34 protein-coding genes and 3 tRNA genes are annotated in these 45351 nt (G+C 40.6%); 29 read left to right on the top strand and 8 right to left on the bottom strand.

The window, feature by feature from the left end; translation table 11 throughout:
- Window positions 1-20: 20 nt before the first annotated feature.
- Window positions 21-105, bottom strand: a tRNA-Tyr gene (locus C9J46_RS13640).
- Between the two features lie 68 nt (window positions 106-173).
- Window positions 174-258 (bottom strand) — tRNA-Tyr (locus C9J46_RS13635).
- Window positions 259-438: 180 nt separating this feature from the next.
- Here C9J46_RS13635 and C9J46_RS13630 point away from each other — a divergent pair.
- The 5 genes from C9J46_RS13630 to C9J46_RS13610 all read left to right on the top strand — a co-directional run bounded on the left by C9J46_RS13630 (window position 439) and on the right by C9J46_RS13610 (window position 7178).
- Window positions 439-1524: an efflux RND transporter periplasmic adaptor subunit gene (locus C9J46_RS13630; protein ID WP_107245715.1), complete on the top strand. Its 1086-nt coding sequence runs from the start codon at window positions 439-441 to the stop codon at window positions 1522-1524.
- Complete coding sequence (locus C9J46_RS13625) at window positions 1524-4649, top strand: multidrug efflux RND transporter permease subunit (RefSeq protein ID WP_107291053.1); 3126 nt, start codon at window positions 1524-1526, stop codon at window positions 4647-4649. Before C9J46_RS13630 ends, C9J46_RS13625 begins: the two co-directional genes overlap by 1 nt.
- A gap of 224 nt (window positions 4650-4873) precedes the next feature.
- Entirely contained in the window at window positions 4874-5947 is a 1074-nt protein-coding gene (rluF, locus tag C9J46_RS13620) for a 23S rRNA pseudouridine(2604) synthase RluF (RefSeq protein WP_107206024.1), read from the top strand.
- Between the two features lie 121 nt (window positions 5948-6068).
- Complete coding sequence (locus C9J46_RS13615; protein ID WP_107206025.1) at window positions 6069-6380, top strand: PTS fructose transporter subunit IIB; 312 nt, start codon at window positions 6069-6071, stop codon at window positions 6378-6380.
- Window positions 6381-6392: 12 nt separating this feature from the next.
- The gene (locus tag C9J46_RS13610; protein ID WP_107291052.1) at window positions 6393-7178 is read left to right on the top strand and encodes a PTS sugar transporter subunit IIA; all 786 of its coding nucleotides are present in this window, start codon (window positions 6393-6395) and stop codon (window positions 7176-7178) included.
- Here the strand turns inward: C9J46_RS13610 and C9J46_RS13605 are convergent.
- A complete protein-coding gene (locus tag C9J46_RS13605) occupies window positions 7175-8017 on the bottom strand; it encodes a helix-turn-helix transcriptional regulator (RefSeq protein ID WP_107291051.1) in 843 nt (280 codons plus the stop codon). The genes C9J46_RS13610 and C9J46_RS13605 overlap by 4 nt on opposite strands.
- Before the next feature lie 282 nt (window positions 8018-8299).
- On the opposite strand from C9J46_RS13605, the gene manA reads away from it, so the two are divergent.
- From manA to aroC, 3 genes are all read left to right on the top strand, one after another.
- Entirely contained in the window at window positions 8300-9499 is a 1200-nt protein-coding gene (gene manA / locus C9J46_RS13600; protein ID WP_107287206.1) for a mannose-6-phosphate isomerase, class I, read from the top strand.
- Window positions 9500-9904: 405 nt separating this feature from the next.
- The gene (locus C9J46_RS13595; RefSeq protein WP_107287205.1) at window positions 9905-11809 is read left to right on the top strand and encodes a fructose-specific PTS transporter subunit EIIC; all 1905 of its coding nucleotides are present in this window, start codon (window positions 9905-9907) and stop codon (window positions 11807-11809) included.
- Between the two features lie 184 nt (window positions 11810-11993).
- Window positions 11994-13079, top strand: coding sequence for a chorismate synthase (aroC, locus tag C9J46_RS13590; RefSeq protein WP_107245724.1), 1086 nt, complete (start codon window positions 11994-11996; stop codon window positions 13077-13079).
- Window positions 13080-13160: 81 nt separating this feature from the next.
- On the opposite strand, the gene C9J46_RS13585 is transcribed toward aroC, so the two are convergent.
- Window positions 13161-13781: a trimeric intracellular cation channel family protein gene (locus tag C9J46_RS13585; RefSeq protein ID WP_107206460.1), complete on the bottom strand. Its 621-nt coding sequence runs from the start codon at window positions 13779-13781 to the stop codon at window positions 13161-13163.
- A 315-nt stretch (window positions 13782-14096) separates the two neighbouring features.
- On the opposite strand from C9J46_RS13585, the gene C9J46_RS13580 reads away from it, so the two are divergent.
- The 6 genes from C9J46_RS13580 (at window position 14097) to C9J46_RS13555 (ending at window position 19717) form a co-directional block, all read left to right on the top strand.
- The gene (locus tag C9J46_RS13580; RefSeq protein WP_107245726.1) at window positions 14097-14654 is read left to right on the top strand and encodes an elongation factor P hydroxylase; all 558 of its coding nucleotides are present in this window, start codon (window positions 14097-14099) and stop codon (window positions 14652-14654) included.
- Between the two features lie 8 nt (window positions 14655-14662).
- Complete coding sequence (locus tag C9J46_RS13575; RefSeq protein ID WP_107287203.1) at window positions 14663-14923, top strand: YfcL family protein; 261 nt, start codon at window positions 14663-14665, stop codon at window positions 14921-14923.
- 22 nt (window positions 14924-14945) lie between these two features.
- A complete protein-coding gene (locus tag C9J46_RS13570) occupies window positions 14946-16007 on the top strand; it encodes an LPS O-antigen chain length determinant protein WzzB (RefSeq protein ID WP_107291050.1) in 1062 nt (353 codons plus the stop codon).
- A gap of 109 nt (window positions 16008-16116) precedes the next feature.
- Window positions 16117-16557 carry a phosphotyrosine protein phosphatase gene (locus C9J46_RS13565; RefSeq protein WP_107245730.1) on the top strand — a complete coding sequence of 147 codons (441 nt, stop codon included), beginning with the start codon at window positions 16117-16119 and terminating at the stop codon, window positions 16555-16557.
- Between the two features lie 177 nt (window positions 16558-16734).
- Window positions 16735-18108, top strand: a complete 1374-nt coding sequence (locus C9J46_RS13560) for an MBL fold metallo-hydrolase (protein WP_107291049.1) — start codon at window positions 16735-16737, stop codon at window positions 18106-18108.
- Between the two features lie 310 nt (window positions 18109-18418).
- Window positions 18419-19717 carry a glycoside hydrolase family 18 protein gene (locus C9J46_RS13555; protein WP_107291048.1) on the top strand — a complete coding sequence of 433 codons (1299 nt, stop codon included), beginning with the start codon at window positions 18419-18421 and terminating at the stop codon, window positions 19715-19717.
- Between the two features lie 72 nt (window positions 19718-19789).
- Here the strand turns inward: C9J46_RS13555 and mnmC are convergent, their stop codons facing one another.
- Complete coding sequence (mnmC, locus tag C9J46_RS13550) at window positions 19790-21847, bottom strand: bifunctional tRNA (5-methylaminomethyl-2-thiouridine)(34)-methyltransferase MnmD/FAD-dependent 5-carboxymethylaminomethyl-2-thiouridine(34) oxidoreductase MnmC (RefSeq protein ID WP_107291047.1); 2058 nt, start codon at window positions 21845-21847, stop codon at window positions 19790-19792.
- A gap of 332 nt (window positions 21848-22179) precedes the next feature.
- Between mnmC and fabB the strand changes: the two genes are divergently transcribed.
- From fabB to purF, 11 genes are all read left to right on the top strand, one after another.
- Complete coding sequence (gene fabB / locus C9J46_RS13545; RefSeq protein ID WP_107291046.1) at window positions 22180-23394, top strand: beta-ketoacyl-ACP synthase I; 1215 nt, start codon at window positions 22180-22182, stop codon at window positions 23392-23394.
- A gap of 205 nt (window positions 23395-23599) precedes the next feature.
- Window positions 23600-24766 (top strand): nucleotide sugar dehydrogenase, encoded by a 1167-nt coding sequence (locus C9J46_RS13540; RefSeq protein ID WP_107291045.1) that lies wholly within the window; start codon window positions 23600-23602, stop codon window positions 24764-24766.
- A 19-nt stretch (window positions 24767-24785) separates the two neighbouring features.
- A complete protein-coding gene (locus C9J46_RS13535) occupies window positions 24786-25961 on the top strand; it encodes a 4-phosphoerythronate dehydrogenase (RefSeq protein WP_107260078.1) in 1176 nt (391 codons plus the stop codon).
- Window positions 25958-26971, top strand: a complete 1014-nt coding sequence (locus C9J46_RS13530) for an aspartate-semialdehyde dehydrogenase (RefSeq protein ID WP_045127745.1) — start codon at window positions 25958-25960, stop codon at window positions 26969-26971. The genes C9J46_RS13535 and C9J46_RS13530 overlap by 4 nt, the downstream gene beginning before the upstream one ends.
- A 249-nt stretch (window positions 26972-27220) precedes the next feature.
- The gene (locus C9J46_RS13525) at window positions 27221-31453 is read left to right on the top strand and encodes a FimV/HubP family polar landmark protein (RefSeq protein ID WP_107291044.1); all 4233 of its coding nucleotides are present in this window, start codon (window positions 27221-27223) and stop codon (window positions 31451-31453) included.
- A 197-nt stretch (window positions 31454-31650) separates the two neighbouring features.
- On the top strand, window positions 31651-32436 hold the full coding sequence (truA, locus tag C9J46_RS13520) for a tRNA pseudouridine(38-40) synthase TruA (protein WP_107206058.1): 786 nt from the start codon (window positions 31651-31653) through the stop codon (window positions 32434-32436).
- 141 nt (window positions 32437-32577) lie between these two features.
- The gene (gene accD / locus C9J46_RS13515) at window positions 32578-33507 is read left to right on the top strand and encodes an acetyl-CoA carboxylase, carboxyltransferase subunit beta (protein WP_107206059.1); all 930 of its coding nucleotides are present in this window, start codon (window positions 32578-32580) and stop codon (window positions 33505-33507) included.
- A gap of 190 nt (window positions 33508-33697) precedes the next feature.
- Complete coding sequence (folC, locus tag C9J46_RS13510; RefSeq protein ID WP_107291043.1) at window positions 33698-34957, top strand: bifunctional tetrahydrofolate synthase/dihydrofolate synthase; 1260 nt, start codon at window positions 33698-33700, stop codon at window positions 34955-34957.
- Between the two features lie 51 nt (window positions 34958-35008).
- Window positions 35009-35665 carry a cell division protein DedD gene (dedD, locus tag C9J46_RS13505; RefSeq protein ID WP_107260085.1) on the top strand — a complete coding sequence of 219 codons (657 nt, stop codon included), beginning with the start codon at window positions 35009-35011 and terminating at the stop codon, window positions 35663-35665.
- Between the two features lie 62 nt (window positions 35666-35727).
- Window positions 35728-36219 carry a colicin V production protein gene (gene cvpA / locus C9J46_RS13500; RefSeq protein ID WP_006646399.1) on the top strand — a complete coding sequence of 164 codons (492 nt, stop codon included), beginning with the start codon at window positions 35728-35730 and terminating at the stop codon, window positions 36217-36219.
- Window positions 36220-36293: 74 nt separating this feature from the next.
- Entirely contained in the window at window positions 36294-37811 is a 1518-nt protein-coding gene (gene purF / locus C9J46_RS13495) for an amidophosphoribosyltransferase (protein WP_107206062.1), read from the top strand.
- Window positions 37812-38225: 414 nt separating this feature from the next.
- Here purF and C9J46_RS13485 read toward each other — a convergent pair whose 3' ends face one another.
- The gene (locus C9J46_RS13485; RefSeq protein WP_107206063.1) at window positions 38226-39110 is read right to left on the bottom strand and encodes a LysR family transcriptional regulator; all 885 of its coding nucleotides are present in this window, start codon (window positions 39108-39110) and stop codon (window positions 38226-38228) included.
- Between the two features lie 316 nt (window positions 39111-39426).
- Between C9J46_RS13485 and C9J46_RS13480 the strand changes: the two genes are divergently transcribed.
- On the top strand, window positions 39427-40479 hold the full coding sequence (locus C9J46_RS13480; protein WP_107291056.1) for a response regulator: 1053 nt from the start codon (window positions 39427-39429) through the stop codon (window positions 40477-40479).
- A gap of 53 nt (window positions 40480-40532) precedes the next feature.
- On the opposite strand, the gene C9J46_RS13475 is transcribed toward C9J46_RS13480, so the two are convergent.
- Window positions 40533-41921 carry a peptide MFS transporter gene (locus tag C9J46_RS13475; protein WP_107260091.1) on the bottom strand — a complete coding sequence of 463 codons (1389 nt, stop codon included), beginning with the start codon at window positions 41919-41921 and terminating at the stop codon, window positions 40533-40535.
- A gap of 453 nt (window positions 41922-42374) precedes the next feature.
- On the opposite strand from C9J46_RS13475, the gene rfaH reads away from it, so the two are divergent.
- On the top strand, window positions 42375-42872 hold the full coding sequence (rfaH, locus tag C9J46_RS13470) for a transcription/translation regulatory transformer protein RfaH (protein ID WP_107291042.1): 498 nt from the start codon (window positions 42375-42377) through the stop codon (window positions 42870-42872).
- A gap of 88 nt (window positions 42873-42960) precedes the next feature.
- Window positions 42961-43866 carry a UTP--glucose-1-phosphate uridylyltransferase GalU gene (gene galU / locus C9J46_RS13465; protein WP_107206066.1) on the top strand — a complete coding sequence of 302 codons (906 nt, stop codon included), beginning with the start codon at window positions 42961-42963 and terminating at the stop codon, window positions 43864-43866.
- A 155-nt stretch (window positions 43867-44021) separates the two neighbouring features.
- Here galU and folD read toward each other — a convergent pair whose 3' ends face one another.
- Window positions 44022-44879: a bifunctional methylenetetrahydrofolate dehydrogenase/methenyltetrahydrofolate cyclohydrolase FolD gene (folD, locus tag C9J46_RS13460; RefSeq protein WP_107245750.1), complete on the bottom strand. Its 858-nt coding sequence runs from the start codon at window positions 44877-44879 to the stop codon at window positions 44022-44024.
- A 296-nt stretch (window positions 44880-45175) separates the two neighbouring features.
- On the opposite strand from folD, the gene C9J46_RS13455 reads away from it, so the two are divergent.
- Window positions 45176-45252 (top strand) — tRNA-Arg (locus C9J46_RS13455).
- The last annotated feature ends 99 nt before the right edge of the window (window positions 45253-45351 follow it).

The following is a 45351-nucleotide window of genomic DNA, read 5'->3' as shown; positions in this document are numbered from 1 at the left end:
CGACAACTTTTCAAATTAGATGGTGGTGGGGGAAGGATTCGAACCTTCGAAGGCAGTGCCGGCAGATTTACAATCTGCTCCCTTTGGCCACTCGGGAACCCCACCACGGGGTATTGCTTATTATTTGGCTTTCGCCAGAAAAGACGTCAGTGGCGACAGCTTTTCAAATTAGATGGTGGTGGGGGAAGGATTCGAACCTTCGAAGGCAGTGCCGGCAGATTTACAATCTGCTCCCTTTGGCCACTCGGGAACCCCACCACAAGTGCGGGGCGGATAATAGCAAACATTCGGATCCTGTAAAGACTTTTCTTTTAAATACTGAGTGTTTGCCTGAATTTTCATCAGATTACCAATTGTTGCTTATATTTACATTTCTTGACGTTGCTAAACCGTAGATTCAGATATGATTGCGGCAGGATTATTTATGGTGTGTTGATAATGAAAAAAATGGCCGTAGCAGTATTAGTAACTGCAGTGTTATCTGGTGGTTACTTCTACTTTCAGGGAACCTCTCATGCTGCGCAAGAAAAGAAGGATGCGCGATCAAGCCGTGTTGTGAGTGTCACGACGGGAACGGTCTCTTCTATGCCTATCGCTCAATCACTTTCTTTAACTGGAAAGTTGCAAGCTGAGCACTCTGTAAATATTGCAGCAGAAACATCTGCACAGATTAAAAACATCGAGGTTAAACCAAATCAACGTGTTCAAAAAGGCACGCTATTAATTCAACTTAATGATGACAAAGCAAAAGCGGCTTTTGATGAAGCTCTAGCCTATTTCAATGACGAGCAACGTAAATTAAACGAATTTAAACGCTTAGTGAAACGTGGTGCTATTACTCAAACGGAAATTGATGCGCAGACGACCAGTGTCAATATCGCTCAAGCTCGTTTAAAAGCGGCGCGTGCTGAGCTTAATGATCATATGATCCGTGCGCCTTTTAATGGCACAGTTGGACTCTTTGATTTCAGCCAAGGTCATCGTGTTGCTGAAGGCGTGGAACTGTTGACGTTTGACGATCTTTCGACAATGCGATTAGACATTCCTGTTCCTGAACAATATCTCTCACACCTTGTACCGGGAATGAAAGTTGTCGCAACAAGCCAAGCATGGCCTGATCGTGTGTTTAATGGTGAAGTACAAGCGATTGATTCACGTGTTCAAACCGATTCTTTAAATATCAAAGTTCGAGTGGTATTTGATAACAAAGATAATGCACTGAAGCCTGGGATGCTGTTAGCTGCAGATATAGGTTTTGTCCCACAACCTAAAGCGGTAATTCCAGTTCAAGCGATTGAATACTCAGGAACTAAACGCTTTATCTACCTTGTTGACGATAAACAAAAAGTCCATCGAACTGAAGTGGAGCTTGGTGCCCGTATTGATAATACCGTGGTCGTTAATAAGGGGGTAGAGATTGGCGATCGTATTGTTGTTCAAGGATTAGTGAATATGCGAGATGGAATAAAAGTTTCGGATATAACAGCAACAAAGAATGATTCACAGCATGGAGCAAGTAGCTAATGTGGTTATCAGACATTTCGGTTAAACGCCCTGTTGTTGCCATTGTTTTAAGCTTATTGCTGTGTGTGTTTGGTGTGGTGTCTTTCTCTAAATTAGCCATAAGAGAAATGCCTGATGTAGAAAGCCCTGTTGTTACCGTGATGACTACATATGACGGCACATCAGCGACGGTAATGGAAAGCCAAGTTACTACTCCGATCGAAGATGAGTTGTCAGGTATTAGTGGCATTGACAACATCACCTCGATAACACGAAATGGCATGTCACGTATTTCGATTGAATTTTCGATGGATTGGGACCTTACTGAAGGTGTCAGTGATGTGCGTGATGCGGTTGCCCGTGCTCAACGACGTCTACCAGATGATGCGAGCGATCCTATTGTGTCGAAAGACAATGGTTCAGGTGAGCCTGCCGTTTATATCAATTTATCCTCATCAGAGATGGATCGTACGCAGTTAACGGATTACGCCCAGCGGGTATTAGAAGATCGTTTCAGTTTAATTAATGGGGTGAGTTCAGTCAGTTTAAGTGGTGGCCTGTATAAGGTGATGTACCTAAAACTGAAACCTGAATTAATGGCAGGTCGTGGCGTTACCACCAAAGATATTATTGACGCGTTACGTGATGAAAACGTCGAATTACCCGGTGGTGAAGTACGTAATGACCAAACTGTGATGGCTGTGCGAACGGCTCGTTTGTATCGCACGGCCAATGATTTTAAATATCTAACGGTTAGAACGACAGAAAATGGTACGCCTATTTACCTCAAAGATGTGGCTGATGTTGCGATTGGTGCAGAAAACGAAAATTCAACCTTTAAAAGCAACGGGGTCGTTAACTTAAGTTTGGGTATTGTCACTATGTCTGATGCTAACCCATTAGAAGTGGCAAAAGATGTTCGCGCAGAAGTCGCGAGAATGCAGAAGTTCTTACCTGAAGGGACAAGTTTAACGGTTGATTATGATGCGACGGTATTTATAGAGCGCTCAATCAGTGAAGTGTACAGCACGTTATTAGTCACGGGTGCTTTGGTTATTTTGGTGCTTTATGTCTTTATTGGACAAGCACGCGCAACCTTAATTCCAGCGGTAACAGTGCCAGTATCGTTAATTTCAGCGTTTATTACCGCGTATTTCTTTGGATTTTCAATCAACTTGCTGACCTTAATGGCATTAATTCTTGCTATCGGGTTGGTGGTCGATGATGCCATTGTGGTGGTGGAGAATATTTTCCATCACATGCAGCGCGGTGAATCACCATTGCTTGCCGCTTTTAAAGGTACCCGTGAAGTGGGGTTTGCGGTGATTGCGACCACAGCGGTACTGGTGATGGTGTTCTTACCGATTTCCTTTATGGAAGGTATGGTAGGGCGCTTATTTACTGAGTTCTCAGTATTGCTTGCGATGGCGGTCATCTTCTCATCATTAATTGCGTTAACTTTAACGCCTGTAATGGGGAGTAAAATCTTAAAAGCCAATGTAAAACCAACTCGCTTTAACCTATGGGTGAATCGTCAGTTTGATAAGCTTGAAAATGTCTACCGCAAAGGTGTTACGTTTGCGGTTAAAAAACGCTTTATCGCACCGATTGTTGTATTAGCGTGTATTGGCGCAAGTGCCGCGTTGATGAAGGTGATCCCTGCTCAATTAGCGCCACAAGAAGATCGCGGTGTATTGTTTGCCTTTGTAAAAGGTGCAGAAGGTACTAGTTATAACCGTATGATCGGCAATATGGATGAAGTTGAAAGCCGTTTGCTGCCAATGTTGGGCAAAGGCGTATTGAAATCTGTCAGTATTCAATCACCCGCGTTTGGTGGTCGAGCAGGAGATCAAACAGGCTTTGTGATCATGCAGTTAGAAGATTGGCAAGATCGCAGTGTGTCGGCACAACAAGCATTAGGCATGGTGAGTAAAGCACTAACGGGGATTCCTGATGTGCGTGTTATTCCAATTATGCCAGGCTTTCGCGGCGGTTCTTCTGAGCCAGTTCAATTTGTGCTCGGTGGCTCTGATTATCAAGAGTTGTTTAAGTGGGCTTCGGAGCTAAAACACATTGCAGAAGACAGTCCAATGATGGAAGGGGTTGATTTAGATTATGCAGAAACGACGCCTGAGTTAATGGTTAATATTGATCGTCAACGTGCGGCGGATTTAGGTATTCCAGTTTCAGATATTGCAGAAACATTGGAAGTGATGTTGGGCGGACGAAGTGAAACTACTTTTGTTGAGCGTGGTGAAGAATACGATGTTTACCTGCGTGGTGACGAGAATCGCTTTAATAGCTCTGCTGATCTTAGTCAGATTTATTTACGAGCGAAAAATGGTCAACTTGTCACGCTTGATACCGTAGCTTCGATTGATGAAGTCGCTTCAGCGCAGAAGCTTAGCCATAACCAGAAACAGAAATCGATCACGTTAACGGCGAATTTGTCTGAAGGTTACACCTTAGGGGAAGCGTTGGATTTCTTGGATCAACAAGCGATAGAGAAGTTGCCATCGGATATAACTATTAACTATGCGGGAGAGTCGAAAGACTTTAGAGACAATCAAAGCAGTATTGCCATTGTCTTTGGTTTAGCTTTGCTAGTGGCTTACTTAGTTCTTGCTGCGCAGTTTGAAAGCTTTGTAAACCCGCTGGTGGTGATGTTGACAGTTCCTATGGGGATCTTCGGTGGCTTAGCTGGGTTATGGTTAATGGGGCAAGGGCTCAATATCTACAGTCAAATTGGTATGATCATGCTTATTGGTATGGTAACTAAAAACGGTATTCTGATTGTAGAATTTGCTAACCAATTGCGTGATAAAGGTGTTGAGTTTGAACAAGCGATCATTGATGCGTCAGTACGTCGTCTTCGTCCAATATTGATGACTGCATTTACGACTTTATTTGGCGCAATTCCGCTGATTATCTCGACGGGAGCGGGGGCTGAAAGCCGTATCTCTGTGGGGACAGTGGTGTTCTTCGGTATGGCGTTCGCGACCTTAGTGACCTTGTTTGTTATTCCTGCAATGTACCGTTTAATGGCTGGTAAGACGAAATCACCGGGTTATGTCGAAAGCTTGTTAGAAAAAGAGCTGCAACATGATTACACAGGGCGTATTAGCCATGGTGATTTACCTAAATAGATGATCTATTTATAGAGAATGCTATTAAAGAGTTAGCTTAATAAGAGGCGATAAGGATAAACCTTGTCGCCTTTTTATTTACCTTTTTATCGGTGCAAGCTTACGGCGACTACCTCTTTAGTGAGCAATCAGTTAAACTTCTGCATAGATAACTATCGAGTAATTAAACTGCACGTTTGCAGTTTTTACCCTGATCGTCCTAAAGCCCTTTATAGAAGAAAACCATGTCACAGAATCCAACTGAACAGCAGAGCCCAAAAGGGGTTCGTCTTAATAAATTCATTAGTGATACAGGCTATTGCTCACGCCGTGAGGCGGACAAGCTAATTGATCAGGGACGCGTCACTATCAATGGTCAAAAACCAGAGATGGGCGTACGAGTAATGGATAACGATGATGTGCTTATTGATGATAAGCCACTTCGTAGCAAAGAGCGTCCAATTTATATCGCGCTAAATAAGCCAACTGGGATCACCTGTACCACCGAACGTCATATCGAAGGTAACATCGTTGATTTTATTGGTCACCGCAAGCGTATTTTCCCTATTGGTCGTTTAGATAAGCCATCAGATGGCTTGATCTTCTTAACGAATGATGGCGACATCGTTAATAAGATCCTACGTGCGGGTAACTCTCACGAAAAAGAATATGTAGTCCGTGTTGATAAAGTGATCACGCCAGAATTCTTAGAGAAAATGGCATCAGGTGTTGAGATCTTAGATACGGTAACCCTACCTTGTAAGGTAACGAAAGAAACGAATTTCTCTTTCCGTATTGTGCTAACTCAAGGTTTGAACCGTCAGATCCGTCGTATGTGTGAAGCGCTTGGTTATGAAGTGTATAAACTTCGCCGTGTACGCATTATGAACATCACTATTGATGGTTTACCTAATGGTAAGTGGCGTTACTTAACTGATGATGAAATCGGTGAAATTAACCGTTTAATTGCACAATCATCAGGTACTGAAGAAGCATCAAAAGTTGATGCTGAAGGTCGTAAAATTGCTAAAGCCACCGATGCGAAACTTTACGATCACCGCCAGCAAGAAGCGCGTAATGAAAAGCGTGCTCAAGAAAAAGCGTTTAAAACCTACAGTGGTACGGGGGAATTTACTCGTCGTCCTGGTGGTCAGCGTCAAAATCGCCGCAATGAAGAAGGTGGTGAAGCGCGCCAACAGCGTGGTCAGGGACGTAATGATAATCGTCGTCCAGCGCGTCCTTCAGATCGTGATTCAAAACCAAGTTTTGGTGGTAAAAGTACTGGCATCAAAAAGTGGAAATCTAAAAGAGAAGATTAATACACTTAAATAGATAAATAACGCCCTTTAGTTTTCTATACATTCTCTAGACAGAGTAGATAGTTTAAAGGGCGTTTTTATTTGTAGTCGTTACTCGCGATGATATTGATAAGGAAAGAGCATGAAAATTGTTGCTGTAACAGCTTGTCCTACGGGGATCGCCCATACTTACATGGCAGCAGATGCGCTAAATAAAATGGCTCATAAAATGGGAATTCAGATCCACGTTGAAACCCAAGGTGCGATGGGGATTGAAGATCAGTTAACACTGCAAGATATAGCTAAAGCAGATTTAACCTTGATTGCTTCAGATATTGAAGTAGAGCAGCGTAGCCGATTCACAGGCAGTAAAATCCATTGTGTTACTATTGAAGAGGTCTTGGTTGATCCAGAAGCTGTGCTAAAACGTTGCCAGCAATTAATTACCCAATAGCAGAGCATTACGATGTTGGAAAGGCGCCTTACGTTCTATTGTGGTCATAGTGGATTACCCCTTTATCAGTTAGACAAATTGAAAAAGCTCGCCAGCTATTTTACTGCCGATGTGCAGGTGTTTAACTTGCAATTGTTACGATCTGAATCGGTAACCAAGCCTCTGCGCGTTTCAACGCTTGCAAGTAAGCCTTATCAATTGTGTCAGCTCGTTATTACAGGCGTGGATGCTGAATTAGCCCTATTGGTGCTGACTGATATTATTCACGAATATGCTTGTCCGTTATTGTTGCCATCGAGCGATAGTAAGGGAAATGCTATTTTAAAACAGCGTATGACAATGCTGGATTTTCCTCTGTCTTTTATCACGCCAAAACAGATTCAAGCCGATAATAAAGCACAATTATTAGCAACGATGACGCGCTCGCTGGTGGATGAAAAAGTGATTAAAGTCGATGATTATCAAGAGGTGTTAGCTGCGATAGAAAAACGTGAGAGTATTTCTGCTACTGTAATGGACAATAGTATTGCGATGCCCCATGTGATGATAGAACCTATTACTCAGCCTGCGATGGTGATTTCTTGTTGTCAGCAAATGAATTGGCACAGCGCACGAGGAGATGTAAGCAAGGTATTGATGATGGTATTACCTAAGCCCTTATCGCGTTCTGTACTCATGGCTTTTTCTCGGTTTTCAAAGCGACTACTACAAGATCGTTATGCAGATGCTTTACGCCAAGCTTCTGATAGTAATGTTATACAAGCGCTGATCATTGAGGCGATGCTAGCGTCTGATTAAAGGCTACGATATTCAGTTGGTGTACGGCCTGTTTTGTTTTTAAATACCCGACAGAAGTAATTCATATCTTGAAACCCGCATCGGGTTGCTACTTCTGCTAAACGAAAATTGTATTTCCTGAGCATAAATTTTGCGCGTTCTAACCGTACCCAGCAGATGTAATCTGCTAATCGCATATGTCCCTGTTGTCTGAATAAGCGCGAGAGGTGATTGGGGGTAATGTTAAAACGATGAGCAATAGATTCTCGGCTGATCGCGCGGTGAAAATTCTCTTGAATATAAATACAAATCCCTTGATAAAGATCTTCACAACGATTTTTTTTCACTCTATCTGGGGTATTGAGCATAGAGCGGCTATAGCTGAGGAGCGCTAACAATAGGTATTCATCCATTGGTTTTTTCGTTGGCTCTTTTGCCAGCATATTCAATGCCGATAAAATAGGATCAATAGCATGTCCTGTCGCGGCTTGGATTGAGTGTTTTTGCACATCAAAAAAGTGAGGATTGTCTTTGCTTTTGCTGACTAAACTGAAACCAATTTGTCTTTTACCAAACAGTAGGCTCAATACCGAGCATTCCGTATCCCAATTGGGTTTATTCCAACAGTTCGGTGGAATATACAGAGCATCACCCAGCATTAAGTTAATATCTCGAATGCCATACTCACCGTCTTCTAATTGATTCACATATTCGCCTTTAAGCACGAGTTCAAGACGAGGGAAATTCACTTGGTAACTAAATTGTGGCGGTGTGGTGTGATCATTAGCAAACCAAATATGGTTAAAGCTTTCTCGTTCTTCGAGAATAGAATCAATAAGATTAAGAAATACGGTATCCATAATTTGCGTTAAGTCGCCCAATGTTGTGAGGAATTGTGAGTTAGCAATAAATATTTATGGCTATTTTTGTTATAGTACAGAGCAATATTTCGTAAAACATAACTCACTTAATGGATTATATCGAATAAGGGCTTATGGTGATCTGATTGATGTACCACTTTTTGACTTATGTAACATTTAGCATTGCTTAAATGGCATTCCTCTTAGTTCTTTTCAGATTTGCTAAGTGGAATACGATTTTATCTTCATCGATGCACAACGATAATAAATTTAGGAATGAATATGGCTGGAATTCACCGTCCTGTGTTTTTTAAAATGAATAACGTGATTCAAGATTATGCATGGGGAAGTAAAACCTCGATTGAATCTTTGTTTGGTATCGCAAACCCTGAAGCGAAACCACAAGCAGAATTATGGATGGGCGCTCATGCGAATGGCTGCTCTGAAATTGAAATGCAGGGAAAAGCGGTAAAGCTGTCTGACTTTATTGCAACGGATCCGGATGCGATCATTGGTGTGCAAACCCAGCAACAATTTGGTGAGCTGCCGTATTTATTTAAAGTGTTAGCGGCAGAAAAAGCACTGTCTATTCAGGTTCACCCAAATAAGCAGCAAGCAGAAGTCGGCTTTGCGAAAGAAGAGCAAATGGGCATTGCGCGTAATGCGGCGAACCGTAATTACAAAGATCCAAACCACAAGCCAGAGTTAGTCTTTGCGTTAACGCCGTACCAAGCGATGAATGGTTTCCGCCAAATTGAAGATATTGCTGCGCAGTTCAATGCACTTGAAATTACGACTATTAGTGAGCTAGTCGCTGCATTTAATGTAAATCAAACGGAAGCGGGCTTACGTGATTTCTTTGCGGCAATGTTATCGCTAGAAGGTGAGCAAAAAGCTTCAGCGGTAAACGCATTATTGGCTTACAGTGAAGCACATAAAGATCAGCCATTGTTTGCTTTATTATCAGAGTTAGCTGAGCAATATCCTGGTGATATCGGTTTATTTGCACCGTTAATGTTAAATGTATTAACCCTTCAACCGGGTGAGGCGATGTTTTTGAGTGCCTGTACGCCACATGCCTACATTAAAGGTACGGGTTTAGAGATCATGGCGAACTCCGATAATGTATTGCGCGCTGGTTTAACGCCAAAATACATGGATGTACCTGAGCTCGTTGCAAACACCTATTTTACGCCAATGGCGTTTGATTCATTGCTATTAGCCCCAACACAAGCAGAAAATGGTTTACATTACGCTATCCCTGTTCCTGATTTTAAGTTCAGTGTTTACAAGCAAGTAGACAATATTCGTCTTACGGTGAATAGTGCTGAAATCGTTTTTGCTATTGATGCACCTGTAACATTGACTCATAGTAATGGTGATAGTGTTGAAATAGAGAAAGGTCAGTCAGTGTTTATTCCGGCTTATACTGAGCAGTATCAAGTCACTTGTGTTGGTACTTTTGCCCGCGCCTACAACTAAGCAGATCTAACGTCCTAGCACTTATTTAAAGCGACAGAATATTCTGTCGCTTTTTTTATTTTTGATAGTGTGAAGTCTTTCACTAAAAGTAGGCTGAGATGGAATGTCGGATGTGTGTTATTTCTAGTTAATAAAAATTTATCGCTATAGGTTTTTGTATATGTTTAAACTTTAATTTAACCTTAATTGATTGATAAAAAAAGATTTTAATCTTTACCCTATCAGTTTATTGATGTTTGAGTAAAATGTGTGATAGTTCACATCCTTGTTCTAAGGTTACATTTATCCAGTTAAAGCCTTTTCTATGCTCTATTTTGAAGCAGCCAAACACTAGACAATATTCCCATACTCAAATCCATCAAGCGCAGTGTGATGGGCGATAAAAATAATTCTTGGGGATAGAACATGATCACTTCCTTGATCAACGAAAGCTTAATTAACCTTAATCTTAAGGCGAAAACCAAAGATGACGTGTTTAATGAAATGGCTGAAATATTGGCAGCGCAAGGGCGCGTGGCTGATAAAACGCAATTCATTGCTGATGTAAAAGCACGTGAAGAATTAGGCAATACAGGATTTGAAGAAGGGATCGCTATCCCTCATGCGAAAAGTGCAGCCGTTGCACAGCCTGCGGTAGCGATTGGTGTTAGCCGTGCCGGTATTGAATACGGCGCAGAAGACGGCAAACCATCACAACTGTTTTTCATGATCGCATCACCTGATAACGGCGATAACCATCATATTGAAGTCTTAGCTGAACTTTCATCAAAGTTGATTGAAGATGGTTTTGTTGAGAAGTTCTTAGCCGCTAAGACTGAAAAAGAAGCCTTAGCCTTATTGCTTGAAGAAAAAGAGCAAGCCGTTACGCAAGCTCAAACGAAAGGTTTGATCATTGGTGTGACTGGCTGTCCTGCTGGAATTGCTCATACTTACCTTGCCGCTGAAGCATTAGAAAAAGCCGGTACTGAGCTTGGGTATGAAGTAAAAGTAGAAACTAATGGCTCAATTGGTGTCAAAAACTCCCCAACAGCTGAAGAAATTGCTCGTGCAGAAGCGATAGTGGTTAGCTGTGATAAGCAAGTCGATATGGCTCGCTTTGCTGGTAAAAAACTGATTAAAACTGGCGTAAAAGCGCCAATTAAAGATGCAAAAGGTCTTATTCAACAAGCATTAGTAGCGAAAGCTTATGAAGCTGATGGTGATGACACCTCTGATTCGAGCGAAAGCAAAGTCGCGCAAACCCGTTCGAACTTATATCGTTATTTGATGAACGGTGTATCGCACATGATCCCGTTTGTAGTTACCGGTGGTTTGTTAATCGCATTATCACTGGCCATTGGTGGTCAACCAACAGATGCCGGTATGCAGATCCCTGCGGGTAGTTTATGGCAAAAAGTGCTCGATGTTGGTGTTGTTGCGTTTACTTTAATGATCCCAATTCTTGCGGGTTACATTGCTTTTGCGATTGGCGACCGTCCTGCGTTAGCACCGGGTTTTATCGGTGGTTGGATTGCTAATAACGGTTCATTTTATGACGCAAGTGCGGGTACTGGCTTTATTGGTGCCATTGTTGCAGGCTTGCTGGTGGGTTACTTCGTTCGCTGGGTTGCAACACGTAATTACCATAAGATGGTGCAGCCATTAGTGCCGATTCTTATTGCGCCAATTACGGGTACCTTGTTTATCGCTAGCTTATTTATCTTCGTTATTGGTGCGCCAATCGCTGGATTAATGGATAGCATGAACAGCATGCTTACTGAAATGAGCACAGGTAACGTAGTATTACTCGGTATTGTACTGGGTGGTATGGCTGGCTTTGATATGGGCGGTCCCTTTAACAAAGTCGCGTTCTTGTTCTCTGTTGGTATGATTGCAAACGGTCATACACAGTTCATGGGTGCAATGGCATGTGCTATTCCAGTCGCTCCTTTAGGCATGGGCTTAGCAACAGTACTTGGTCGTAAGTTAAATATCTTTGAGCAATCAGAAGTTGAAGCCGGTAAAGCGGCAGGTGCAATGGGCTTAGTAGGTATCTCTGAAGGTGCAATTCCATTTGCAGCGCAAGATCCGCTGTCGGTGATTCCAGCAAACGTGTTAGGTAGTATGGTTGCTGCAGTGATGGCGTTCTCTTTCGGTATTACCAACAGCGTAGCACACGGTGGTCCAGTTGTTGCTCTACTGGGTGCGATGAACAAACCGGTTCTTGCCCTATTATGTATGGCATCAGGTATGGTCGTTACTGCTCTTGTTGCGGTAACACTTAAGAAAGTACGTAAAGCGAAGGCTGAACGAGCATTAGCAACAGCTTAACCTCTAATTTAAAGAGCTAAATAAAAGCGATAGGTGAAAGCCTGTCGCTTTTTTTGTTTTGGAAAGATGGCACTGGCGGCAATTTGTACACTTGTTCTTGCAATCTATCGGACAACTTTGCACTATGTCTGTATTAGTAAAAATTAAAAATGCATGTAAGCATAGAGATATCACAGAGGAAGTAATGGCAGGAAATACGATTGGACAACTATTTCGCGTCACCACATTTGGCGAAAGCCATGGCTTGGCGCTGGGCTGTATTATAGATGGCTGCCCACCGGGACTCGCATTAACTGAAGCTGATATGCAGCATGACTTGGATCGCCGTCGTCCGGGAACATCAAAATATACCACGCAACGTCGCGAACCGGATGAAGTGAAAATTCTATCTGGCGTATTTGAAGGTGTAACAACGGGCACATCTATCGGTCTCTTGATTGAAAATACCGATCAACGCTCTAAAGATTACTCGAATATTCAAGACTTATTCCGTCCAGGACATGCTGATTACACTTACCATCAAAAATACGGGGTACGAGATTATCGTGGCGGTGGTCGCTCATCTGCTCGTGAAACGGCAATGCGTGTTGCTGCAGGTGCTGTGGCAAAGAAATACCTAAAGCAAGTACATGGCATTGAAGTACGCGCTTACCTATCACAAATGGGTGACGTAAAAATAGATAAAGTAGATTGGGAGCAAATCGAGCAAAACGCCTTTTTCTGCCCTGATATCGATAAAGTTGAAGCTTACGATGAATTGATCCGTAAGCTGAAAAAAGAAGGCGACTCAATCGGTGCGAAAATTACCGTAGTTGCGCAAAATGTCCCTGTTGGTTTAGGTGAACCCGTTTTTGATCGCTTGGATGCCGATATTGCGCACTCTTTAATGAGTATTAATGCGGTAAAAGGTGTTGAAGTTGGTGATGGCTTTGATGTGGTTGAACAACGTGGAAGCGAACACCGTGATGCGATGACACCGGAAGGTTTTAAAACTAATCATGCTGGTGGCATTTTAGGGGGTATTTCATCTGGTCAAGATGTTGTGGCACATATTGCGCTTAAGCCAACATCAAGTATTACGGTTCCTGGTGAAACCATTACTAAGCAGGGTGAATCAGCGGAAGTTGTGACGAAAGGTCGCCACGATCCATGTGTTGGCATTCGTGCGGTACCTATTGCTGAAGCCATGTTAGCGATTACTTTAATGGATCATCTATTACGTCATCGTGGTCAAAACGCAGATGTTGCTACCGATACACCGAAGATTTAACCAAATAAACTAATTGATATATAAAAGCCACGCCTTGATGTATTCAGCGTGGCTTTGCTTTATCTAATAATACGTTGAGCTTTAGTGGAAGGTTTCTTCTTTAAACTCAAACACAGGTAAGCTCCAGCTAAAATAGACAGCAGCCATGCGTAGACTAAAACCTGTAATTAAAGTAATGAGTGTGGTGATATCAGGATGGATACCTATATACGACATGGCGTAATACATAATACCTGCAATAAATGCGACCGATGCATAAAGCTCTTTATGTAGCACCATAGGTTTACGGCGAGTGATCATATCACGTAGCAGACCACCAAATACGCCTGTCACTACCGCCGCAACAACACAAATAATTGGAGAAAGCCCCATTGTCATTGCAACTTGGCATCCAATAATACTAAAAACGATTAAGCCGATAGCATCGAGCAAGATAAACACTTTATGAAAACGAACTACCCAACGGGCAAAATAGGTAGTTAAAATCCCTGCAACGCACGTGATCACTAAATATTGTGGGTGAGCTACCCAACCTAGTGGATAGTGACCGAGTAAAATATCTCGTACCGTGCCGCCACCAATTGCAGTAGCACTTGCAACCAGCATTACCCCAAACCAATCCATGTGGCGTTTACCTGCTGCTAATGCACCGGTCATTGCTTCTGCAGTAATGCCAATAATATATAAAATTGAAAGCAGCATGATATTCATCGTCCAAAAAGAAATTGAACTGATTGTATTTGTGATAGTCATCTACTTCTAATGAAAAGAAAATGGTTATGCATGAATTTAATTCATCCTATATTAATAGCTGAGTATTTAAGTTTGTTATGCTTTGAGTAGCGTATTCTTATTTTTATTAGAGTAGTTGACTGAAAAGTAAGCAAAAATTGTCATATCTTTATAAAATGACAATAACATGACGTTTGTCATAGTCTGTCACCTTAAGAATATTCGCACTTAGATTCACTGCATTGTATAATCGATAAGTTATGTATTTCAGAAGTTACCATTAGAATGAGACATGATTACAACGACTTAATCGTTATTTTCAATGGGTTATTTTTAGACAGTCTCAATACAGAGTTACTTCTAGGCGGTGAAGAGCCAATTTATCTGCCAGCTTCTAGTGAGCGACAGCATAATCAGATAATTTTTGCCCGTGGCTATTTTGCCTCGGCAATGCATGAGTTAGCACACTGGTGTATCGCAGGTGCTGAACGACGCAAATTAGAGGATTATGGTTATTGGTATGAACCTGATGGACGCTCTGAAGCTGTTCAAGCAGCATTCGAGAAAGTAGAGATTAAACCACAGGCCATAGAGTGGATTTTATCAGCAAGTTGCGGATTTAAATTCCAAGTAAGCTGTGACAACTTGAGTGGTGACTGTGAGCCTGATAGGGTAGCGTTCACGTTAAAAGTACGTGAACAAGTGCTAATCTATTTAGAGTGCGGAGTTCCAGAACGAGCAAAAATGCTATCTGATGCATTTCGAGCTTTTTATGGTATTAAACAGTTAACAGAACAGGATTTCATACAACACGTTCGATATAACGAAATGGGTTGTGTATAGGATAGGAAATGACAATTCAAGAATATGAAGAGAGGCTATTGCAGCTTATCGACGATGGGATAGACACTGCAACAGACGATGAGCTGTTTGCTGGTGGTTATTTGCGTGGGCATATTTCATTAGCGGCTGCTGATTGTGAATTAGAAAATGAATCACAACTATCAGCAATGCAGGAAAAAGTAGGGCAAAGCATTGCTGATGCAAAAAGTGAGCTTTCTCCATCAGATTATGTTCTTGTGTGCCAAATGTGGCAAAAAGTTTCGGCTTAGTTTTTAGGTTTGTGGAAAAATAATGAGTGATATTCAAGCTGTAAATAACTCTCCAAGTGATGAGATTGATTTAGTTGAGTTAGTCAAAATAATTTGGCAAGGTAAAGTGACAATAGCTTTATGTACAATTGTGTTTACTATTTGTGCGATTGTTTATGCATTCACGGCTCAGCAGTGGTGGACATCGAAAGCTGTTATAACAGCAGGACAGTACCAAAATACCGCTAATATTCGGAGTCAAATAACAAACCTATATGCTGTCATTAATAACCCTTCAAAAATAAATGGAATTTTGAGTAGTGGTGCTTTATTAAATGATTACATTACTGAGTTTAATGCTTTTGATAATAAAAAAGCATTTATTGAAAATAATGAGATCATGAAGCAATATGCTGATGAAGCAAAGCTTACTGATGAAAACAAAGCACTGTTTATCACTCGTTGGGCAAAAAGAATTTCAGCATCACAACCCGATAAAAAAAATCAACCAGATTTTTATCAACTGAGCTTTGAGGCGACGTCTTCAACATTAGCACACGATCTTTTAGTTGCGTACTCAGATGCTATCTCAAATAAAGTTCGTAATGATTTAATTGATGAACTTGATGCTAAAATTTCATATCACCAACAAATTTTACAAGCTAACAAAATATCGTTAGAGGCTAATGCTAAACAACAGCTAGCAAATGAATTAATCAAAACAAATTATGCTTTAGATATGGCTAAATCAGCTGATGTAACTAAACCATTAGCCGATATGAACAATAATGGTGAGTTATTCCAAATCGATCTTGGAACAGAAGCTCTAACTGAAAAAAGTAAGGTTCTTAAAAAAATTACAGATCTTAGTGTGTTCCAGCCTCAGCTTGGAATTATTCAAACTAAATTAGAGTTACTCTCTAAAATTAAAATGGATCATAATCTAGCCTTAAAAAGTGTTCGCTATTTGCAAAATATTGATTATCCAATCAGTCGTGATAAGCCAAAGCGTCCACTCATTGCAGTATTAGGTTTCTTACTTGGTATGATGCTCGGTGTTGCAATTGTTTTATTAAAGAGCGCGTTTAATAAAAACGCTAAATAAAATAATTTAACGTAGAATAAAATTAGAAAATAAATGAAAGGCTAAGTACTATATTACTTGGCCTTTTTGTTTACTTTCGATTATTGAATATAATTAAACGGAGTTAACCATGTTCAACAAAATCCTCGCGGTATGTGTTGGTAACATTTGTCGCTCTCCTTCGGGTGAACGTCTTTTGCAGAAAAAGTTGCCAGCGAAACATATCGCCTCTGCGGGTATTGCAACTCAAAAAAGTGGGTTAATTGGCAAGAGTGCTGATGCGATGGCATGTGAGGTGATGGAGCAATATGATGTTGATTTGTCCCATCACCAAGCACAGCAACTAACGCCTGAACTATGTCATGAATATGATTTAATTCTAGTGATGGAAAAAGGCCATATTGAAGCTGTGACCAATATTGCGCCTGAAGCGCGAGGTAAAACCATGCTATTCGGGCAATGGATTGGTCAGCGTGATATTCCTGATCCATACCGTCAAAGTCGTGAAGCGTTTGAGCATTCATTAATGTTAGTGGAACAAGCCTCACAAGCGTGGGTGGCTAAACTTTAATCTTCCGTTTATAAATATGGTTTATTTATTGAGTCAGTAGTGCGTTATTTGCGTGTTACAAGATTGTTTTTCGTTGATTTCGTGAGCCTGATCCGATTCTAGTTGTTAATATTTCTATCATGGTAATGGCTCTGTCATTATCAAAAATTGGACGAAATATAAACACAAGGAATGTTCGTGGATATTATTCACCATGGAGCAAAAACTGGCGTAACAGGATCGTGCCATGAGTTAGTGATTGGTAATAGCAGCCTATTAATTGATTGTGGTCTGTTTCAGGGTGCTGAAAGTAAGAATAATAAGTTTGATATTGAATTCGATGTTAAACGTATTGAAGCGCTCTTGATCACTCATAGCCATATTGATCATATTGGTCGTATACCATGGTTACTTGCCGCTGGTTTTACCGGTCCAATTTATGCGACAGAAGCAACGGCAGCATTATTGCCATTAATGCTTGAAGATGGTTTAAAAATCCAATTAGGTTTTAACTCTCAGCAATGTCAGCAATTTACACAACTTATTCAGCAAAGAATACGTCCTGTTCCTTATGATTGTTGGGCGAAAGTCGTTTTATTAAATGGAGATAGTGTCTCTGTTCGCTTTCGTCAAGCCGGTCATATTCTAGGTTCTGCCTATATAGAAGTCGAGCTTCCAGAACAAAATACTGTAGTATTTAGTGGCGATCTCGGCCCTTGTAATACACCACTATTAACCGATCCTGTTTCTCCTGAAAAAGCCGATGTGCTTGTGATTGAAAGTACTTATGGTGACAAAGCCCTACATAATACCCAGCAACGTGAAGCTCATTTGCGGAAAATTATAGAACATTCATTACAAGATGGCGGAGCAATTTTAATTCCTGCTTTTAGTGTAGGTCGTACACAAGAGCTATTATTTGATATTGAGAATATATTAGCCGATGTGTTAACAGGTTCTAGTCATGATAATACCTATCGTCGTTGGAAATCATTGCCAGTGATCTTAGATTCACCATTGGCGTTGAAAGTGACGGAGCAATATCGGCATTTTCAAGAGTTATGGTCAAAAGAAGCAAAAGATCGACGTTATATGGGGCGTCACCCTCTTTCTTTTGAACAGTGTATTACGATAGAAACACATCAAGATCATATCGAGTTAGTTAATCGTTTAAAGCATTCAGGGGAGCCTGCGATTATCGTTGCCGCAAGTGGAATGTGTGCAGGCGGACGGATTGTTAATTACTTAGAAGCGTTATTGCCAGATTCCAGAACGGATGTCATTTTTGCTGGATATCAAGCAGAAGGCACACTGGGGCGAGCGTTATGTAACGGTGATGAAGTGGTTGAAATACATAATAAAGTAATAGATGTTAAAGCCAATATTTATCAAATGTCAGGTTATTCGGCTCATGCTGCGCAAGATGATTTGGTCAAGTTTGTTGCTGGGATCAATGAGGGTCCCTCTGTGATCCGTGTTGTTCATGGTGATGTTGTTGCGCAAACACAACTGGCAAAATGTTTACAAGACTGTAAGCCCGAAGCCCATATCATTATTGCTGCTCATGAATAGCAATATAATTCGATAGTATTTCTAATGTCTTTATTTTGAGAGTGATTACGCTGTTTGCTCTCAATATAATAAGATGCTTTGTATTGAATAAAATTAATGGTTTAAATTTCATTTCAATTATAAATAAGAGCTGAATCTGAAAAATATCTAAAAATTAGTCTTTACGCTTTTTATTTATCCCTTCTTATCAATATTCAAACTAAGGTAGTCATTACTCTATATTGGCTTATTGTTATCTTAGCTGTTGTTCTGTTTTTATTGTGAAGCTAAAAGCATTAGCCGCTAGTTATAATGATAAATAAGGACATTTATGAAAGCGATTTTACCTATTACGATAGCCGCTCTATTAAGCTCTTCAGCCGTTGCCGCTGATTCTCCTGTTGTTGCGGGTTACTTTGCCGACTGGCAATACAATAATGAAGCTAATCCTTATACTGTTAAAGATATTCCTGCAGATAAGCTTACTCATGTTATTTATGCTTTTTTAAGCATGTGTGGTCCACATCAAGGTGCGAGTGATGCGGTACAGAAACAAATTGAAGCTGCATGTCAGGGTAAAGAGCCTTTTAGTGCGGTGATAGTTGATCAAGTATCAGCATTACAGAAAGATTTTGGGCCGACGAAAGCTAAGGTTGCTTATAAAGGACATTTTGCTCAGCTTAAAGATTTAAAAAATGAAAAGCCGGAACTAAAAATATTGCCTTCTTTTGGTGGTTGGACAATGTCTGAACCTTTCCATGCAATGGCAAAAGATAAAGCATCTATTGAGCACTTTTCAAAATCAGCCGTTGAACTTATTGCTCAGTATGACTTTTTCGATGGTATTGATTTAGATTGGGAGTACCCAGGTGGTGGCGGTTTAACAACCTCTCCTTGGAACCCTGATACTAAATTATCGGAAGAGCAGAAAGCATCAGAAAAAGAAGCGTATACCCATTTAGTGAAAACACTACGTGCAGAGTTAGATAACTTAGAGAAAAAAACAGGGCGTGAATATGAGCTTTCTACTGCTGTTGGTGTAGGAAGCAAAGCTGAGTCGATTGATTGGGCTGCTGTTGCGCCGCACTTAACTAATATGTTTGCGATGACTTATGATTATTTAGGTGGATGGGGGACACAAACAGGGCATTTAACTAATCTTCATGCAACGGATAATGGTTGGTGGGGAATGGGCACCGATGTCTTTGTGAATAAAATGATTTCTCTGGGGATCCCTGCTGATAAATTAGTTGTTGGTGCGGCATTTTATGGTAGAGGCTGGGAAGGAACCAAAGGATTTGATGGCAAAGCCATTCCGAAAGAGCTTTCTTCTACGCAAGGTGCAAGTTTTGGTACGTCAGCACAAGAGCCTGGCTACTTTATGTATTGGGACTTAAAACGTAACTATACAAAAGCACAAGGCTATATCTCAGGTTATGACGAGAAAGCTGAGGCACCTTACTTGTGGAATGAAGAGAAACAAGTCTTTATTAGTTATGATGATTCACGCTCGGTAAAAGCCAAAGCTGATTGGGTGAAGAAAAACAAGCTTGCAGGTCTTTTTGTATGGGATTTATCTGGCGATGAAAATAATGAACTAATGAATGTTATGTCGGCAGAATTGAAGTAACGGTAAAATAAAGAAAGCGCAATAAGTTATCCGCTAGTAATTAGAGGATAGTCATTGCGCTTTTTTATTAATTTATAGTGCCTGAATTGCTTTGCCTTTAAGTAGCTTTCTAACCCACATACGACCTGGGTGGAGCGCTTCAAGTACGTCAAGTGGTAGTGGTAGTGGGTCACCACAAATTTGCGATGCTAAGAGTTCACCGAGTAATGGTGCTGAGCTTAATCCACGAGAGCCTAAACCAACAATAGCAAAAAGATTGCTATAGATTGGGGCACCTTTCGCTGACGTTTGATTATCTCTAAGATCATCGTATTGCTGTAATAAATCATCATAACGACAAACATTACCCACATACGGTAAGTGATCTCGTACTGCACAACGAATACCAACACGTGCTCTGTTGTGAACATCAAAGCCATCGATATCAATTTGTTTAGGCCACTCAACATTAGGTAAGCAGTTTACTAACCGTTGCTTGTTATCTTGTTGGTCGTTTTCATTAAAATTAAGATCAATATTACGACGATCGTAACTTGCTCCAATGCAGTGGCTTTGGGTTTCTGGGTTTATTGGAGTGAGATAGCCGTCATAACAAAGCACCGTTTTTAGCTCGCCCAGTGATGGGGTGGTCGGCACGTGGCTGACTTGCCCGCGTACAGAAGAAGCAGGGATCTGCTGGGTTTGAGGATATTGATTAAAGCGGTGACCATTAGCCAAAATAACCGTGCTATGCCGCGTTTCACTACCATCTGTAAAAGTCAGTTGCCATTGAGTTTTGTTAACTTGTTCTAGCTGACATAATTCTTTTTGTGTTTGTAGCGTCAGTTTCCCTTCATTAACGGCATGTTCAATTAACGCTGTGGTTAACTCTTTAGGTGATAGCCATCCGCCAAGTGGGTAATGAACACTTTCAAAACCGGTTTCAATACCCGTGATTTGTTTGGTTTGTTCCTTATCGAGATGATGAACAAGTTCAGATGCAAAACCACCATTGATGATATTTGCGAGTTTATGGCTTGATTTATCATCCCACGCCAGTTGAGTTACGCCACACCAGTTATGACTAAAATCGCTGTGAATTGCGGCTTGCTCTATAAGTTGTCGTGCATAGATAAAAGCGCTAGAGAAAAAACGGGATAACTTATCATTATTGCCATTCAATAGCGGGTAGACAGCGCCTTGTCGGTTGCCTGATGCACCTTCAGCAAGTTCATTGTCAGCGCAATATAATGTGACATTTTGACCTCGACGAAGCAAAGACAGTGCGGTAGTTGCAGATGCGATACCACCACCAATAATCGCAATATTTGCGTTTGGCTCTGTCTGTGCTTCACGATTATACCAAGGCATAATATTCGTTTTATGCTGACGTTCAACAACGTGACCTACGATCATGTCACGTTTAGTACCAAAGCCCTTGGTTTTGCGCATATCAAAACCGGCTTCTATTAACCCTCGACGAACAAAGCCCGCAGCGGTAAAGGTTGCTACGCTACAATCTTTACGTGCCATTTTAACCATGCCGTTAAATAAGTTTTGATTCCACATTTCAGGGTTTTTGCTAGGGGCAAAACCATCAAGGAACCATGCATCGACGATACCCTCATCGCCAACCCATACTTGAGGCATACAATCTTTAATATCACCAAACCAGAGGTCTAAGGTGATCATGCCATCTTCTAATACGATACGATGACAGTCTGCAATAGCGGGTGGGTAATGGGCATGAAGTTGCTCTGCAAACTCAGCAAGTTCAGGCCATGCTTGATGGGCTTTAATCAAATCTTGCTGAGTTACCGGGAATTTTTCAAAGCTGATAAAATGTAGCTCAGTGGTTGTGGCATCAGGGTGTTGAGAGCGGTAATCTTTAAATGCTTTCCATACGGCTAAAAAGTTTAATCCGGTACCAAATCCTGTTTCTGCAATAACAAAACGACGACGGTCACCGTCAATCCAGCGCTCAGGTAAGCCATTTTGCTTAATGAAAACATAGCGCGTTTCTTCTAATCCATTAACGTTGGAGAAGTAGACATCATCAAAGTTATTTGAGACGGGGGTTCCCACATCATTCCAATCAAGAACGGCATTTTCAATTTGTAAGGGGGATTTTTCTTGTTGTGAAGAAGACAAAAGGGAAACCTCTTTTATAACGGACAAACGATTATGAAAAACTTGGTTTAAATATCACCACTTTTAGGCGTAATATAGAAAGAAATGGCAATTTTGAACCGATTGTACCCGAATATCAGGAAAGCTGACCACTTTTTACCACTAAAGCCGTTATAGTCGATAGCTCTGTTATCTCGGTATAACAAACGCCAAACCGCTTTAAGATATGATGTTCCGTTAAGACGGTGAAATTGCTGTTATGAACGCGCATCTTAAAGCCGTTTGGGAGAAAATCCACCGTAGAGAAAGTTCACGGTTAGGCTATATCCAATTAATTTTAGTAGGAAGTCATCATGAAACGAGCCGTAATTACAGGCATGGGCATTGTATCTAGTATTGGTAACAACGTTGCAGAAGTACTAGAGTCATTGAAAACAGGCAAGTCAGGCATTAATTTTTCTGAGCAGTTTGCTGAAATGAAACTACGTTCAAATGTTTGGGGTGATTTGAAAATTAACCCAGCAGAACATATTGATCGTAAAAAAATGCGTTTCATGGGTGACGCTGCCGCTTTTGCTTACCTATCAATGGAACAAGCGGTTGCCGATTCAGGCTTAGCTGAAGATCAAGTTTCTAATGAGCGTACTGGTCTTGTGGCAGGTTCAGGTGGCGCGTCTTCGTATAACCAATACATTGCAGTTGATACGCTACGTGAAAAAGGCGTGAAACGTGTGGGTCCTTACATGGTACCCCGTACAATGTCTTCAACGGTTTCTGCGTGTTTAGCAACACCGTTTAAGATCCGTGGTGTTAACTACACTATGAGCTCAGCATGTGCAACATCTGCACACTGTATTGGTCACGCATTAGAGCTAATCCAACTGGGCAAACAAGACGTTGTTTTTGCCGGTGGTGGTGAAGAGCTAGATTGGTCATTAACGATGATGTTTGACGCAATGGGCGCACTATCAACCAAGTATAATGATGATCCATCAAAAGCATCACGTACTTATGATGCTGATCGCGATGGTTTCGTGATTTCTGGTGGTGGCGGTATGGTTGTGGTTGAAGAGCTAGAACACGCACTAGCACGTGGCGCAAAAATCTACGGTGAGATCGTTGGTTATGGCGCAACATCTGATGGTTACGATATGGTTGCACCTTCAGGTGAAGGCGCAGTTCGTTGTATGAAGATGGCGATGCAAGATCTAGATGCGACTGTTGACTATATCAATACTCACGGTACATCAACGCCTGTTGGTGATGTGAAAGAGTTAGGTGCAATCCAAGAGCTATTTGGCGAAAACAGCCCTGCAATTTCTGCAACAAAAGCCATGACGGGTCACGCATTGGGTGCGGCGGGTGTGCACGAAGCGATTTATTCAACATTGATGTTAGAGCACGGTTTTGTTGCACCAAGCATCAATATTGATAACCTAGACGAAGCAGCACAAGGTCTTGATATTGTGACTGAGAAGCGTGATGTTGAACTGAAGACTGTTATGTCTAACAGCTTTGGTTTTGGTGGTACTAACGCAACACTAGTGATTAAGAAATACGAAGCGTAATCGTATTTAATTACTCACCGTTTATATTAAGAAAGAGCCATAAGTGATTATGGCTCTTTTTTTATTCACTCTTTTTCAATAATACAGTGAGATAGTTGTTAGTTATTGCTGCTTTTGTTTTTTTAACATGTTTTCAGTTACACTAAAGTCAGTAGGCAAGGGTTGAATTACAGTTACTTGCACATTTATTCATTGAGGTTAGGTAATGAAAATTACTGTGGTGGGAACCGGCTATGTCGGTCTGTCTAATGCGGTGCTGTTATCTCAGCATAATGAGGTTGTTGCACTCGATATTATTGAAGAGAAAGTTGCGTTAATTAATCAAGGTCTCTCTCCAATTGTTGATACGGAAATTGAAGCGTTTTTACAGCATAAAGTATTGAACCTTGTAGCAACAACGGATGCATCACATGCTTATGATGGCGCTGAATTTGTCATTATAGCGACCCCAACTGATTATGATCCTATCACAAATTACTTTAATACCAGCTCAGTAGAAGCCGTTATTAAAGATGTGATAGAGAAAAATCCATCAGCGACCATGGTGATTAAATCAACCGTGCCTGTTGGATATACAGAAAGTATTAAAAAACAGTTCGGCATTACAAATATTATGTTCTCGCCAGAGTTTTTACGCGAAGGTCGTGCACTGTACGATAATTTACATCCTTCTCGTATTATTGTCGGTGAACGTTCAGAGCGAGCTGAGATCTTTGCTGGACTATTAAAACAAGGTGCTGAAAAGCAAGATATTGCCGTTTTATTTACAGATTCTACAGAAGCAGAAGCGGTAAAATTATTTTCCAATACTTACCTTGCGATGCGTGTGGCTTATTTTAATGAACTTGATAGCTATGCAGAAGCATTGGGCTTAGATAGTCGTCAGATTATCGAAGGCGTAGGCTTAGACCCTCGCATTGGCAATCATTATAATAATCCATCTTTTGGTTATGGCGGTTACTGCTTACCGAAAGATACTAAGCAATTACGCGCGAATTACCGTGATGTACCGAATAACATTATTGGTGCGATTGTAGATGCGAATACCACACGTAAAGATTTCATTGCTGATTCAATTATTGCTAAACAGCCTAAAGTTGTAGGCGTTTATCGCTTAATTATGAAATCAGGATCTGATAATTTCCGCGCATCCAGTATTCAAGGCATCATGAAACGCATAAAAGCCAAAGGCATTGAAGTGGTGGTGTTTGAACCGGTACTGGAAGAAGATGAATTCTTTAATTCTAAAGTCATCAAAGATCTTGATGTATTTAAAGCGATGTCTGATGTGATTGTTTCGAACCGTATGGCGGTTGAACTTCAAGATGTACAAGAAAAAGTATATACCCGAGATTTATTCGGGGCTGATTAAGTAAAGCAGGGAAGCCGAAATGAAAATCCTTATTGATGAAAATATGCCGTATGCGTTGGCGTTGTTTAGTGAGCTTGGTGAGGTCATCGCCAAACCAGGTCGAAATTTAACGGCTGATGATTTGGTAGGGATTGATGCCCTGATGATCCGCTCGGTGACGAAAGTTAATAACAGTCTGTTAGAAAAAGCTGATAAGTTAAAATTTGTGGGAACTGCAACAGCAGGACAAGATCATGTTGATCAACCGCTATTAGCTGAGCGTGGTATTACTTTCACAGCAGCACCAGGCTGTAACAAAGTGGGTGTTGCCGAGTACGTACTGAGTAGCTTAATGGTATTAGGCCAGCAACAAGGCTTTTCTATTTTTGATCGCACTGTTGGGATCATTGGTGCTGGTAATGTTGGCTCATATTTGGCGAAATGTTTAGATGCATTAGGTATTCGTTATCTGCTTAACGATCCATTAAAGCAAGCGGAAGGCGATGCGCGTCAATTTGATTCAGTTGAAACGCTACTTGCTGAGTGTGATGTCATCACAACCCATACCCCGTTAACTCGCGATGTCGAGTTTCCAACTCATCACTTAGTCAACGACGCTTTTCTAAATGCATTAAAACCCAATGCTATTTTAATTAATGCGGCACGTGGTCCTATTGTTGATAATAGTGCTTTAAAAGCGGCCTTAGTGGCTTCTCATAATGGTACAGGGAAGGCACTTACAGCAGTACTTGATGTGTTTGAGCAAGAGCCATTGGTGGATTTAGAGCTACTACCGTATTTAGCTTTTGCGACACCGCATGTAGCTGGATATGGGCTTGAAGGTAAAGCGCGTGGAACAACCATGGTTTTCAACCGCTTTTGTGAGTTTCTAGGTGTTGATAAGCAGGTAGATGCGAGTGAACTATTGCCTGTTGCGCCAATTCCTCAAGTTGAATTAAGTCGTCAATGGGACGAGGCAAGTTTATTTAGCCTTACCCAATTAGTGTATGATGTACGTAAAGATGACGGTATGTTCCGTCGTCAAATGCAGCTAGCTGGTGACGATAACAGCAAAATGGCCACTGCTTTTGATATGATGCGAAAAAACTACTGGGATCGCCGTGAATATAGTGCAATTACAGTAGCAGGCAAGGCCGATTTTGAGGTAGAGTCGCTGGCTAAATTAGGTTTTACAGTAGTAGAGGTCACTCAATGAGTCAGGAATATGATATCGCAATACTAGGCGCAACAGGTGCTGTCGGCGAAGCTATGGTCGAGGTGCTAGAAGAGCGTAATTTTCCTGTTCGCAATCTTTACTTGCTGGCAAGTGATCGTAGCTCTGGCAAAGTGTTACGTTTTAAAGGTAAATCAATCCGTGTGAAGAACGTGGAAGATTTCGATTGGGGCCAAGTTCAAATTGCTTTGTTTTCAGCAGGCGCTGAAGCATCACGTCATTGGGCGCCTATTGCCACAGATTTTGGTGTAGTGGTTATCGATAACACATCTGAATTCCGTTATGAGTATGATGTTCCGTTAGTGATCCCTGAAGTAAACCCTGAAGCGATTGCTGATTACCGCAACCGTAATATTATTGCAAATCCCAATTGCTCTACGATTCAAATGTTAGTTGCTCTTAAGCCAATTCAAGATGCTTATGGTATTGATCGTATTAATGTTGCGACTTATCAATCGGTATCTGGCTCTGGTCGTAAGGGAATTGATGAGCTTGCCGGTCAAACAGCAAAATTGCTAAATGGTTTGCCAGCTGAAAACAGTGCTTATGACAAGCAAATTGCATTTAACTGCATACCTCATATCGATGAGTTTATGGATAACGGTTACACCAAAGAAGAAATGAAAATGGTGTGGGAAACACAAAAAATTCTTGGCGACTCAAGTATTCGTGTTAACCCAACTTGTGTGCGTGTTTCTGCTTTCTTTGGTCATGCAGAAGCGGTGCATGTTGAAACGCATCAACCTGTTGTTATCGAAGATGCAATTAATCTACTTGAAAATACTGATGGTATTGAAGTCTTCCATGGTACTGATTACCCAACACAGGTAACAGATTCAGTAGGTAAAGATCACGTGATGGTAGGTCGCATCCGTGAAGATATTAGTCACCCATGTGGTCTGAATATGTGGGTTGTAGCTGATAACGTTCGTAAAGGTGCGGCAACAAATAGTATTCAGATTGCTGAAAAGCTAATTGAAGAATATTTGTAAAAGAAATAAAAAAAGGAGCAAGAGATTGCTCCTTTCTCATTTCCATGATCTTGCTGGTAAAACCCTAAGTAGTCACTTGACATACATCGTCAGCTAGCAAAAATTAGCCATAACAACCTTAAGATTTTCTTTATGTTGTCGTTATATGTGTAGTTTGTAGAACATATAAGCAACTCGTATTGTTTCGAAATGCGTTCATTGAATTAACGTTTTCGGCTTATTTATCTCTGCCAGAGAGGAACGCAGGCAGTGTCTGATATCCCTAAGATAGTAAAGCGCTTTATTGTACCGGTAGCTTTCGTTACCATTTCTTCTTATTTGCCTGTGGTGAATGCGAATACTGTTCGGATTATTGGCCCGTCGAATGAGGATGGATCCTATTCGCAAGCGAGCCGAGGTATTGATACACCTGATCTGCGTTCAATTTCGCAGTCTAACACCGCACCACTTTCTACTCGTCGTTATGGCCCTACAGGTGAAAAAGAAACCTTGTGGTCAATCGCATCTCGAAATCGTCCTAATGCTTCAGTATCTGTATACCAAGTTATCGGTGCTATTTATCACGTTAATCCACAAGCATTTGAAAACAGCAATATTCATGGATTGATCCCTGGTAGTACCTTGGTTATGCCAACATTAAGCCAGGTTAAGAACGAGAAAGAGAGCTTGATCCGTCGTCAATTAGAATCGGATAAAAGACGTGCACCCTATATTAAAGCAAAGGCAGCTAGCCAAAAACGTGTTGTAAAATTAAAGCCCAAGCCTGAAGAACTACAAAAAATACAAGCAGAGCAAGCAGCGAAAAAAGACGTAAAAAGCACACAGCCCGCAGGGCCAGTTGTAAAGCCTGTGGCGGTAGTTGATGAAACGGCTAACTCAACAACAAATGTTCCAGCAAAAACAATAGAGAAAGCGGTAGCGGTAGCAACAACTGCTGCTGTGATTAGTGCAGCGACACCAGCTGAATCAACCGCGAATATTTCTGAAACGCCTAAAACTGAAAACGTTGAAGTTGCTGATGTTGATAATGTAGAAAATACGGCTATTCCTGCCAAGCCTGAATTATCAGAACAGCAAAAAGCGATGACAGATGAGCAAATGACAAAGCTGGTGGAAAGTAACCACATGCTTCGTTTACGCTTAGCGGAAATGCAACAAGAAGTTGATGCATTAAAAGATCAAGTTAAAGATAGCGATGATGTACGCCAAGAACTGCTGACTTTCTTAGAGCAACAAAAACAACTGCAAAATGCGCCACAACCTGTGACACCACCTACTTCAACCTGGTTTGATTCACTGGCTAATAACCCTTGGGCATTAGCTGCTGCTGGTATTATTCCTGGCGGTTTACTTGCTGCATTGCTGGCATTCTTCTTATTGCGTCGTAAAGAAGAAGAGCAAGATGAGGTGAAATCATTAAATGCTCCAGAGGCTTCAGCTGCTGAAACGGCACCTGTTGTCATCCCTCCTATTGATGGTGATGAGCAAGCTCTTGATACTTCAGATGACCTAGATGACCTGTTTGCGGATGATGATCTATTCAATGAGCCTGACTTTACGTTAGATATTGATGATAAAAATGATCCGTCAACTAAAAATGAGAAAGAAGAGGTAAAAGAGCCTGTTACTGAATTTAGCGATGACGCTGATACGAAGACTGAATCAGCAGTTGTTAATGATATTGAATTTGATGAAGCTTTTGAAAATAACTTAAGTAGTAGTATTTCAGTTAAAGGTGATGATGCTATTGGTTTAGAAGACATGGAGCGTGCTCTTGATGAAATGGATAATGAGAGCGAGCCAAGTTCAGATGAAGCCTTAGCGTTAATGTGGGAGAAATCTCTCAATGAATCAGCGAAAAATGAAGATTCTGAAAATAGTCTCGATGATTTTGATTTATCTCAGGATGACTTTGATCTTAGTGATAATGACGATGTTAAGCCATTGCCAGCAGATAACGAAGATGAAGAGTTAGATAATGGCTTGTTAGAGCAATCGTTATTAGATGAAATTTTGCAACAAGCAGAAGAGCAAAGCCAAGACCGCGCTACGTCTGAAATTAATGATGAGTCAAAAGATGTTGAAGTTAAAGCCTCTGAGAATATTGACCAAGATGAATTGGATGCATTATTTGGTAGCTTTGGTGCTGATTTACCTGAATTAGATCAAACTGTTTCAGATGAACTGACGGATGAAACACAAGATGATGAACGTGTTTTTGAAGAAGGTAGTACTGCATTACTTGATGAGTTAGTAGAAGATGATGAATTAAGTAGTGATATTGAACTTGAAGAAGACAGTACCGCATTACTTGATGAGTTGATCTTAGATGAAGATGAACCGGAACAGTCTGATTCAACGATAGAAGTGGCTGAAGACAGTACAGCATTGCTTGATGAGTTGATCTTAGATGAAGATGAACCGGAACAATCTGATTCAACGATAGAAGTGGCTGAAGATAGTACTGAATTGCTTGATGAATTATTAAAAGACAATGATGCTGATATCTCATCAAAACAAGATCACATTGCAATTGATGAATCCAGTACTGAATTATTAGATGAAATTTTATCTGAGCAGTTAGCAGCAGTCGATGAACAAGATGCTCCTAATAATGAGAATCAACATCTTGATGAAATTATCGAATCGCCATCATTCGCTTCTGATCTAGAGCAGAAATCACAGGATGTTATTAATCCTGAAAGTGATGTTGAAAAATATGCTCAACAGGAAAAAGACATATCTCTTACTGATGAAAGCAATGCTGATACTGTAGAGCCTGATACATTAGGGTCTGAAGTTGTAACTGAATTGCCAAGTGAAGAAGCACCGAATGATGTTTTCACGTCTGAATTTGTGAGTGACACTCGCGATACGCCATCGAAAGAAGTCCTTGAGTCACAAAATACTGAAGAGCTGCAAACCTTATCGCCAAGTAGTGAACAGAAATTCGATGAGATCTTAGATGATGTTTTAGACGAAGACTTTTATCGTCAATCGCTAGACAGTGATGTTAAGCCATTAACCGTTTCAGATCTTGAACGTGAACTAGATGAGCAAGATGCATTAGCGAGTCATGTTGCAGCAGAGCAACATGAACCGCTGAATGTAGACGATCTTCCTTCTTTTGATGAAGAGGATGCATTAAAAGCATTTGCTGATGATGTGTATGAATCACCACAAGAAGATGCTGTTCATCAAGACGTATTATCACTCGATGATTTACCTGAATTTGATGAACAAGCGGCATTGGATGATCCTGATGCTGAGCCTTTTGACGAAACAGAACTTAATAACGACATTGATGAGCAAATCGCACTTGATAATGTTATTCGTCAATTGCAGCAAGCCGCGGAAGCTGCAGATAAGTATTCACCTAAATCTGAATTATCTCCTGAAAATACAGTAGATTTTGTTGCTGAAACCGCTCCTGAATTACCTGATGAGTCATCGTTACCAGCATCAACGGTTGCTAGTGAAAATGAAGTATCGCCATTTGATACCGCTCAAAGGGATGTTTATCCTTTTGAAAAACTCGATCCAACGACCATTCCAGAGTTTGATGAAGGTGAAGCGCTGCAAGCCTCATTGGATGAACAACATGAGCTTGAGCAATATGAAATTGAACAAGGTTTACGTTTACCCAATGAAGAGCCTATTGAGGTAACAGAGAAGCCAGTTGTATTAGATCAGTTGGATCAAACCATGGTTGATTCTGCAGGTCTTGATATGGATGCATTACTGTTTGATGATTCATTAAATGATAATGCAGGTAATGCAGATAATGAAGGCCCATCTCAGTCAATACAGCCACAAGAGGTTAGTGACAACACGACTGATGTTGAGACTGAACCATTATTAATGGATGAATTACCCAAACAGCAAGTGGAGCGCTCTGGGCTGGGTTTAGAAGACGGTGAACGTGATGGATTATTAACGCAAACAGAAGATGAGTTAGAAGCAGATTATACTTTTGACGATGAGCTGTCTGATGATGATGCTAAAGTATGGCAAACCTCGGTATCTGAGCCTGAGTTAGCTCAAGAAGATTGGACACAACAACCGCATTTGGTAAAAGACGACGTGAAGTCTGTTTCGTTAGAGTCTGACTTCTCATTACATACCAATGATCTGGAAAACGTAGCAACCAGTGAGTTACTGGCTGAACAATCTATAGCTGAAAAACCATCTTATATTAGTATTGATGAATTAATGAAAGATGACCCATCGCATCAGCAAGTTGATCCCGATACCAATCCTTTAAATTTAGAGGTAGGGCTTGACGAGTACCCTGATATGTTAGCCAGTATTGGTGACTATGATGTTGATACTAATGGTGAGTATGCAAGTAAACTTGATTTGGCTAAAGCTTATTTAGAAATGAATGATAGCGAAGGTGCTGTTGGTTTATTAGAGGATATTGCGAAAAATGCTGAACAAGATCTTCAAGCAGAAGCCAAAAGATTGCTTTTGAAGTTGTAACATCACTCTTGTTTAAGATAGAACAAGCACGGTAGAGATAATTCTATCGTGCTTTTTTTATTTTTACTTGCTGCATTATGTTATCCCTATCGCGCTATTCTTTCCCTTATCTTGTGAATTACTTATAATTCGGAACAGTTTCGTAAATTACGTGTTAGTGGTTTACATAGGTTTGATTAATCGAAGTTGAATAAATTATGCGAATAGCTTTAGGTGTAGAGTACGATGGTGCTAAGTATTATGGCTGGCAACGCCAACGTGATGTAGATAGCGTACAAGAGCGTTTGGAAAAAGCTCTCTCTAAAGTCGCCAATCAACCAGTAGAAGTCTTCTGTGCTGGACGAACTGATGCTGGCGTTCATGGCACGGGGCAGGTTGTTCACTTCGATATTAATATTGATCGCAAAATGGTGGCGTGGACGATGGGTGCTAATGCTCATCTTCCTAAAGATATTGCGGTACGTTGGGCGACAGAAGTGAATGAGGATTTTCATGCTCGTTTTACTGCGACAGCACGCCGTTACCGCTACATCATTTTTAATAACGCCTTACGTCCCGCTATTTTAGGTAATGGTGTTAGCCATTATCACGGCCATCTTGATGAGAAAAAAATGCATGAGGCTGGTCAGTACTTACTGGGTGAAAATGATTTTACGTCGTTCCGCGCGGTTCACTGTCAATCTCGAAGCCCATGGCGTAATTTAATGCACCTGAATGTCACTCGCCAAGGCGACTTTGTGATCATTGATATCAAAGCGAATGCGTTTGTTCACCATATGGTACGTAACATCACAGGTAGCTTAATTAAAGTCGGCAAAGGTGAAGAAAAACCAGAGTGGATTGAGTGGCTACTTGCGCAAAAAAATCGCACATTAGCAGGAGCAACAGCCAAAGCTGAAGGCTTGTATTTGGTTGATGTTGATTACCCGAAAGAGCACAATTTACCGCGTGTACCATTAGGTCCGTTATTCTTAGCTGATTGAGTTACAAGGGTTAGCTTGATAAGGTAGTACCAGTTTTTTATCTACAGATTAGTAAGATTGTGTTTTAATCTCTGATCGTTATCCAATGAATTTGTATCTTCGGCCATTGACGGCGGAAGCATTAAAGAATAAAGGTCATTCATGAGCTGGCTTGAAAAGATTCTAACTAAAAGCAACATTGTCTCTTCACGAAAAGTGTCGATTCCTGAGGGCGTTTGGACGAAATGTACCTCTTGTGATCAAGTACTGTACCATGCAGATCTTGAGCGCAATCTAGAGGTGTGCCCTAAGTGTGATCATCACATGCGTATGAAAGCACGTCGTCGTCTTGAAACTTTCTTAGACGCTGATACGCAAGTTGAGATTGCCGCAGAGCTAGAGCCGCAAGATAAGCTTAAATTCCGCGATTCTAAAAAGTACAAAGATCGTTTGTATAGCGCGCAAAAAGCCACGGGTGAAAAAGATGCATTAATCGCAATGAAAGGGGAAGTCTTAGGTTTACCTATTGTTGCATGTGCTTTTGAATTCTCTTTTATGGGCGGTTCAATGGGCTCTGTCGTTGGTGCTAAATTTGTACGAGCAGTGGATGCGGCAATTGAAAATAACTGCCCATTGATCTGCTTCTCTGCAAGTGGCGGTGCACGTATGCAAGAAGCGCTGATGTCACTGATGCAAATGGCGAAAACCAGTGCGGCGTTAGAGCGTTTATCAGCGAAAGGCTTACCTTTCTTCTCTGTGTTAACCGATCCAACTATGGGTGGGGTATCAGCATCCCTTGCAATGCTTGGTGACATCAATATTGGTGAACCCAAAGCACTGATCGGTTTTGCAGGTCAACGTGTTATTGAGCAAACCGTACGTGAGAAGCTACCAGAAGGCTTCCAACGTAGTGAGTTCCTCCTTGAACATGGTGCGATTGATATGATTGTTGATCGCCGTGAAATGCGTCAGCGTGTTGCAGGTCTTGTTGCCAAAATGACCAACCAAGCATCACCGTTAGTTGTTTCTGTCGATAGTAAGCCAGAGTCTGTTGAGGCTACTGTCCAAGCTGAAGATTCAGAAAACACCTAATTGATTATATTGATTGATGAATATAGAAGCCGTTTAGCTAATCGCTAGGCGGTTTTTTTTTGAGTATGTAATAGCGCTATTGCCATTAACGTGGCGTTTAATCGAATTTATATCGTCATAGGTTTAAGTTATTTAAGATTCGATGGTAAATTATGGCTCAAGTAATTTATAAACAAGTGAATGATTTCTCATGTCAGGATTGACTGCACCACAAGCGACAGCCTCGCTTTCAACATGGCTGAAATATCTTGAGCAATTACATACCAGTGCAATCGATCTTGGATTAGATCGCGTTAAAGCTGTGGGTGAAAAAGCAAATCTTCTTAAACCTGCGCCTTGTGTTATTACTGTTGCGGGTACTAATGGTAAAGGTTCAACCTGTGCCATGCTAGAAGCTATCTTAATTGAAGCGGGTTATAAGGTTGGTGTTTATAGCTCTCCTCACCTTGTACGTTATAACGAACGTGTTCGTATCAATAATAAAGAGCTTGACGACGGTGAACATAGCAAAGCATTTGCAAGCGTTGAAGCAGCGCGTGGTGATATAAGTTTAAGCTTATTTGAATTTGGTACGCTTGCTGCGTTAACACTATTTAAAACACATAAAGTGGATGTTGTTGTACTGGAAGTTGGCCTTGGTGGGCGATTAGATGCCACTAATATTGTTGATCATGATGTTAGCGTGATCACCAGTCTTGCAATCGATCATGTCGATTGGCTTGGTGATAATATAGACGTAATTGGTTATGAAAAAGCAGGTATTTTCCGCTCAGGTAAACCGGCTATTTGCGGCCAACCTCATCCGCCAGCAACGGTTCCTGCTCACGCGGATGATATTGGCGCAGAATTACATCAAGTTGGTTATCAATTTGATTATCAAGTAGCCGATGACCATTGGAACTGGCAGTGTGGTGCATTTGATTTATCTCACTTGCCACTGCCTAATTTACCGCTCCCTAATGCAGCCACAGCATTAATGGCTTTAGGAACGGCAGAGCTTGATATCTCGGAAGAGAATATTATTCAAGGTTTAAGTAAAGCTCAATTACCAGGACGTATGCAGCGTGTGAGTGATGATCCATTGATCATTATGGATGTCGCACATAATCCCCATTCTGCCGAGTATTTCGCTCAGCAATTAAACCGAATGAAACAAAAAGAAGGTAAGAAGCATATTCATGCTGTCGTTGCGATGCTTCACGATAAAGATATCGCGTCGACTATCGCAATGATGAAAGATGTAGTAGATCATTGGTATCCCGCTTCTTTAACGGGCCCAAGAGCGGCGACTGCCAATGAAATATTGCAGTATTTACCACCAGATTGTATGGGTTTTGATAAGCCAGAGGCTGCATTTGACCAAGCGCTAACACAAGCTAACCGAGATGATATGGTAATCGTCTTTGGCTCGTTTTACACTGTCGGGCAAATAACGAGTCATTTACGTTAATGAGTGAAAAACACTTTTATTATAAAGTGGTTAAATAGTATAGGAGTCCATGTGGCTAGCCAATTTCAAAATCGACTGATTGGTACCATTATTTTGGTAACCGTTGGCGTGATTTTTCTTCCTGATCTTTTTGATGGGCAAAAACAGCACTATAAAGAGCAGTTCGAAAGCATTCCGTTGCAGCCTAAAATGGGTGATCAAAAGGAGTTTACTCAAATACCTAACCCTGAAACGGTAAATTCGGAGCTACCTAAAGATCCTGTCACAGTAACAGTGGATAATGGTAAAGATACGGTTTCAACATCATCAGGTGATAATAATGAAACCTATACCGTTGAAGAAGACAAAGCACCTCAACCTGAACAGCCTGTTGTGCCCGTTGAGCAACCAAAAACTGTCGTAACACCCCAACCTGTTGTAAAGCCAGAGCCTGCAGTTGTGTCTGAGCAAGGATTAAAAAATAGTGGCTGGATGATCCAATTAGGTACGTTTGGTAATTTTAAGAATGCCAGCGCACTAGTGGCGAAGCTGCGATTAAATGGTTACCAGGCACATTTATTACCTAAAGATGCGCAACCGGGTCAGTATGTAAAAGTTGTTGTGGGACCAGATCTTTCAAAAGATAAGCTTTTGGCTAAGATTGATGACTTGAAAAAATTAACCGGGTTAAGTGGTAAATTGTATCAATTTAGCCCAATAAAACCTTAAGTAAACGTTTGCGTCTTCATTTTTTCTGTTAGAATACGCATCAACAAGACGAAATACACATGATGATCTGGATTGATTATGTAATTTTAGCCGTGATTGGCTTTTCCGCTTTGGTAAGTTTAATCCGTGGTTTTGTTAAAGAAGCACTTTCATTAGTTATCTGGTTTACTGCGTTTTTTGTGGCGAGTAATTTCTACCCACAGCTTGCGGTTTACTTTACAAACTTTCATGATGAAATGCTTCGCAACGGTAGCGCTATTGCCGTTTTATTTATCGCAACGCTGATTGTTGGCGCGGTAGTTAACTATGTTATTGGTCAGTTAGTACAGAAAACAGGGTTATCTGGTACTGATAGAGTTTTGGGCGTAGTTTTTGGTGGGGTTCGCGGCGTGTTAATTGTTGCGGCAGTATTGTTCTTTCTCGATGCCTTTACAGGGTTTGCAAGTGCTGATTGGTGGAAACAGTCAAAACTCATCCCACAGTTTGGCGTTGTCATTGAATGGTTTTTTTCCTATATCAAACACAGTTCAAGCTTCTTACCTAACATGAAATAGCGCCAAATTAATAGCAGTTACCAAATTTATTCGATTTGGTAACTGTATTTTTATGCACGACGAGGATTTTGGAAATGTGTGGTATTGTTGGAATCGTGGGCTCAACCCCGGTAAACCAGTCTATCTATGATGCACTTACTGTGTTGCAACATCGCGGCCAAGATGCTGCGGGTATTTGTACCTTAGAAAGCAATCGTTTCCGTCTGCGTAAAGCGAATGGTTTAGTGCGTGATGTCTTTGAAGCTAAACACATGCAACGCTTACAAGGTAATGTAGGTATCGGACACGTGCGTTATCCAACTGCGGGTAGCTCTAGTGCATCAGAAGCCCAACCGTTTTATGTTAATTCTCCTTACGGTATTTCACTGGCTCATAATGGTAATTTAACCAACGCAGCAGATATTCGTGAGACCTTATTTGAGCAAGCTAAACGTCATGTCAATACAACCTCAGATTCTGAGATTTTACTGAATATTCTGGCAAATCAACTTGAGCATTGTCCAAGTTATCCTATTAGCCCTGAGGAAATTTTTAAAGCAATCAGTGAAGTTCACCGAATTGTAAAAGGTGCGTATGCGGTTGTTGCTATGGTTATCGGTCATGGATTAATTGCATTTCGTGATCCAAATGGTATTCGCCCTTTATGTATTGGTAAGCGTGAAGAACAAGGTAAAGCCGAATACATGGTAGCTTCAGAATCAGTGGCACTTGATGCGGTTGGTTTTGATTTTGTCCGTGATATTGCGCCTGGTGAAGCCGTTTACATCACTTTTGATGGGCAATTATTTACTCAGCAATGTGCCGATAATCCACAGTTAAATCCATGTGTATTTGAGTTTGTTTATTTTGCTCGTCCTGATTCATTTATTGATAAAGTCTCTGTTTATGGCGCGCGTTTAGCGATGGGCACCAAGCTGGGTGAAAAGATTAAACGAGAATGGGCAGATATTGATATCGATGTTGTTATTCCTATTCCAGAAACTTCTTGTGACAGTGCGCTAGAAATTGCACGTACGTTAGATAAACCATATCGCCAAGGCTTTGTTAAAAACCGTTATGTGGGCCGTACGTTTATCATGCCAGGGCAACAAATGCGTCGTAAGTCTGTGCGTCGTAAACTCAATGCCATTCGCTCTGAATTTAAAGATAAAAATGTACTGTTAGTCGATGACTCTATTGTTCGTGGTACCACATCAGAGCAGATAATCGAAATGGCAAGAGAGGCAGGTGCGAAGAAAGTTTACTTAGCATCAGCAGCACCTGAAATTCGTTTCCCTAATGTCTATGGTATTGATATGCCAAGCGCTAATGAGTTAATTGCTCATGGTCGCGAAGTGGATGAAATTTCAAATATTATCGGTGCCGATGGTCTTATTTTCCAAGATTTACAAGATCTTGTTGATGCCGTCGCTGAAGGAAACCCTGAAATTAAATTATTTGAAACGTCTGTGTTTAATGGTAATTACGTAACCGGTGATGTGAACCAAAAGTACTTAGAGTATTTAGATTCACTACGCAGTGATGACTCGAAAAAGCAGCGTGAGATTCAGCAAGATTTAGCTAATTTAGAGTTACATAACGAAGGCATTTAAGTCTTATATGTGAGCAAATAGAGTTATAAGCCGGAGTGTAAAACTCCGGCTTTTTTATGGATAAACTCAGGCCCCAAACCATGACTCTATAAGATCACTGGCGATGTGATAATCGCCTGTCCTGCAGTAACAATTGAGCATGCATAAATAAATCCACGCTCTTTATGGATGCGCATTAATGGGGACGGCAGTATTAAGTAAATATACAGAATAAGTCAGTTCTACAAGACTTGAGATCATGAGAAAACTGAGATGCGGAAAGAGTACGCCATTCTTGGTTTTTGGGGGAGGGCAAGGTTTGTAACTGTATGTTTTTTTTATGTGGGTGATTGTTCTTAACAGGATAAAAACAAAATGCCATATTAATGGCTAATATGGCATTTTTCTAAAATATTACGTTATTAATAAATGTTTTTAGTGTTTTTCTAAGTCAAAGTAGTGACTTGCAAAATCAATAAATAGACGTAATTTTTCTGGTTGGTAATCACGGTGATTATAAATCAAATATACATCACGTGGGTTTGCTGACCAGTTTTTAAGTACTTGAGTCACCTCACCAGCTGTAATGTATTTTTCCAGCATAACATCAGGCATTAACGTGATTCCTAAGCCTGCACAACACGCTTTACGCACGACGTTAAGTTCGCTTGCTTCAAAGCGACCTCGTTCATTAATCGTAACCGTTTCGCCGTTGTGGTTGTTTAGACGCCAGCGTAGTAAAGGATTACCCTTCAGTAAAACATGGTCGTGAAGATCTTGAGCATGTTTAGGCTCTGGGTTTTTCTTTAAATATTCAGGGCTAGCAACAAGAATATCTTTTACTTCATTGATACGACGAGCGATCAGTGTTGAATCTCGTTGAGGACCAATACGGAACATAACATCCCAGTCCGTCGGATCAAGTTGATCTGGCTCATTGCTCATATATAGCTGAATGCTAATTGCTGGATGTTCCAACATAAAGGCATTCAATAAAGGTTGAAGCATTACCTTGGTAATATTGGTTGGTGCGGCAATACGTAGCTTGCCCGCTGCACCTTTACACTCTTCACTAATATGTTCAGTAGTATCAAGTAACTGTTGTAGTAAAGGCGCACAGTCATGATAGAACTTTTGACCGGCTTCAGTAAGTGACAGTTTACGGGCATGACGATTAAGCAGGCGAATATTAAGGCCTTCTTCAAGTGCTTGAATTCGACGTGTCAGTGTCGCAACTGGTACCTGGGTTTTTCTAGATGCAGCGGTATAACTGCCATTTTCCACAACCATGCGGAATAAGTTTAGATCGTCAAGTTTCATAAAAAAGTCATTATTGAACGCTTATGATGAGCAATTGTATAACAAAATGAGTCAAATGCATCTCTTTTTCTTTGTTTTTCCTACTGAAATAGTATTTTTATCATGTTTATTATGATCAATTTACCAAAATAAAGGGGTACGATAATTTGAAGTGTATTACATAAATGAATTTATTTTTATTAAATGTTCATGAATACATATTTTTTGTGGTGTTTTTTCTATGCTTAATAGAGTCGCAAAAATTAGACAGTCTTTAAGGCCTTTAATTTCAGTTTGTAATGTGCCTTAAACTAAGTAGGTATTGGTGGAGGTGGTTTTGCTAGAAGGGAAAGATGTTCTCGTTGTAGAAGACGACCCAGTATTTAGAAATATGATTGTTGGCTTTCTTGAGAGCCAAGGATGCTTGGTGCAAGAGGCTGATAATGGTTTAGAAGGGCTACGTGCATTAAAGGAGCATATTCCTGATCTGTTACTCTGCGATCTCGCTATGCCTGTTATGACAGGTATGGAGTTTGTTGAAGAAGTGTCTATTCAATATCCAATGATACCAATTATTGTTATTTCAGGAACGGGAGCAATGACAGATGTCGCTTTAGCGTTGCGACTTGGTGTTAAGGATTTCTTAATAAAGCCATTAGAAAATATTTTAATGCTGAAATCTTCTATGATATCGGTATTGAAGGGGCAAGACAGTGCGACACATCATCGACAAGATTTTTCTAATCGATGGTTTGATACTACAGAAGATACAGAGCCTGTTGAAGAAGAATTGGAATGGCATATTAAAGATTTGCAAAATAACCCTAAAGCGGCACGTGAGCTATTAGTGGGACTAATGCCTGAAACACAATCGACTTATGGGCGATGGCAGTTAAATTATTGTGTTTTACAATCCATTGATTCCCTTCCAGTTATTCTTGATTATACTTGGCTATTAGATGGTCAATTAGCCTTTTACCTTCTTGATACCAGTAGTGGTGATCATAATGCGACGGCAACTGCGTTATTAATTCGTGCTTTTTTTAATGATTATTTACGTAATCAAGGTAATTGTTTAGAAAGCTTAAGCCACTTAGTCACATTGATTGAAAAAGGGATGAAGCACTCAGGTTATGCGTCACCTATCAAGGCTTTGTTTGGCGTATTTGATTTGTCTGATAGATGTTTGCATATTCTTCCTGCAGGTATTGAAGCAGAACTTCGAACAAGTGACGCTTCTTTTGAAGTCGCATCAGGTGAATGGCTTGGACGAGAAGCAAGGCACAATATGTTATCGAAGCTAGCATTGTCTCCATCAGGTGGGCGTTTATCGCTAAGCCAATTGGGGCATGCTAGTTTTAGTGTGAACTTTAAAAACATTAAGATGTAAAAAAGGGCAGTGTTAGCAACACTACCCTTAAATGGATTATTATCAGTACGGCATTACGCTTCTACTGTTTTAACCTCTGCAGTTTCATCATGAGATGAAGATTCTGCACCATGCATCCAATTAATTAAGGTATTGGATAGTAACAGCAGTAATACACCGGCAATCACTGCAGTAATTGCAATACCAGAGAAGATTGCTAGAGGACCGGCTTCACCAATACGTGAACCAATCTCACCTGCAATATAGTTAGCAATGGCGTTAGCACCAAACCATGCACCCATCATTAATGATGCTAAGCGAAGAGGTGCAAGTTTTGTCACCATTGATAAACCAATCGGTGATAAACATAACTCACCTATCGTATGGAAGAAGTATGCACCAATCAGCCATAGCATAGAGGTTTTCACTGTCATATCGCCACCTTGCTCAAGCGCAGCACCGATCATACAAGCAAAGCCTACTGCTAACGAGAACATTGCTAGTGCAAATTTCACAGGTGAGTTTGGCTCTTTCTTACCCAATTTTACCCAAAGAGCAGCAAGAATCGGAGCACAAATAATAATGAAAAATGGATTAAGTGATTGGAACCAAGCTGCCGGCACTTCGAAACTACCAATCATACGGTTTGTGTATTCTTGAGAATAGATATTCATTAAGCCGCCAGCTTGTTCAAAGCCTGCCCAGAATACGATAACAAAAGTACACATCACCATAATTACTTTCAGACGATCACGTTCAATTTTGGTTAGTGGCTCTTTTTTACCGCTTGCGTTGTTTGCTGCGTCACGAACTGCAGCTGGAACAGTACCAATATCACCTAGGTAACGTTGTGCGAAAAACAGTTGGATCAATAGGCTGAGTAGCATACCGATACCGGCACATAAGAAACCTGCTTTCCAGCCATAAATGGCAGAAGCTGTACCTGCAATAACACCGGCAAGTAATGAACCTATGTTGATACCCATATAGAAAATAGTAAACGCACCATCACGACGGTTATCGCCTTCTTTGTAGAGATCACCCACCATGGTTGAGATGTTTGGCTTAAATAAACCATTACCAATGATCAGGAAAGTAAGGCCTAAATAGAAAGCGTTTACAGCATGAGGATCAACGACACTGTGCGGGAGTGCGAGAGTAAATTGACCAATAGCCATTAATACGCCGCCAATAATAATTGATCGACGTTGACCCAAGTAGTTATCTGCAATCCATCCACCAATTAAAGGAGTAAAGTAGACAAGACCGGTGTAAATACCATATAGGCTTAATGCTTCTTGAGTACTCCAGCCTAAGCCGCCATTGATTGTTTTATCTGTTAAGTACAAAACTAAAATAGCGCGCATGGCGTAGTAGGAGAAACGCTCCCATAGCTCAGTTCCAAATAACAGGAACAAGCCTTTTGGGTGGCCCAATAAGGTACCACTACTATTATGACTCATAGGATTCTCTATATTATTGTGATGGTGTGTTTGCTAATACCGGTGGTTTTATAAAGCACAATATATACGACTGCAAGTTTTTACATTTAAAGAACAAATGATAAACATTTCAACCTATTGAAAAACAAATGGTTGTAGATTTCTTAGTCAAAATTGAAAAGTTAATTTTTAGTATGGTAATTATGTTGTTGTTTTTATAATTATTAATTATTTGGTTTTATATTTTGTTTTTTATCTTTTTGTGGTTTTTTTGTCTATCTATTTGGATTGTTCATGAATGTTACAAAGTTTGACTGTGGAATTACTGTAAAAGTGGTGACTGTCTTGGTTTCCATAAATGAGTTGAGCAATAATAAGCACTCAATAAATACTTTATATCCCGAATTAGCCGCAATATAAAAAGTAGCTATTTATGTATATAATAGCGATGAATTTTAATGTTTAGGATTGATGATGAAAGATTGGTATTTACTTTATTGTAAGCGCAGTGAACAAGAGCGTGCAGTGATCAATCTGGATCGTCAAGGTGTGGATTGCTACTACCCTCAGGTAACAGTAAAAAAAGTGAGCCGAGGCAAACGAATAGAGTCAATCGAACCATTATTCCCAAGTTATGTTTTTGTTCAATTTGATCCTGAAACGGTAAGTTATACGTCGGTGCGATCAACACGTGGTGTGGCTGACTTTATTCGCTGTGGTGCAATGCCACAAAAAGTACGTGAAGAACTTATTTATAATTTAATGATGAATGAAGATAATGAAGAGCATCAACGTTTGTTGTCAATGCTTCCTCAGCCCGGTGAAAAATTAAAGTTAGAGCAGGGTAAGTTTCAAGGTCTTGAAGCTATTTACCAAGAGCCGGATGGTGAGAAACGCTCATTTATGCTGATTAATTTGTTAGGTAAGCCTGTAAAAGTAAGCGTAGATAACACTGATTTACTTAAAAAATGATCATTTTTTCTATAAGTTAGAACTCTCTTTTGCATATTTGAAAGCCATCTAATACGATGTTTGCAAACATAATATACTGGAAAAAAAATTGAATACTTCATTAGTGCGTAAAGCTGTTATTCCTGTTGCTGGTCTGGGGACTCGAATGTTACCTGCAACAAAAGCTATTCCAAAAGAGATGCTTCCAATTGTTGATAAACCGCTTATTCAGCATGTAGTGAATGAGTGTGTTGCAGCAGGAATTAAAGAAATTATTTTAGTGACGCATTCTTCAAAAAATTCGATTGAGAACCACTTTGATACCTCTTTTGAATTAGAAGCGACATTAGAAGCGCGAGTAAAACGTCAGCTACTTGAAGAAGTACAAGCGATTTGTCCACCTGATGTGACCATTATGCATGTACGTCAAGGTCAAGCTAAAGGTTTGGGTCATGCAGTATTGTGTGCACATCCCCTTGTTGGTGATGCGCCTTTTGCAGTTGTTTTACCTGACGTAATTTTGGATGATGTTGCGAGCGATTTACGTTGCGATAATATGGCTGCCATGGTGAAAATGTTTAACGAGACTAAAGTGAGTCAGGTGATGGTTGAACCTGTTCCTATGTCTGAAGTGTCAAACTATGGTGTTGCGGATATTAATGGTGTGGAATTACATGCTGGCGAATCAGCACCGATGACAAAGGTTGTTGAGAAGCCTTCAGTTGAAGACGCGCCTTCTAATTTAGCTATTGTCGGTCGTTACATACTTCCAGCTGAAATTTGGGCATTATTAGCCCGTACGCCTGTTGGCGCGGGTGATGAAATTCAATTGACCGATGCTATCGATATGCTAATGCAATCTCAACAAGTGAATGCATTTCATATGTCAGGCGTAAGCCATGATTGTGGTAGTAAAATTGGTTACATGAAAGCGTTTGTTGAGTACGGTTTGCGCCATAATCAATTTGGTGAAGAATTTACAGCGTATGTCAAACAACTAGCTAAAAGCTTATAGTCGACGCCATAAATTGTATAATCAAAAGAAAAAGCGATGGTGTTCCATCGCTTTTTTTATTTATTCTATTTGTTAATAAGAAGAGGACTGCTAATTTAAAATAGCATTGTTTTGGAGAATAAAAGAGCAATAGGTATCACTCTTTTTATTACCAATTATTCGCCGTGAAACTGCTCGCAAGCTAACATAGTATTTTCTATTAATGTTGCGACTGTCATTGGGCCGACACCACCAGGGACTGGAGTGATATGTTTTGCTCTTTGGTTGGCAATATCAAATTCAACATCACCACATAATTTACCATTATCTAATCGGTTAATACCCACATCAATGACGGTAGCCCCTTCTTTAATCCAAGCGCCAGGAATAAAGTTAGGTTTACCTACAGCGACGACAAGGATATCTGCACGACGAACATGGCTCTCAAGATCTTGAGTAAAACGGTGACAAGTTGTTGTTGTAGCCCCTGCTAATAATAATTCGAGTGTCATCGGGCGACCTACAATATTAGAAGCGCCAACAATAATCGCTTCTTTCCCTCGTACCGGAATATTGTAACGTTCTAAGAGGGTCATAATACCTTTAGGGGTACAAGAGCGTAGTTTTGGGATACGTTGACTTAAGCGTCCGACATTGTATGGATGGAAGCCATCAACATCTTTTTCAGGATCAATACGCTCTAAAATTCGTGTGCTATCCATACCAGCTGGTAATGGAAGTTGGACTAAAATGCCATCAATCGTTGGATCGAGATTTAATTCGTCAATAAGAAGTAATAATTCTTCTTCTGAGGCTGTTGGTGGTAGATCGAATGATTTAGAGACAAAGCCGACTTCTTCACAGGCTTTTCGCTTACTACCAACATAAATTTGAGAAGCAGGATCTTGACCTACGAGCACAACAGCTAAGCCGGGTGCACGAAGACCAGCATCTTTACGAGCTTTCACTCTAGCGGCAACTTCCTGTCGAACTGTTTGGGATATTAATTTCCCATCAATAATTTGGGCGGTCATGGTAATCCTTTTTATATAGGCTAAGCATGTGGACGCTATTATTGTGTCAGAAAATGATTACTTTAGCTATAACGCAAACGTTTGCTTTTTGTTTGTTTAATAATGGCGAACAATCTTAAGTGTTTATCGTTGAAGGGAATAGGTATCTACAATTGCACTGAAAAAACTGAAAATAAAACAGATTGCTTTAACTTTAATCGCTTGGCGGTTTAAATCATGAAATTTAAAGTAAACGTATTGACCTAAATGATTAGCAACGTATAATCCTGCCTCGTAACGCCATGTTACACAATGATGCGCCCTTAGCTCAGCTGGATAGAGCACGTCCCTTCTAAGGATGTGGTCGCAGGTTCGAATCCTGCAGGGCGTGCCATTCTCTCTTCTTTATATATAAGATCCAAAATCTAATTCATTTCTAAGCTTTTTTAATACAAAAATCACTCTGTAGTTAGTCTTATAACGGCATAAAAAA

The sequence above is a fragment of the Photobacterium sp. GB-36 genome (assembly GCF_003026135.1).
Taxonomy (GTDB): domain Bacteria; phylum Pseudomonadota; class Gammaproteobacteria; order Enterobacterales; family Vibrionaceae; genus Photobacterium.
Note: the sequence above shows the minus strand (reverse complement) of the source record. Positions and strands in the feature narration are given on the sequence as shown.

What these genes read in the sequence shown, in the direction of transcription:
- C9J46_RS13585 (WP_107206460.1), bottom strand. Translation starts at nt 13,781, where the DNA reads ATGCTGCTTTCAATTTTATATATTATTGGCATTACTGCAGAAGCAATG.
- C9J46_RS13570 (WP_107291050.1), top strand. Translation starts at nt 14,946, where the DNA reads ATGAGTGATATTCAAGCTGTAAATAACTCTCCAAGTGATGAGATTGAT.
- C9J46_RS13540 (WP_107291045.1), top strand. Translation starts at nt 23,600, where the DNA reads ATGAAAATTACTGTGGTGGGAACCGGCTATGTCGGTCTGTCTAATGCG.
- C9J46_RS13625 (WP_107291053.1), top strand. Translation starts at nt 1,524, where the DNA reads ATGTGGTTATCAGACATTTCGGTTAAACGCCCTGTTGTTGCCATTGTT.
- C9J46_RS13535 (WP_107260078.1), top strand. Translation starts at nt 24,786, where the DNA reads ATGAAAATCCTTATTGATGAAAATATGCCGTATGCGTTGGCGTTGTTT.
- fabB (WP_107291046.1), top strand. Translation starts at nt 22,180, where the DNA reads ATGAAACGAGCCGTAATTACAGGCATGGGCATTGTATCTAGTATTGGT.
- C9J46_RS13580 (WP_107245726.1), top strand. Translation starts at nt 14,097, where the DNA reads ATGAGACATGATTACAACGACTTAATCGTTATTTTCAATGGGTTATTT.
- folC (WP_107291043.1), top strand. Translation starts at nt 33,698, where the DNA reads ATGTCAGGATTGACTGCACCACAAGCGACAGCCTCGCTTTCAACATGG.
- C9J46_RS13605 (WP_107291051.1), bottom strand. Translation starts at nt 8,017, where the DNA reads ATGGATACCGTATTTCTTAATCTTATTGATTCTATTCTCGAAGAACGA.
- C9J46_RS13630 (WP_107245715.1), top strand. Translation starts at nt 439, where the DNA reads ATGAAAAAAATGGCCGTAGCAGTATTAGTAACTGCAGTGTTATCTGGT.
- C9J46_RS13575 (WP_107287203.1), top strand. Translation starts at nt 14,663, where the DNA reads ATGACAATTCAAGAATATGAAGAGAGGCTATTGCAGCTTATCGACGAT.
- accD (WP_107206059.1), top strand. Translation starts at nt 32,578, where the DNA reads ATGAGCTGGCTTGAAAAGATTCTAACTAAAAGCAACATTGTCTCTTCA.
- C9J46_RS13615 (WP_107206025.1), top strand. Translation starts at nt 6,069, where the DNA reads ATGAAAATTGTTGCTGTAACAGCTTGTCCTACGGGGATCGCCCATACT.
- purF (WP_107206062.1), top strand. Translation starts at nt 36,294, where the DNA reads ATGTGTGGTATTGTTGGAATCGTGGGCTCAACCCCGGTAAACCAGTCT.
- cvpA (WP_006646399.1), top strand. Translation starts at nt 35,728, where the DNA reads ATGATCTGGATTGATTATGTAATTTTAGCCGTGATTGGCTTTTCCGCT.
- C9J46_RS13610 (WP_107291052.1), top strand. Translation starts at nt 6,393, where the DNA reads ATGTTGGAAAGGCGCCTTACGTTCTATTGTGGTCATAGTGGATTACCC.
- C9J46_RS13555 (WP_107291048.1), top strand. Translation starts at nt 18,419, where the DNA reads ATGAAAGCGATTTTACCTATTACGATAGCCGCTCTATTAAGCTCTTCA.
- folD (WP_107245750.1), bottom strand. Translation starts at nt 44,879, where the DNA reads ATGACCGCCCAAATTATTGATGGGAAATTAATATCCCAAACAGTTCGA.
- C9J46_RS13475 (WP_107260091.1), bottom strand. Translation starts at nt 41,921, where the DNA reads ATGAGTCATAATAGTAGTGGTACCTTATTGGGCCACCCAAAAGGCTTG.
- aroC (WP_107245724.1), top strand. Translation starts at nt 11,994, where the DNA reads ATGGCAGGAAATACGATTGGACAACTATTTCGCGTCACCACATTTGGC.
- truA (WP_107206058.1), top strand. Translation starts at nt 31,651, where the DNA reads ATGCGAATAGCTTTAGGTGTAGAGTACGATGGTGCTAAGTATTATGGC.
- C9J46_RS13595 (WP_107287205.1), top strand. Translation starts at nt 9,905, where the DNA reads ATGATCACTTCCTTGATCAACGAAAGCTTAATTAACCTTAATCTTAAG.
- C9J46_RS13565 (WP_107245730.1), top strand. Translation starts at nt 16,117, where the DNA reads ATGTTCAACAAAATCCTCGCGGTATGTGTTGGTAACATTTGTCGCTCT.
- rfaH (WP_107291042.1), top strand. Translation starts at nt 42,375, where the DNA reads ATGAAAGATTGGTATTTACTTTATTGTAAGCGCAGTGAACAAGAGCGT.
- rluF (WP_107206024.1), top strand. Translation starts at nt 4,874, where the DNA reads ATGTCACAGAATCCAACTGAACAGCAGAGCCCAAAAGGGGTTCGTCTT.
- C9J46_RS13485 (WP_107206063.1), bottom strand. Translation starts at nt 39,110, where the DNA reads ATGAAACTTGACGATCTAAACTTATTCCGCATGGTTGTGGAAAATGGC.
- C9J46_RS13530 (WP_045127745.1), top strand. Translation starts at nt 25,958, where the DNA reads ATGAGTCAGGAATATGATATCGCAATACTAGGCGCAACAGGTGCTGTC.
- manA (WP_107287206.1), top strand. Translation starts at nt 8,300, where the DNA reads ATGGCTGGAATTCACCGTCCTGTGTTTTTTAAAATGAATAACGTGATT.